At 45.7% G+C, this 55,871-nt stretch carries 70 protein-coding genes, 1 tRNA gene and 15 pseudogenes (1 of these 86 running past the window's edge); 36 read left to right on the top strand and 50 right to left on the bottom strand.

The window, feature by feature from the left end:
* The 14 genes and pseudogenes from JCM11216_RS09790 to JCM11216_RS09740 all read right to left on the bottom strand — a co-directional run.
* Positions 1-261, bottom strand: partial view of a DUF2070 family protein gene (locus tag JCM11216_RS09790; RefSeq protein WP_054854089.1) — the start only. Its footprint begins 1,539 nt before the window's first position; 261 of the gene's 1,800 nt are visible here — the first part of the coding sequence; the start codon lies at positions 259-261; its stop codon lies beyond the left edge, outside the window.
* A 61-nt stretch (positions 262-322) separates the two neighbouring features.
* Positions 323-601 (bottom strand): VOC family protein, encoded by a 279-nt coding sequence (locus JCM11216_RS18765; protein ID WP_243675966.1) that lies wholly within the window; start codon positions 599-601, stop codon positions 323-325.
* Positions 582-1,602, bottom strand: a pseudogene (gene meaB / locus JCM11216_RS09785) (methylmalonyl Co-A mutase-associated GTPase MeaB). The gene JCM11216_RS18765 and the pseudogene meaB overlap by 20 nt, the downstream one beginning before the upstream one ends.
* Entirely contained in the window at positions 1,599-1,994 is a 396-nt protein-coding gene (locus JCM11216_RS09780; protein ID WP_054854088.1) for a cobalamin B12-binding domain-containing protein, read from the bottom strand. Before JCM11216_RS09780 ends, meaB begins: the two are co-directional and overlap by 4 nt.
* Before the next feature lie 42 nt (positions 1,995-2,036).
* A pseudogene (locus JCM11216_RS09775) lies at positions 2,037-3,499 on the bottom strand (methylmalonyl-CoA mutase family protein).
* Positions 3,391-3,714, bottom strand: a complete 324-nt coding sequence (locus JCM11216_RS18760; protein ID WP_243675965.1) for a hypothetical protein — start codon at positions 3,712-3,714, stop codon at positions 3,391-3,393. Before JCM11216_RS18760 ends, JCM11216_RS09775 begins: the two are co-directional and overlap by 109 nt.
* A gap of 39 nt (positions 3,715-3,753) precedes the next feature.
* Positions 3,754-4,368 carry a hypothetical protein gene (locus JCM11216_RS09770; protein ID WP_054854087.1) on the bottom strand — a complete coding sequence of 205 codons (615 nt, stop codon included), beginning with the start codon at positions 4,366-4,368 and terminating at the stop codon, positions 3,754-3,756.
* Between the two features lie 49 nt (positions 4,369-4,417).
* Positions 4,418-6,281 (bottom strand): annotated as a pseudogene (locus tag JCM11216_RS09765) (aldehyde ferredoxin oxidoreductase family protein).
* Positions 6,282-6,361: 80 nt separating this feature from the next.
* The gene (locus JCM11216_RS09760) at positions 6,362-6,565 is read right to left on the bottom strand and encodes a hypothetical protein (RefSeq protein WP_054854086.1); all 204 of its coding nucleotides are present in this window, start codon (positions 6,563-6,565) and stop codon (positions 6,362-6,364) included.
* Entirely contained in the window at positions 6,562-7,125 is a 564-nt protein-coding gene (locus JCM11216_RS09755) for an ABC transporter ATP-binding protein (protein ID WP_054854085.1), read from the bottom strand. The genes JCM11216_RS09760 and JCM11216_RS09755 overlap by 4 nt, the downstream gene beginning before the upstream one ends.
* Positions 7,125-8,126, bottom strand: a complete 1,002-nt coding sequence (locus tag JCM11216_RS09750; RefSeq protein WP_054854084.1) for an iron ABC transporter permease — start codon at positions 8,124-8,126, stop codon at positions 7,125-7,127. Before JCM11216_RS09750 ends, JCM11216_RS09755 begins: the two co-directional genes overlap by 1 nt.
* Entirely contained in the window at positions 8,123-8,404 is a 282-nt protein-coding gene (locus tag JCM11216_RS18755; protein ID WP_243675964.1) for a hypothetical protein, read from the bottom strand. The genes JCM11216_RS09750 and JCM11216_RS18755 overlap by 4 nt, the downstream gene beginning before the upstream one ends.
* Positions 8,405-8,457: 53 nt before the next feature.
* The gene (locus JCM11216_RS09745) at positions 8,458-9,207 is read right to left on the bottom strand and encodes an ABC transporter substrate-binding protein (RefSeq protein WP_243675963.1); all 750 of its coding nucleotides are present in this window, start codon (positions 9,205-9,207) and stop codon (positions 8,458-8,460) included.
* A gap of 73 nt (positions 9,208-9,280) precedes the next feature.
* Positions 9,281-10,749 (bottom strand): annotated as a pseudogene (locus JCM11216_RS09740) (gamma-glutamyltransferase family protein).
* A 194-nt stretch (positions 10,750-10,943) separates the two neighbouring features.
* Between JCM11216_RS09740 and JCM11216_RS09735 the strand changes: the two are divergent.
* The 3 genes and pseudogenes from JCM11216_RS09735 to JCM11216_RS09725 all read left to right on the top strand — a co-directional run bounded on the left by JCM11216_RS09735 (position 10,944) and on the right by JCM11216_RS09725 (position 13,290).
* Entirely contained in the window at positions 10,944-11,558 is a 615-nt protein-coding gene (locus JCM11216_RS09735) for a hypothetical protein (RefSeq protein WP_243675962.1), read from the top strand.
* A gap of 92 nt (positions 11,559-11,650) precedes the next feature.
* Positions 11,651-11,887, top strand: coding sequence for a hypothetical protein (locus JCM11216_RS09730; RefSeq protein WP_054854082.1), 237 nt, complete (start codon positions 11,651-11,653; stop codon positions 11,885-11,887).
* 39 nt (positions 11,888-11,926) lie between these two features.
* A pseudogene (locus tag JCM11216_RS09725) lies at positions 11,927-13,290 on the top strand (FAD-dependent oxidoreductase).
* Positions 13,291-13,338: 48 nt separating this feature from the next.
* On the opposite strand, the gene JCM11216_RS09720 reads toward JCM11216_RS09725, so the two are convergent.
* The 4 genes and pseudogenes from JCM11216_RS09720 to JCM11216_RS09710 form a co-directional block, all read right to left on the bottom strand.
* Positions 13,339-13,875, bottom strand: coding sequence for a transcription factor TFIIE (locus JCM11216_RS09720; protein WP_054854081.1), 537 nt, complete (start codon positions 13,873-13,875; stop codon positions 13,339-13,341).
* A gap of 10 nt (positions 13,876-13,885) precedes the next feature.
* Complete coding sequence (locus JCM11216_RS09715) at positions 13,886-14,662, bottom strand: GTPase (protein WP_243675961.1); 777 nt, start codon at positions 14,660-14,662, stop codon at positions 13,886-13,888.
* Entirely contained in the window at positions 14,659-15,015 is a 357-nt protein-coding gene (locus tag JCM11216_RS18750) for a hypothetical protein (protein ID WP_243666797.1), read from the bottom strand. Before JCM11216_RS18750 ends, JCM11216_RS09715 begins: the two co-directional genes overlap by 4 nt.
* Before the next feature lie 57 nt (positions 15,016-15,072).
* Positions 15,073-15,614 (bottom strand): annotated as a pseudogene (locus tag JCM11216_RS09710) (multiprotein bridging factor aMBF1).
* Between the two features lie 84 nt (positions 15,615-15,698).
* Here JCM11216_RS09710 and rpl18a point away from each other — a divergent pair.
* From rpl18a to alaS, 16 genes and pseudogenes are all read left to right on the top strand, one after another.
* Positions 15,699-15,947: a 50S ribosomal protein L18Ae gene (gene rpl18a / locus JCM11216_RS09705; RefSeq protein WP_054854098.1), complete on the top strand. Its 249-nt coding sequence runs from the start codon at positions 15,699-15,701 to the stop codon at positions 15,945-15,947.
* 32 nt (positions 15,948-15,979) lie between these two features.
* Positions 15,980-16,414 carry a prefoldin subunit alpha gene (gene pfdA, locus JCM11216_RS09700; RefSeq protein ID WP_243675960.1) on the top strand — a complete coding sequence of 145 codons (435 nt, stop codon included), beginning with the start codon at positions 15,980-15,982 and terminating at the stop codon, positions 16,412-16,414.
* Between the two features lie 12 nt (positions 16,415-16,426).
* Positions 16,427-17,350, top strand: coding sequence for a signal recognition particle-docking protein FtsY (gene ftsY / locus JCM11216_RS09695; RefSeq protein ID WP_054854080.1), 924 nt, complete (start codon positions 16,427-16,429; stop codon positions 17,348-17,350).
* Positions 17,351-17,491: 141 nt separating this feature from the next.
* Positions 17,492-17,704, top strand: coding sequence for a hypothetical protein (locus JCM11216_RS09690; RefSeq protein WP_243675959.1), 213 nt, complete (start codon positions 17,492-17,494; stop codon positions 17,702-17,704).
* Positions 17,705-17,765: 61 nt separating this feature from the next.
* The gene (locus JCM11216_RS18745; RefSeq protein WP_243675958.1) at positions 17,766-18,008 is read left to right on the top strand and encodes a hypothetical protein; all 243 of its coding nucleotides are present in this window, start codon (positions 17,766-17,768) and stop codon (positions 18,006-18,008) included.
* Positions 18,009-18,016: 8 nt separating this feature from the next.
* Entirely contained in the window at positions 18,017-18,235 is a 219-nt protein-coding gene (locus tag JCM11216_RS18740; RefSeq protein WP_243675957.1) for a hypothetical protein, read from the top strand.
* A gap of 45 nt (positions 18,236-18,280) precedes the next feature.
* Positions 18,281-18,802, top strand: coding sequence for a hypothetical protein (locus JCM11216_RS09680; RefSeq protein WP_054854079.1), 522 nt, complete (start codon positions 18,281-18,283; stop codon positions 18,800-18,802).
* A 76-nt stretch (positions 18,803-18,878) separates the two neighbouring features.
* The gene (locus JCM11216_RS18735; RefSeq protein ID WP_243675956.1) at positions 18,879-19,208 is read left to right on the top strand and encodes a hypothetical protein; all 330 of its coding nucleotides are present in this window, start codon (positions 18,879-18,881) and stop codon (positions 19,206-19,208) included.
* On the top strand, positions 19,124-19,537 hold the full coding sequence (locus JCM11216_RS18730) for a hypothetical protein (RefSeq protein WP_243666812.1): 414 nt from the start codon (positions 19,124-19,126) through the stop codon (positions 19,535-19,537). Before JCM11216_RS18735 ends, JCM11216_RS18730 begins: the two co-directional genes overlap by 85 nt.
* 186 nt (positions 19,538-19,723) lie before the next feature.
* A complete protein-coding gene (locus JCM11216_RS09670) occupies positions 19,724-20,125 on the top strand; it encodes an amidohydrolase family protein (RefSeq protein ID WP_054854077.1) in 402 nt (133 codons plus the stop codon).
* Positions 20,126-20,197: 72 nt separating this feature from the next.
* Positions 20,198-20,353, top strand: coding sequence for a hypothetical protein (locus tag JCM11216_RS09665; protein WP_243675955.1), 156 nt, complete (start codon positions 20,198-20,200; stop codon positions 20,351-20,353).
* Positions 20,350-20,715, top strand: coding sequence for an amidohydrolase family protein (locus JCM11216_RS09660; RefSeq protein WP_054854075.1), 366 nt, complete (start codon positions 20,350-20,352; stop codon positions 20,713-20,715). The genes JCM11216_RS09665 and JCM11216_RS09660 overlap by 4 nt, the downstream gene beginning before the upstream one ends.
* Before the next feature lie 123 nt (positions 20,716-20,838).
* A complete protein-coding gene (locus JCM11216_RS09655; RefSeq protein ID WP_243675954.1) occupies positions 20,839-21,033 on the top strand; it encodes a hypothetical protein in 195 nt (64 codons plus the stop codon).
* 324 nt (positions 21,034-21,357) lie between these two features.
* Positions 21,358-22,293, top strand: coding sequence for a 50S ribosomal protein L10 (locus JCM11216_RS09650; protein ID WP_243675953.1), 936 nt, complete (start codon positions 21,358-21,360; stop codon positions 22,291-22,293).
* Between the two features lie 240 nt (positions 22,294-22,533).
* Positions 22,534-23,237 (top strand): annotated as a pseudogene (locus tag JCM11216_RS09645) (MBL fold metallo-hydrolase).
* 250 nt (positions 23,238-23,487) lie between these two features.
* Positions 23,488-25,814 (top strand): annotated as a pseudogene (alaS, locus tag JCM11216_RS09640) (alanine--tRNA ligase); the annotation flags it as partial.
* Positions 25,815-26,222: 408 nt separating this feature from the next.
* Here alaS and JCM11216_RS09635 read toward each other — a convergent pair.
* Entirely contained in the window at positions 26,223-26,642 is a 420-nt protein-coding gene (locus JCM11216_RS09635; RefSeq protein ID WP_054854073.1) for a hypothetical protein, read from the bottom strand.
* A 101-nt stretch (positions 26,643-26,743) separates the two neighbouring features.
* Here JCM11216_RS09635 and JCM11216_RS09630 point away from each other — a divergent pair, with 101 nt between their 5' ends.
* The 8 genes and pseudogenes from JCM11216_RS09630 (at position 26,744) to JCM11216_RS09600 (ending at position 31,216) form a co-directional block, all read left to right on the top strand.
* A complete protein-coding gene (locus JCM11216_RS09630) occupies positions 26,744-27,709 on the top strand; it encodes a thioredoxin domain-containing protein (protein WP_054854072.1) in 966 nt (321 codons plus the stop codon).
* Between the two features lie 50 nt (positions 27,710-27,759).
* Complete coding sequence (locus tag JCM11216_RS09625; protein WP_054854071.1) at positions 27,760-28,155, top strand: hypothetical protein; 396 nt, start codon at positions 27,760-27,762, stop codon at positions 28,153-28,155.
* A gap of 112 nt (positions 28,156-28,267) precedes the next feature.
* On the top strand, positions 28,268-28,843 hold the full coding sequence (locus JCM11216_RS09620) for a hypothetical protein (RefSeq protein WP_054854070.1): 576 nt from the start codon (positions 28,268-28,270) through the stop codon (positions 28,841-28,843).
* Positions 28,840-29,301, top strand: coding sequence for a hypothetical protein (locus JCM11216_RS09615; protein ID WP_054854069.1), 462 nt, complete (start codon positions 28,840-28,842; stop codon positions 29,299-29,301). Before JCM11216_RS09620 ends, JCM11216_RS09615 begins: the two co-directional genes overlap by 4 nt.
* 5 nt (positions 29,302-29,306) lie before the next feature.
* A complete protein-coding gene (locus JCM11216_RS18725; protein WP_243675952.1) occupies positions 29,307-29,474 on the top strand; it encodes a hypothetical protein in 168 nt (55 codons plus the stop codon).
* 17 nt (positions 29,475-29,491) lie between these two features.
* The gene (locus JCM11216_RS09610; RefSeq protein WP_243675951.1) at positions 29,492-29,770 is read left to right on the top strand and encodes a winged helix-turn-helix domain-containing protein; all 279 of its coding nucleotides are present in this window, start codon (positions 29,492-29,494) and stop codon (positions 29,768-29,770) included.
* Positions 29,771-29,820: 50 nt separating this feature from the next.
* Positions 29,821-30,368 (top strand): annotated as a pseudogene (locus tag JCM11216_RS09605) (50S ribosomal protein L16).
* 65 nt (positions 30,369-30,433) lie between these two features.
* Positions 30,434-31,216, top strand: coding sequence for a DUF2192 domain-containing protein (locus JCM11216_RS09600; protein ID WP_054854068.1), 783 nt, complete (start codon positions 30,434-30,436; stop codon positions 31,214-31,216).
* A gap of 30 nt (positions 31,217-31,246) precedes the next feature.
* Here the strand turns inward: JCM11216_RS09600 and JCM11216_RS09595 are convergent, their stop codons facing one another.
* The 3 genes from JCM11216_RS09595 to JCM11216_RS18715 are packed head-to-tail and all read right to left on the bottom strand — an operon-like array spanning position 31,247 to position 33,431.
* Positions 31,247-32,311: an RNA methyltransferase gene (locus tag JCM11216_RS09595; RefSeq protein ID WP_054854067.1), complete on the bottom strand. Its 1,065-nt coding sequence runs from the start codon at positions 32,309-32,311 to the stop codon at positions 31,247-31,249.
* A gap of 47 nt (positions 32,312-32,358) precedes the next feature.
* Complete coding sequence (locus tag JCM11216_RS18720) at positions 32,359-32,889, bottom strand: hypothetical protein (protein WP_243675950.1); 531 nt, start codon at positions 32,887-32,889, stop codon at positions 32,359-32,361.
* 5 nt (positions 32,890-32,894) lie between these two features.
* Entirely contained in the window at positions 32,895-33,431 is a 537-nt protein-coding gene (locus JCM11216_RS18715; protein WP_243675949.1) for a glycosyltransferase, read from the bottom strand.
* Between the two features lie 133 nt (positions 33,432-33,564).
* Here JCM11216_RS18715 and JCM11216_RS09585 point away from each other — a divergent pair, with 133 nt between their 5' ends.
* The 4 genes and pseudogenes from JCM11216_RS09585 to JCM11216_RS18700 all read left to right on the top strand — a co-directional run bounded on the left by JCM11216_RS09585 (position 33,565) and on the right by JCM11216_RS18700 (position 35,384).
* On the top strand, positions 33,565-34,527 hold the full coding sequence (locus JCM11216_RS09585; RefSeq protein ID WP_054854066.1) for an alcohol dehydrogenase catalytic domain-containing protein: 963 nt from the start codon (positions 33,565-33,567) through the stop codon (positions 34,525-34,527).
* A gap of 86 nt (positions 34,528-34,613) precedes the next feature.
* Positions 34,614-34,685, top strand: a pseudogene (locus JCM11216_RS18710) (hypothetical protein); the annotation flags it as partial.
* A 53-nt stretch (positions 34,686-34,738) separates the two neighbouring features.
* Positions 34,739-34,891, top strand: coding sequence for a hypothetical protein (locus tag JCM11216_RS18705; protein WP_243675970.1), 153 nt, complete (start codon positions 34,739-34,741; stop codon positions 34,889-34,891).
* A gap of 34 nt (positions 34,892-34,925) precedes the next feature.
* A complete protein-coding gene (locus JCM11216_RS18700; RefSeq protein ID WP_243675948.1) occupies positions 34,926-35,384 on the top strand; it encodes a CoA ester lyase in 459 nt (152 codons plus the stop codon).
* A gap of 78 nt (positions 35,385-35,462) precedes the next feature.
* Here JCM11216_RS18700 and JCM11216_RS09575 read toward each other — a convergent pair whose 3' ends face one another.
* The 23 genes and pseudogenes from JCM11216_RS09575 to JCM11216_RS09505 form a co-directional block, all read right to left on the bottom strand.
* Positions 35,463-35,657: an ArsR family transcriptional regulator gene (locus JCM11216_RS09575; RefSeq protein WP_054854065.1), complete on the bottom strand. Its 195-nt coding sequence runs from the start codon at positions 35,655-35,657 to the stop codon at positions 35,463-35,465.
* A complete protein-coding gene (locus JCM11216_RS18695; protein ID WP_243675947.1) occupies positions 35,654-35,866 on the bottom strand; it encodes a hypothetical protein in 213 nt (70 codons plus the stop codon). Before JCM11216_RS18695 ends, JCM11216_RS09575 begins: the two co-directional genes overlap by 4 nt.
* A 147-nt stretch (positions 35,867-36,013) precedes the next feature.
* Positions 36,014-36,856: an AAA family ATPase gene (locus JCM11216_RS09570; protein ID WP_243675946.1), complete on the bottom strand. Its 843-nt coding sequence runs from the start codon at positions 36,854-36,856 to the stop codon at positions 36,014-36,016.
* 84 nt (positions 36,857-36,940) lie between these two features.
* Positions 36,941-37,435, bottom strand: a complete 495-nt coding sequence (locus JCM11216_RS09565) for a hypothetical protein (protein ID WP_054854064.1) — start codon at positions 37,433-37,435, stop codon at positions 36,941-36,943.
* Positions 37,436-37,450: 15 nt separating this feature from the next.
* Positions 37,451-38,488: a glycoside hydrolase family 57 protein gene (locus JCM11216_RS09560; RefSeq protein WP_243675945.1), complete on the bottom strand. Its 1,038-nt coding sequence runs from the start codon at positions 38,486-38,488 to the stop codon at positions 37,451-37,453.
* Positions 38,454-38,666 carry a hypothetical protein gene (locus JCM11216_RS18690; RefSeq protein WP_243675944.1) on the bottom strand — a complete coding sequence of 71 codons (213 nt, stop codon included), beginning with the start codon at positions 38,664-38,666 and terminating at the stop codon, positions 38,454-38,456. The genes JCM11216_RS09560 and JCM11216_RS18690 overlap by 35 nt, the downstream gene beginning before the upstream one ends.
* A gap of 6 nt (positions 38,667-38,672) precedes the next feature.
* Positions 38,673-39,008 (bottom strand): hypothetical protein, encoded by a 336-nt coding sequence (locus JCM11216_RS18685; RefSeq protein WP_243675943.1) that lies wholly within the window; start codon positions 39,006-39,008, stop codon positions 38,673-38,675.
* Positions 39,005-39,220 (bottom strand): hypothetical protein, encoded by a 216-nt coding sequence (locus JCM11216_RS18680; protein ID WP_243675942.1) that lies wholly within the window; start codon positions 39,218-39,220, stop codon positions 39,005-39,007. The genes JCM11216_RS18685 and JCM11216_RS18680 overlap by 4 nt, the downstream gene beginning before the upstream one ends.
* A 33-nt stretch (positions 39,221-39,253) precedes the next feature.
* Positions 39,254-39,718, bottom strand: coding sequence for a riboflavin synthase (gene ribC, locus JCM11216_RS09550; protein WP_054854063.1), 465 nt, complete (start codon positions 39,716-39,718; stop codon positions 39,254-39,256).
* A gap of 53 nt (positions 39,719-39,771) precedes the next feature.
* Positions 39,772-39,918, bottom strand: a complete 147-nt coding sequence (locus tag JCM11216_RS18675) for a hypothetical protein (protein ID WP_243675941.1) — start codon at positions 39,916-39,918, stop codon at positions 39,772-39,774.
* Positions 39,915-40,700, bottom strand: a complete 786-nt coding sequence (locus tag JCM11216_RS09545; RefSeq protein WP_243675940.1) for a hypothetical protein — start codon at positions 40,698-40,700, stop codon at positions 39,915-39,917. The genes JCM11216_RS18675 and JCM11216_RS09545 overlap by 4 nt, the downstream gene beginning before the upstream one ends.
* Complete coding sequence (locus JCM11216_RS09540; protein ID WP_054854062.1) at positions 40,700-41,533, bottom strand: hypothetical protein; 834 nt, start codon at positions 41,531-41,533, stop codon at positions 40,700-40,702. The genes JCM11216_RS09545 and JCM11216_RS09540 overlap by 1 nt, the downstream gene beginning before the upstream one ends.
* A gap of 75 nt (positions 41,534-41,608) precedes the next feature.
* Complete coding sequence (locus JCM11216_RS18670; RefSeq protein ID WP_243675939.1) at positions 41,609-41,839, bottom strand: hypothetical protein; 231 nt, start codon at positions 41,837-41,839, stop codon at positions 41,609-41,611.
* Complete coding sequence (locus JCM11216_RS18665; RefSeq protein ID WP_243675938.1) at positions 41,836-42,645, bottom strand: ATP-binding protein; 810 nt, start codon at positions 42,643-42,645, stop codon at positions 41,836-41,838. The genes JCM11216_RS18670 and JCM11216_RS18665 overlap by 4 nt, the downstream gene beginning before the upstream one ends.
* Positions 42,642-43,367: an ATP-binding protein gene (locus JCM11216_RS18660; RefSeq protein ID WP_243675937.1), complete on the bottom strand. Its 726-nt coding sequence runs from the start codon at positions 43,365-43,367 to the stop codon at positions 42,642-42,644. The genes JCM11216_RS18665 and JCM11216_RS18660 overlap by 4 nt, the downstream gene beginning before the upstream one ends.
* Before the next feature lie 22 nt (positions 43,368-43,389).
* Positions 43,390-44,259 (bottom strand): hypothetical protein, encoded by an 870-nt coding sequence (locus JCM11216_RS18655; RefSeq protein WP_243675936.1) that lies wholly within the window; start codon positions 44,257-44,259, stop codon positions 43,390-43,392.
* 82 nt (positions 44,260-44,341) lie between these two features.
* A complete protein-coding gene (locus JCM11216_RS09530) occupies positions 44,342-44,656 on the bottom strand; it encodes a 50S ribosomal protein L31e (RefSeq protein ID WP_054854061.1) in 315 nt (104 codons plus the stop codon).
* Positions 44,657-44,987: 331 nt separating this feature from the next.
* The gene (locus JCM11216_RS09525) at positions 44,988-45,836 is read right to left on the bottom strand and encodes an NAD(P)-dependent oxidoreductase (protein ID WP_054854060.1); all 849 of its coding nucleotides are present in this window, start codon (positions 45,834-45,836) and stop codon (positions 44,988-44,990) included.
* 53 nt (positions 45,837-45,889) lie between these two features.
* Positions 45,890-46,435, bottom strand: coding sequence for a THUMP domain-containing protein (locus tag JCM11216_RS09520; protein ID WP_054854059.1), 546 nt, complete (start codon positions 46,433-46,435; stop codon positions 45,890-45,892).
* A 391-nt stretch (positions 46,436-46,826) separates the two neighbouring features.
* A pseudogene (locus JCM11216_RS09515) lies at positions 46,827-48,040 on the bottom strand (nicotinate phosphoribosyltransferase).
* A gap of 55 nt (positions 48,041-48,095) precedes the next feature.
* The gene (locus JCM11216_RS18650) at positions 48,096-48,320 is read right to left on the bottom strand and encodes a hypothetical protein (protein ID WP_243675935.1); all 225 of its coding nucleotides are present in this window, start codon (positions 48,318-48,320) and stop codon (positions 48,096-48,098) included.
* Between the two features lie 4 nt (positions 48,321-48,324).
* On the bottom strand, positions 48,325-48,618 hold the full coding sequence (locus JCM11216_RS18645) for a hypothetical protein (protein ID WP_243675934.1): 294 nt from the start codon (positions 48,616-48,618) through the stop codon (positions 48,325-48,327).
* A 5-nt stretch (positions 48,619-48,623) separates the two neighbouring features.
* Complete coding sequence (locus tag JCM11216_RS09505; RefSeq protein ID WP_054854058.1) at positions 48,624-48,911, bottom strand: MoaD/ThiS family protein; 288 nt, start codon at positions 48,909-48,911, stop codon at positions 48,624-48,626.
* Between the two features lie 50 nt (positions 48,912-48,961).
* Between JCM11216_RS09505 and JCM11216_RS18640 the strand changes: the two genes are divergently transcribed.
* Both JCM11216_RS18640 and JCM11216_RS18635 read left to right on the top strand, forming a co-directional pair.
* A complete protein-coding gene (locus tag JCM11216_RS18640) occupies positions 48,962-49,279 on the top strand; it encodes a hypothetical protein (protein WP_243675933.1) in 318 nt (105 codons plus the stop codon).
* The gene (locus JCM11216_RS18635; RefSeq protein WP_243675932.1) at positions 49,194-49,517 is read left to right on the top strand and encodes an MGMT family protein; all 324 of its coding nucleotides are present in this window, start codon (positions 49,194-49,196) and stop codon (positions 49,515-49,517) included. The genes JCM11216_RS18640 and JCM11216_RS18635 overlap by 86 nt, the downstream gene beginning before the upstream one ends.
* Here the strand turns inward: JCM11216_RS18635 and JCM11216_RS09495 are convergent.
* From JCM11216_RS09495 to JCM11216_RS09490, 3 genes and pseudogenes are all read right to left on the bottom strand, one after another.
* Positions 49,510-50,326 (bottom strand): annotated as a pseudogene (locus JCM11216_RS09495) (SAM-dependent chlorinase/fluorinase). The gene JCM11216_RS18635 and the pseudogene JCM11216_RS09495 sit on opposite strands and share 8 nt — an antisense overlap.
* A 34-nt stretch (positions 50,327-50,360) precedes the next feature.
* The gene (locus JCM11216_RS18630; RefSeq protein WP_243675931.1) at positions 50,361-50,627 is read right to left on the bottom strand and encodes a hypothetical protein; all 267 of its coding nucleotides are present in this window, start codon (positions 50,625-50,627) and stop codon (positions 50,361-50,363) included.
* Positions 50,628-50,652: 25 nt separating this feature from the next.
* Positions 50,653-51,381 carry an MBL fold metallo-hydrolase gene (locus JCM11216_RS09490; RefSeq protein ID WP_243675930.1) on the bottom strand — a complete coding sequence of 243 codons (729 nt, stop codon included), beginning with the start codon at positions 51,379-51,381 and terminating at the stop codon, positions 50,653-50,655.
* Between the two features lie 283 nt (positions 51,382-51,664).
* Between JCM11216_RS09490 and JCM11216_RS09485 the strand changes: the two are divergent.
* Positions 51,665-51,849, top strand: a pseudogene (locus JCM11216_RS09485) (Ltp family lipoprotein).
* A 179-nt stretch (positions 51,850-52,028) separates the two neighbouring features.
* Here JCM11216_RS09485 and JCM11216_RS09480 read toward each other — a convergent pair.
* A pseudogene (locus tag JCM11216_RS09480) lies at positions 52,029-52,414 on the bottom strand (CBS domain-containing protein).
* 131 nt (positions 52,415-52,545) lie between these two features.
* Between JCM11216_RS09480 and JCM11216_RS09475 the strand changes: the two are divergent.
* Positions 52,546-54,436, top strand: a pseudogene (locus tag JCM11216_RS09475) (aldehyde ferredoxin oxidoreductase).
* Between the two features lie 64 nt (positions 54,437-54,500).
* A tRNA-Arg gene (locus JCM11216_RS09470) sits at positions 54,501-54,595 on the top strand.
* Positions 54,596-54,724: 129 nt separating this feature from the next.
* On the opposite strand, the gene JCM11216_RS09465 is transcribed toward JCM11216_RS09470, so the two are convergent.
* Positions 54,725-55,871 (bottom strand): hypothetical protein (locus tag JCM11216_RS09465; protein WP_054854057.1); only part of this gene is annotated, 1,147 nt, incomplete at its 5' end.

The following is a 55,871-nucleotide window of genomic DNA, read 5'->3' as shown; positions in this document are numbered from 1 at the left end:
CGTACTAAATAGCGATAATGTCGTACCAAAGCCCCTATATGATTGAGTGAATACCATTACCCTAAGGGTTATGAACACCGATAAGAACATAATGCCATAAATAACCAATGATTTAAAGTACATAATTAATGACTCATGTACATATAGGCTCATTAGGTAAGGAACTATAATGATTAATATCATTAATGAGTACTTTAATGAATCCCCCCCTCCTCTAAATACTATTGTATAACCATGCTCAAATGACCTACCCTTCTTCACGCAAGCTGAACCTGCACCTCTAGATTATTTAAAGATCACTCATTATGTGCAATACGCTGAACTAACTCGAGGAGGACACCATTAAGCTCTTTGGGTGTATGAACGTGACAATACCCTCAGCGCCTTTACTTGGCTTACCAGTAAGTGTGAGACCCACCTCCTGCACCCTCTTAATGAACCCATCCAAGTCATCAACCTCAAGGGCTATGTGATGAATACCCTCACCCCCCCTACCCTCCAGGAACTTAGCCACTGTGGAACTTGGATTAAGTGGTTCAAGTAATTCAATCCTAGTATTACCAAGCCACACCATCACGACTTTAACCCCCCTGCTCCTCAACAATTATTGGATCACTGACCCTAAGTCCTAATTTCCTGAACTTCTCAACAGCACTGTTGAGGTCTTTAACCGCAATGGCCACATGATCAAGCCTCGGCTTCTCCATACCGAGCAGTTTCCTCGCAGCCTCCTGCGGTGATAACCTGCCATTAATTACATCGCCCTCTAGGTCCTTACTTTCATCAAGTCTCTTCTCAAGTAGGTCATAGGCATAAAGCCTCATCTCAAGCAATCTCCTGCTTATTAGGGATTCACCCAACTTACTATTATTGCTCAATTCCCTAAACCTATCATCAATTAACCTAAGTAACTCATCGACTCCATAACCATATAAGCCAGACACCTTAATCACGGCAGGTTTCCAAGAGTCACCCTTGACCTCCCTCATCATGTCGACCATGGCCAGTAAATCCCTATATGTCGACTCAGATGCTTGGTTATCAGACTTTGAGACGACGTATATATCCCCCAATCTCCATAAGACCACTCTTGAGGGCTTGGATCTCATCACCGGAGAGTGGTGGTACCAGTACGAGTATTGTGTCGGCCACATACTTAACGTCCGTGTCCGACTGCCCAGCACCGACAGTCTCAATGAATATGTAATCCGCGCCGGCGTACTCAAGTATGTTCACCGCAGCTATTGTCGCGTAATTAAGCCCACCACGAATACCCCTGGTCGCCATACTCCTAATGTATATGTTGGGTCTTGAGGTGAGTTCCTGCATTCTAATTCTATTGCCCATGAAGGAACCTCCAGTGAATGGGCTGGATGGATCAATGGTAAGTATTGCAATCCTCCTGTCCTGTGGTATTTTCCTTGCCATCGTATATATTAAAGTACTTTTACCCGAACCTGGAGGACCGGTTATGCCTATTACGTGGCTCTTACGTTGTATATTTAATGGAATCTCAATACCCTCCTCAGCCAGAGTTATTAATTTAGCAATGGCTGCTTTATCCCAACTACGCGCCCTTTCAAGTAATTCATTAATACTCATTGTACAACACCCACGAGCTTCTTTACTATATCGATAATTTCCTTAAGCGGCGTGCCAGGTCCATAAACACCAGCGACACCCATCTTTAATAATGCATCCCTATCCTCAGGAGGTATTATCCCACCAACAAGTACAGGTATATTCACACCTCTCTCCTTCATAATCCTCATTAACTCACCCACAAGCTCCATGTGAGAGCCAGACAATATGCTGATGCCTATTAACTTCGCATCCTCCTGAATCGCGGTCTCAACAACCTGGCTAGGCGTCTGCCTAATACCCGTGTAAACAACCTCAAAGCCGGCCTCGGCCAATGCCCTGGCAATGACCTTGGCACCTCTGTCATGCCCATCAAGACCAAGTTTGGCAATGATTACCTTAGGCTTAGGCATACTTCATCACTAACCATGTTTCATACCCTAAAAATCTTTTCCTTAGTAAATTGATGGTGGTTTATACTCACCCCCCCATATATCACGTAGTACACTTGATATCTCACCAACGGTTGCCTTAGCCCTAACTGCATTTAGTATGTATGGGAACACATTCTCATCCTCCCTATCAGCCGCCCTCCTCAACTCATTGAGTGCCCTCTCCCAGGCCTCCCTATCACGGTTCTCCCTAACCTCCCTAACGCGCCTAATGCTCCTCTCCCTAGACACTGGGTCGACCTTATGAAGCTCTATGTGGAGTTCCTCCTCTTCCCTAAACATATTCACGCCAATCACGGCTATCTTGCCCTCCTCAACCATCCTCTGGTATTGATACGCGGACTCGGCAATAGCCCTTTGTGGATAACCAATCTCCACGGCCTTCGTCATACCACCAAGCCTATCAATATAATCAATTATTTTCATGACCTCCTCCTCTATTGTATCCGTAAGCCACTCAATGTAGTACGAACCACCCAGCGGATCTATTGAATCAACGACTCCACTCTCATACGCTATCACCTGCTGAACCCTTAATGCCAGCTTCACGGACTTCTCGGTAGGTAACGCTAACGCCTCGTCATACGCATTAACATGGAGCGATTGGGCACCGCCAAGCACCGCGGCCAGTGCCTGTATCGTTGTCCTAATAATGTTGACCTCGGGCTGCTGGGCCGTTAACGTAGCCCCCCCGACGTCTGTACATGGAATTTCAACCTCATCGACTCAGACTTTCTGGCGCCAAACCTCTCCCTCATAATCCTCGCATATAACCTACGGGCTGCCCTGAACTTCGCAACCTCCTCAAAGAGGTTTGTCGTTGCTGCGAAGAAGAAGGATAACCCCGGTGCAAAATCATCGACATTCATCTTCCACCTATTTATAACCCAATTAGTGTACTCAATGGCATCGGCTAGGGTGAAGGCTAGCTCCTGGACTGCCGTGGCCCCCGCCTCCCTAAAGTGATAACCACTGATACTTATTGGGTGCCACTTTGGCATGTTTTTTGATGTGTAGGCTATTATGTCCGTCGTATACCTCATCGAGTGCAGTGGCGGGTATATGTATAGGTTCCTGGCTATGAACTCCTTGAGTATGTCATTCTGTATCGTCCCATCAAGCACCGCCTTATCAATACCCCCCCTACTCTCGGCGACTGTTATGTACATGGACAGTATCTCCGCTGCCGTGGCATTTATGGTAAACGACGTGGTTATTTTACCAATGTCAATACCATCAAAGAGTATAGACATGGAAATAACTTCAGGAACTGAAACACCGACTTTACCGACCTCAGGATACGCGAGTTCATGGTCAGGGTCAAGGCCTAACTGCGTCGGTAAGTCAAATGCGACACTCAAGCCGGTCTGTCCCTGCGATATGAGGAACTTATACCTCCTATTTGTATCCTCAGGCGACCCGAAGCCTGAGTACTCCCTAAACGTCCATAGCCTTGACCTATACATGCTTGGGTATATACCCTGGTGAATGGGTACTCACCTGGGAATCCCAACCTGTCCAGGTAATCGCCCTTAATATCTAGTGGTGTGTATAGTGGTTTTATCTCAATTCCAAATGATGATATGAATTTCCTCCATTCAGGTAATTTCTTAAGGGTTGGCAGTAGGAATTCTCTAACCCACTCATCATACTTTTCCTTAATCCTATCCGTACTCTCCATTAATAATTTACAAATAATTATTAGCTAATAAATCTGTCTTTATTCCGTGACATCACTTAACAAATAATTCACGGCATCATCAACAGTCCTAAATACACGACCACTACCCACGCAGTACATGGCCTGGGCGACCAACTTATCGGCATGATTCATAATACTAATTACATTAATTGTTAATTGATAATCATTGAGCATGGATGACGCTATCCTACCGCACTCCCTTAACTTAACCCTTATGGTATCTAGCGCCTGCACATCGGGCGTCGTCGCTATTATCCAGCCAAGCGGCCCCCCCTTAAATCCGCGACATAGCTCGGCAATTTTGGACATTAGTAGGCCCTCCACATTCCTAATCCTGGTTAACCTGTCATCGGTGCCCTGGACCAGGTAAGCATTTAACTGCATGGATAATGCCATGACTATCGATGCTATTTTACCAACCGCATTACCACCGAAGTTGAGCCTAACATTGTTTGCTATGTTCGATAATTCATCTAAACAACCCATAAGCCTTATTGGCGCTGAATCCTTACGAACCCTAACCCTCCTGCCGAACAATGGTATTACGCTATAGCCACTATCGCCAGGGCACTTGATGCTATCATCAACCTCTTTACAATCCGCAAACAAAGGTAAGCGGCACTCATTACTCATTATTACAAGTCACGTATAATCATTATATAAACTTAATTCGTTATTAAATTCAATTAAGATTAACCCTAGACTCGAGCTGTGGAATAACGAAATCAAGCCCTAAACGCTTCAGGGTATCCTTCCTCGGTATGCCCCCCCTCTCATCCCAACCCCCCTCAATTCGTAATACCAACTAAGCATTTTCTGGTAGCCATCATAATCAAGCTTAGCACCCTTAAGTGGCCCCCCCTTACTTAACGGTCTCTTGAACCACTTGGCAGGCGGTGTGTCGTAAGTCCTATCCCAATGACCATACTCCCTAATCCAGAACACCCTAATCAGCGTATAAATCCTATTATTTATTGTATTTAGTACCTCCATGTTCATGTCCATGCCCGTGGCAGCCTTGAATAGGCGGAAGTACCAGTCAAGCTCAAGCCCAACCTCAACCCATGGGAACCTACACGTCACTATGGTCTCGAATAGGCCGCCCCCCCTAATGTTCTGCATCTCCACAAGCTTCTCAACCTTCTCCCTGGTATAGTCAAACCTACCCCCCCTCTGAACCTCCCAGGATATTAACCAGGCATCCTTATGATGAGCGCCAATGGGGGGGCTCGTGGAGAACGCGAGCGCCATTCCAGGCGCTGCGTGGCAATCATAGGCGCTTATCTCGAGACCCTTAACATGCATTGCGAATTCCGTGGCCCCGGGCCCAACTCCATCGATGCAGCCCTAACGCCCTTACCAAGTAACTTGCCTAATTCCGTCCTTTGCAGCGCTATGTCCATGGCCACCTCAGCAGCCCTCTTATAATCACCCCACTCAATCTTATCCTTAAGGAGGCCCTTTTCCGAGGCCTCCATTGCAAAGCCCAGTGTGGAACCTAGCTTATCGTGTCCATGCCCATCATGTCCGCAATCCTATTGAGGTAGGCCACCTTCGTTAAGTCACCAATACCGAGGTTACTACCAAGCATTGCAATATTCTCATAATCAAGCTCCGCAAGTTCGCCCTCAGTGTCCTTAACCACATGACCACATGCCATGACGCACTGCGGGCAAGACCTCGTCATAACCTTACTCCTCTCAACCGCAAAGCCGCCTATTTTCTCGTACTCGTCGAATTGACCCTCGGTATAATTATACGTAGGCAACACACTAGCCTCCTGAGCCCACTCCACAGTTGATGTGGTGCCTTGCCTCATCCAGAATGGGTAATTAGGCTTGGATTTCGTAGCCACTATGGCATCAATACCTATCTTCCTAAGTGCTGGATCTGCAACCTTAACATCGCCATGGCCCCCCCTCATAACCACGGCCTTCAGGTTCTTACTACCCATGACGGCGCCAATACCGGGCCTACCGCCACTACGACCCTTCTGCGCAACAATGGTTGCAAATCTCACGAGCCTCTCACCGGCAGGCCCTATTAGTACCATGCCAACGTCACTACCATGGATCTTCTTCAACCTATCCTCTGTGGTGAAGGAGTCAAGACCCCCCCATAAATCCTCCGCACTACTAAAATCGACTCTAAACTCATCGCCCTTATTCTCGATGTATAGGTACGTGGGCCTCTCTGCCTTACCCTCGATTATTATCATGTCAAGGCCCGCCTTCCTCATGTGAATGGCTAACCATGAACCAACGTTTCCATCACCATAACCGCCAGTTAATGGGCTCTTGGCAGCCACGAGCAACTTGCCGCTGTTGGGTATTGGTAATGCCGTTAATGGACCAACGGCTAATATTAACTTATTTAATGGACCTAATGGGTCAGCGCCAGGTGGTAACTCGTCCCACAAAGTCTTTATCGCGAAACCCCCTACCACCAATGTAATTCTGGGCGAGTAATGGATCGAGCGATTGAACAACGAATTTCCTCTTGGATAGATCAATCCTTAATACATGCCCACCCCCCCATCCAAACATAACGGCGATTACCTAGGTCAATGCATTAAATAAATTTTTCTCAGTATCCAAAAATAAAGTAAATATAACTAATGAGAAGGTTATTTTACGAACTCATCACGAACATAAATAAGCCTACGCCCATCCACATCAAAAACCTCCACATCAACACCATACAACTCACTTAAAACCTTACCATTAATTATATCCTCTGGAACGCCCATCGCCATAACCTCACCATCCTTCAACGCCACAACCCAATCACTGGCTAACGCCAGGTCAATGTCATGACCGGCGGCTATCACCGTAACCCCCCCCTATCACTAACGATCCTCCTCAACGTATGGATAACCCTATACTTATTACCGAGGTCTAGGTTTGACGTTGGTTCATCCATCAACAGTAATGAGGCCTTCGAAGCCAACGCCCTCGCTATCAAAACAAGCCTCTTCTGGCCGGTACTCAATTCATCAAACCTTCTATTCGCAATATCATCTATACCCAGGTACTTAAGCACGGCAATTGCCTCATCCCTACTTACCCAACCACCGCCATTTCGTGAACTCATAACCACGTCAAGGGCCGTTAACGCCATTTGCGAGTAAATCTCGGCTGGCGAGTACGATACGTACCTCGGCAAGTCCCTAATCGGTACCTCACTAATGTTCTTACCATCAATGTAGATATAACCGCCAAAGAGCCTTGCATACTTTATTATGGCCCTAAGTAACGTGGTTTTTCCAGAACCATTGGGCCCGAGTATCGTTGTTAGGCTTGACGTTGGTATATTAAGCGCGATATCCCTAATGATCGGCTCCTCATAGCCGATCCTGGCATTCACGAATCTAACCACGTAATCACCCATTACGACCACCCCCTGAGCAATATTAGTAATACTGGGACACCAAAGAGGCTCGTTATTGCCGTTATAGGCATAACAACCCCGGGAACCAACACCTTGCTGGCAACATTTGCATAGAGCATTATTGTGGAACCTGAAATGACCGATAATGGTATAACCCTTGAATTATCGGAACTCGATATTAGTAATCGAGTTATGTGAGGAGTCATGAGACCCACGAAGCCTATGATGCCCGTGAAAGATACCGATACCGCAGTCACTAACCCAACTAAGGCAATTAGTAGGTTTCGGAATGCCCTAGGACTTACACCACCGGCCTGAGCCACCTCATCACTCATCATTAGTAAATTAATCTCATGACTACTCATGACTATGTACACCAGGATCGGCAAACTCACGCTAAGCATAACGATGTCCTCACCCCAATTAACACCACTCACGGTGCCGAACAATAAGTAAACAATTGCTGGTAATGTTGGGATTATGGTTAGTAAGTACGTGTCTAGTATCATTACGATTGACGAGAATAGTATTGAAACGGCAATACCTGCCAGGATGAGGGATAGCCAATACCCTCTGCCGAAAATCACCACAATCGCTGTGGCGAGTAGGGCGCCTAGGAATGATAGTATTGGCATGAGTATAATTGGTGAGATGAGGGGGACCTTGAATAGTGCATATGTTAATAAGCCCAGCAACGCCCCCCCAAATAACGCCCCCCCAGATGCCGTACCAGTCACGTAGGGTTCTGCAAGTGGGTTTCTAAACACGGCCTGCATGACGGCGCCAGCAACCGCCAAGTTACTACCAACTACCAAACATGCAAGTACCTCTGGTAGCCTAATATCCATTATTATAACTCTGTAGGTATTTGTTGGATCAAATAATGCCTTTAGTGGAATCGTAACTTCACCAATAATGAGGTTCAGGACAATGCCTATTAGTAATAATGGAATAAAGATCCAAAGGAATTTAATGATGAAGTCCTTTACCGTCGCAATCACCCATTGCTCAATGCAATGTTTAGGTTGGGCTTAACGTATTGATTAACCCACTGGGCACTTATATAGTGTGGTATGGCCGTTGAATTAAGGCCGAATGCGACTGGGTGAAGTATCATGGCGAGCAATAGAGCTCCATAAACAGAGAGTGGCCCAGGCTCCTCGATGAGGCTCTCCGCGAAATTACCAAGCACGTATATGTGGCCCTCCCTAACGGCATTCGTACTGTTTATTCCGGGTATTGAGAGTATTGCCTGGAGGGTTGCCGTGTAGTTGCCCATGAAGTCATCGGCGATTATATAGTCAGGGTTAACCGTGAGTAATTGGCTTGGGCTTACCGTGGGTACATGCCGTTGAATGGGTCGTAACCACCGGCTAGATTAATGTAGTAACCAACGAATGAGGAATTACCCGCGACGTAGATTGGGTTGTACCACGATATGTAGGCTACGGTTACCCTGGGCTCATTCGAGACCTTACCCTCTACGTAATTGATAACTGCATTCATGTGACTTATTACCTCCTCGCCCTTACCTGGAACGCCAAGTGCCTTAGCCATTAGCATTATGTCACTTTCTATGCCAGTCACGTTTGTATTGCTCGTACCACCTATGAATATCACGGTAATGTTAGCCGCACCTAACGTACCAACATTCTGCGTAAGCTGTGGCTGGAAACCAGCATCTGCGCAGAGTAGTGATGGGTGCGCGGTTATTATTGGCTCTATCGGTGGTGACCCATATATCGAGTTAATAGTGGTGGCGTTACTCGGCACTGTGACGTTTAGGTATTTAAGCAATTGCTCGGAGTAAATATCAATTAGAACAACCCTATCACCAAAGCCCAATGCGTATATTATTTGTGTGCAGTCAGGGCTTACGGTACCTATGGTGCTTGGTTGTGAGTATATCGTGATGTTACGGCCCAGGTAATCAACCACCGTTATTGGATAATTAACGCCAGCACCATGCATGCTCTGCCTTGATGATTGGGCTTGAGTTACGTAGTATAGGGCTATGATTACCACGGCGATTATTACGACTATTCCCACAACTAACGCTTTCGAAATTCCCCCCCTCGACATACGATAATAGGATAAGCATCCTATTTATAAGTACTTCCCGCACGCACATACATTCGCAGCCATAAACACAAGGTTATTGACCGAGGGCCAGCCCATCACCGCGTATGTCGGCGTAGAGTAGTTTCCTACCATTATTGAGAAATGAGGCTACGCTTGCCACGCCTGTTCGCCCAGGGTACCTAATTACTTGGTGTGGTTCTGTTAAGCCCGCTACTTCGTAACCCTCCTCAATGATTAATGACTTTCTATCCCACAGGAACCTGGGCGCGTCGATTGCCTCCACGGGGGGGCTTAACCCGTAATCAACAATGTTCGTTATAAATAAAGTGTGTTGCTGTGGTCTGAAGTGGGCCCCAGAGGTTCCAAGTGCGTACTTTGGTTCTCCATCCTTAGTGATTACTACAGTACTTAGTGTGTGAAGCGGCCTCTTCCTTGGCATTAATGCGTTCGGACCATCCATTGAGAAGTCCGAGGCCCTATTATTGAGCGTGATTCCATACCTAGGCTCGGTAACTAATGAACCAAAGTGCTGGTATAGGCTTTGGATGGCACTTACAATATTACCCTCCCTATCCACGACAACGAAGTATGTGGTATCGCCGGAACCACTTAATTGCTTACTAACCCTGGACTTATACGTGGACACCAGGAATTCCGGGTCAAGGAGTTTGTTGATTGGTACGTCAACGAATCTCGGGTCGCCGATGTACGAGTCCCTAAGCTCATAGGCAATCCTATAAATGCCCAGGTAAGTCTCAATCCTACTACGTGACCACGCATTGGCACTAACATTCAACTCCTCCAGGAGCTTTAATATCATCAACGTGGTTATGCCCTGGGTATTGGGTGGTGACTCGTAGATTGTCAAGCCCTTATAATCAATGCTCAGTGGATCACGCCATTCAGGTTCGTACTCAGTCAAATCATTCATTTCCATAACACCGCCAACGGACTGCACGTAATTCACGATAGCCTCGCCAACCTCCCCTCTGTAAAGTATGTCGGTCCGTGCTCCATTATTAATTCGAAGGTCTTAACCAACGGCTCAATCCTAATCAAATCCCAGGGCCTGGCATTTATTGGGTATACTGACTTGAAGTCATTATCATTAACAATGTCACTCCTAAGTGATTCTATGGCCTTAACGAAACTTGGACTTGCTGGGAAACCCTTCCTCGCAGTCTCAACAATAGGTCTTACTAAGGATTTCCACTCGCTGGTTCCAAATCGCCTCCACATCGCATGAAGCCCCCCCGCCAATAACCCGGGAACCACAGGCGATAGCGGACCCCTTATTGGTACCGCATTCAACCCCCCCCTTTGCATTAATAACTCCCTACTCAGTCTCCGCGGTGCCCACCCACTCGCATTTAGGAAGTAAACCCTCCCCCCCTCCCTGGCCATGTAAATCATTGCGAAGAAGTCACCACCAAGGCCGCCCAGGTGTGGTTGCGTAAGGGCCAGCGCAAGTGATGTTGTTATTGCGGCATCAACGGCATTACCACCTAGGTTAAGAACATCAAGACCCAACCTACTGGCCACGGGGGGGTGTTCCGAGGCGACGCCACCCAATTCCGTAATCCAGGGAGGCTTAACACCACTGACTATTGGCAAGGGCACGTGGTAATGCGTCACCTGGAAATTTTATAGTATTGCGCAGAAGGATAGTTAATGCATCAAAAAGAATCATTTAAATTACTGATAATAAAATTAATACTGCATCAGTGATAATTAGCATGCTGACTAACTTATCATGGAACTATGTTGGAAAGCTTCATAATGATTTCCTAAACAACTTAAAATCCATAAATACATTGGTATTCTTACTTAATAGACAACGCATTAAATTAAGAATCGCATTATCCACCCTCGACCTAATCCTAAATTTATTGGGCTCCGTTAACCCTGACTTCATGCCCCCCCATGGTGAGGAGTACGCCTTAATTACTAAAGATACCGTGGAATCACTCATGAGGGATTATGACGTTAATAAGTACGTGACTATAGAGAGTATGAAGGGGCATGGCCGTACATACATAGTAACCATTAAGGCAAGCCCGACATTGATCATTGAGTTAATGATCACGTGCAATAATGATTGTGAGTACTACGTTGATGATAGGGTAAGCATAGCAAGGAGTAATGCGGATACGTACTTTCAATTAATACTAAAGGCGTCAACGATAATGAGTAAGGTATTCGAGACCGACATGCCAAGGATATTGCTTACCCATAACCCGACCATTTACGGGAAGATAATACCCATTAATAGAAACGAGGTAATCGCATTGTCGATCTGGGACCTACTTAGGTTAAATGACGTTATCTCTAGGGGGGAGACCTCACGTTAAACGATATAAGTAATGTAGTTGATACCCTCGTTCACGAATTCCTCCATTACATACTTGATAGGAAGTACCTCGTTTCATCAACGTTTATAAAGATGATGAAGAGAATACCAAGCGTTATCGATGATGGCGTTATTCACGAATTAATAGCGTGGACATTAACACCCCACGTGAGCAGATACGTGGCTGAGTGCATCAAGTATGGAAGTGCGGGTGAGTTGGGTGGCACTGAATTAGCGATTCAATACCCCCCCATCAGAAGGAGACATGCATTGGCCGCTAGGAAGATAATTAATGAGTTATTAATGAGGTTCAATGGCGATTGTGGCTAATGGAAAAACTAATTAAGTCGTAGTAGTTCTGGAGACTATATGGGCAAACGTGTTGTAATAGTCGGTGGCGGCGCCGCCGGCGCATCGGCAGCAGCTAGGGCTAGGAGGCTAGACCCGGAGGCAGAGATAGTGATGCTTGATAAGGGCCTATTCATAAGCCATGCACCCTGTGGAATACCTTATTACATAGGTGGTGTGGTTAAGGAGGCTCAGGACCTAGCGATATATACCCCCCCGGAGGAGTTCGCTAAGGAGAGAAGAATAACCGTTAAAATAAACGCTGAGGTATTTGATGTGGACACTAAGAACCAGGTCGTGTATGCCAGGGAGGGTAATGAAACGGTTAAGTATCAATGGGACGTACTCATAATAGCCACCGGCGCAAAACCAATAACACTTCCTGTGGAGGGCCACGACCTAAATGGCATATTGACACTCAGGCTTCCACATGAAGCGCCAAAATTAAGGGAGGAAGTAGAGAAGGCGAGTACCGTTGCCGTGGTTGGTGGTGGCTACATAGGCCTTGAGGTTGCCGAGCGCTTAGGAACCTCGGTAAGAGGGTGCTCCTATTTGAGATGATGCCTCACGTATTACCAACGACATTTGATGAGGACATGGCTAAGCTAATACATGATGAACTCATTAAGAATGGTGTTGAGCTACACCTTAATGAGAAGGTTGTTGGCTTCAGGGGGGGTGTTAATGGCCACGTGAATAAGGTCATTACGGAGAAGGGCGAGTACAATATTGATAAGGTGGTTATGGGTGTTGGCGTTAGGCCGGACGTGGATCTCGCAGTTAAGGCTGGCGCGAGGCTCGGCGAGACTGGGGGGGCTGTCTGGGTTAATGAGTACATGGAGACTTCTGTGCCGAATGTTTATGCGGCTGGTGACGTGGCTGAGACCTGGAGCTTAATCACTGGGAAGAGGATGTACGTTGCATTGGCACCGCCGGCTAATAAGATGGGGGCAGGTGGCTGGTGCGAATGCAGTCAAGGGCAGGTTCCTAAAATTCCCAGGTGTGTTAGGTACTGCCGTGACTAAGGTGTTCAGTCTCTACGTGGCTAGGACCGGGCTCACGGAGAGGCAGGCAAGGGAGGAGGGGGGTTCAAGCCTGTGTCTACCACGATTAAGGCCAGAACCACGGCTCATTACTACCCAGGTGGTGTCCAAGTTAATATTAAGATGACCATTGACGAATCAAGCGGTAGGGTTCTCGGAGTTCAGGTAATAGGCCCTGACAAAATAATTGCTGGTTATATCGACGTGGCAGCCGCATTGATAGGGAAGGGCGCCACCATTGATGACTTCTTCTTCGCTGATCTATCATATTCACCACCAACAGCGCCAATTTGGCACCCGCTAATCACAGCAGCCAGGGTATTATCCAAAGGCAAGTATTAATTCGATAGTGTGGTCAAATTGAACGTATCATTAAATTAATTTATCGCATTATTCCTTTTCCTCCCTACGTAAATTCTTAATGACATTTGAAAGGAATGTTATTTCCGAGGGTACATCTGCCTGTACTAATTCTGTGTCATCCCTAGGGCACCTAAAATCATACTCGTAAGCCTCATCGAGCGTGTAGCCTCTGAAACATGTTGGGCATATATAAAGCGTGGTTGTGCCTAGCGCATTTATCCTATGCATTAGCTTTGATGAAACATTGTTAATATGTTGCACGAGGAATTTCCTGATGAAGTCCCTATTGATGAACCACTTATACTCATACCTATACTGATCTGTGGATTCGCGAATGAGACCTACGAGACCAGCCTTATGCATTACATGCAGTATCCTCCTAATCTCCGTGGCACTTATGCCTAATATTAGGGCGAGGGTTTCATCAGGTACTGCCTCGCCCTTCTCAATCAACGTTCTCAGGATCTTAACGGCTAATTCACCCATATCTTCATTATCATACTCAAAGGCTATCTTCCTCCTTGCGTATTCAAGAAATAAAGACGTCTCTAGATCCTCGACCATTAATGGGTGATTAATCTATTGGGTTAAAATCCTTACTATTGCCATGTTTCCTGTCAATGATTAAGGGCTCTAACCTAGCCCTTATTGCGTTCCTAAGGTCGTTAATGCCAATACCTGCCTTCGCCGATATTATCACATAATCCGGGAATTCACTTTTCACAAGACCTATTTTATCATTAATACCGACGTTATTCATTAAATCAATCTTATTGAGGACAGGCAGTATCCTAGACCTGGGTATCCCTAAGTCATTAAATATCTTTATGGAGCTCATGATTTTCCTCGAGAATTCCTGGTAATCATCGCTTATATCCACCATGAATAGAACAAGATCTGCATTGAGCACCTCGGCAATGGTTGCGTAGAAGGATTCAATGAGTAATGGTGGTAAGTCATCAATGAAGCCTATGGTATCGGTCAATATCGCTTTTAACCCATTGAAATCAACAAGCCTTGAGTATGTGTCCAGTGTCGCGAAGGGCTTACCATCAACGTACTTACTCTCCCCCCCGGCCAACCTATTGAAGAGCGTGGTTTTACCGGCCGACGTATAACCCGTGAGCGCGACCTGCGGAAGCCCGTAATCCCTCCTCTTAGTTACGAGCATCTCCCTCCTCCTCCTAATGGCACTTAACTCCCTCCTGATGTGGGCTATCCTCCTCATCATGTACCTATAGTAAGCCTCTATTGCGTACTCACCACCGCCGTAGAAGCCTATCTGCTCACCCATCTTGGCGAGCCTAATGAACTCCCTAACCCTTGGAATCTCGAGCCTGAGTCTCGTCAATTCAATCTGGAGCTTAGCTCCTTACTACCAGCCCTCCTCTCAAAAATTTCAAGGATCAGCAGTATCCTATCCATGACCTTAACCTTTAATCTACGTTCAAGGTTAACGTACTGTATCGGGTTTAATTGATGATACGTAATCACCACGTCAGGCCCAAGGGACCTAACGAGCGACTCAACCTCACCCAACTTACCAATGCCTAGGTAATAACGCGTGTCAGGCCTCCTCCTCTGTATGATCGTGTCAAGAACCTCATAACCGCCAGCCTCACTGAGCAATTGAAATTCCCTGATTCTATTTTCTCCAACGTTATCGGCAACAAGCAATAATGCCTTAGCCCTATTATTACCCACTATGCATTTTTGTATCTCACTCGTTATTTAAAACTATTGCCACAATATGTAGGCAGATCACTTACCCTTGCTCTTCTCGCGGAGAGTCACCACATCACCTAACGTTAATGACTTACTAACAGGTCTCTGGGTCTCCGTGCCAACATCCTCGGACTCCCTAAGTAAGCTAATACCGAGCGCCTTCTCGAGCTTCCTGGCAAGCTCAATATCCGGTATTAACTGACCATCCTCAATCCTCCTCAATATACTCTCCTTAACACCAATGACCTTAGCCAGCACGTCCCTACTCATGCCAAGGCTCTCCCTAGCCTCCCTAATGAGCTCGGCATAGTTTTCAACGACCTCATACCTATCGGCATTAACCCTAGGCTTACTGACCCTATACGTAACCCCCCCCTCCTGGATTCACGTTTGGCAACAACCATTGATTGCTGCGTCGTCTGGACTTGCGATGGGCCCCCCCTAATTACCTTAACACCCTTAACGCTGGTGTACTTACGGGCACATTTTTGGCATAACGTTAGTACTGCACCATCAATCTCCACAATGACGGGTTCACCCTCAATTGGTGCACCGCAGACGTCGCATGTCAGGACCATACCATTCACCTGACTAGTATTGGTAATTCTCCTTTAAAAACATATTGGGAAAAGATTAAATATTTCATGCCTAAATTCATCAACGTGTCGGTTAGGATTTATAGAATAGTTGGGCGTATGAGGGTTGGAATGCAGTGGCAAAGGTTTTCCCTGGAGTTGCTGGCTACAAAGCCGAGCGAGGCCGTGGAGATTGCATATAGCGAGTTAGGGAGTAGGCATAAGCTGAAGAGGAGTATGATAAAGATTGAGGAGGTTAAGGAGATAAATAAGGATGAGATCAAACACACAGAGATACTGCAATTATTATCCATGGAGTCACTGGTTAGGTGGTGATGCTATTAATGTCCCAGCAACCACAGCGAATAGTGATAACAAGGGAGGACATTGAAAGGCTTGTGGAGGAGAGGAATTCCCTGGCCGCACTACTTGATGTTGTTAGGCAAAACCTAGCGCTAGTTGCCCAGTCATTAAATGAGTTAAGGAGCGCCAAGGACATGCTGACGCTATTAAGTAAGGGCTTGGTTCAGGACACATATGCAGGAGTTGGTGGAGGAGTCTTCATTAGAGCCTCACCAACCCAAGGTGAGAAGGTCCTTGTGAGTGTTGGCGCTAATTTCGTTATTGAAATGGATGTGTCATATGCCATAAATTATATTGACGAGAGGATTAAGGAGTTTGAGGAACTGAAGTCAAAACTGGATACCCAGTCGGCGGATATCGCGAAGAGGATAACGGATATTGATAACTTCCTCCTCTACATAAGCACGGCCATTAGGCAGCAGCAACAACCTGGACAGTAAGGTGACGTTTAAATGTTTGATAAATTGAAGAATGCGTTTAAAACATTCACAAACACGTTAGTTAATTCAATAACAACGACGGAGTTAAGCGAGGATAAGCTTAATGAAATTCGTGATGAATTATTCATGCAATTGGTGGAGTCCGACGTTGCCGTTGACGTTGCCGACGCAATATGCGACGCAATAATTAATTACCTGAGAGACCTAAGGGTGCCTAGGTTTGGTGATAAGGAATCAATAATTAAAAATGGAGTACTCGATGTGATGAACAAACTATTTAGTGATGTACCTGATGTGGACTTCATGAGCGAGGTCACTAAGATGCTTCAGGAAAAGAAACCCGTCGTCCTCCTATTCCTGGGCCCCAATGGTTATGGTAAAACAACAACTATTGCTAAAATAACGCATCAACTAATGAAGAGAGGCTACACGGCCGTTTGGGCCGCGGCTGATACCTATAGAGCCGGCGCTATTGAGCAGTTGGAGGGTCATGCAACGAGGCTTGGTGTTAGGGTTATAAAGCATGGCTATGGTTCCGACCCAGCCGCTGTTGCCTACGATGCGATAAGCCACGCCAGGAATAGGGGGGGTATTGACTACGTAATGATAGACACAGCCGGTAGAATGCACACAGACACTAACCTAATGAATGAGCTAAGTAAGGTGCAGAGGGTTAGTAGACCTGACATATCCATATTCATCGCAGATGCATTGCTGGGCAATGAGGCACTGGACATTGCCAAGTACTATAGTAAGTACGTGAGGATTGACGGCTTGGTAGTCACTAAGGTTGATGCGTACCCGAAAGGTGGTGCCATACTGACCTTCCTTCACGAGCTCAAGAGACCCATTTATTTCCTGGGTGTTGGGCAGGGGGGGTATGATGACTTAAGACCATTTAATAAGTTGGATTTTTTTAAGCAATTGGTATTGTGATGAATGATTAGAAAATTTTATAATCACTGATTAGCCATAAACCGTAATGAGCAATGAAGGCTTGAGTAAGAGGATAATGAATTGGTTAAGCACACTGGCGTGGATATTCAAGGTGGCTAAGAAGCGACTAAGGATAATTACATGATAATCCTTAAGTTGGGTTCATTAATAGTCGCAATACTCGGTGTTTATTCATTCCTATTCAGTGTGGCTCAGCAGTACTTGACGAGCAGCGCCAACTTTAGTCTGCCATACCCGCTCAACCTAATTGTTGTGCTTACAATAATTATTATACTAGCCGTGATGCTCATACTTGTTATACTGAGCACAAGGGGGGGTCTCGGCCGCAGGTAAGGCCTAAAGGCAATCCATTATTGGGCAAGTTTTATTAACTCATTAGGTTAGGGAGGAGGCAATGAGTAGTGCTGAGCAGGCAATGAGTTGTAGGGTTTATGCCCTCAGGGCTGTGGGTAATCAGGAGTATAATGTGGCCTTCATGCTTAAGTCCAGGGCTGAGCATAAGGGGCTGGATAAGGTTAAGATAACAGCAATAGTTGTTCTGCCCTCCTTAAAGGGTTTTGTGTTTGTGGAGGGTTCGATGCCCTATGAAATTCAAGACTTGGCCACGGGTATTAAGCACTATAGGGGGCATGGTTAGGGGGTGTTATGAATGTTGATGAAGTAGTAAGTAGCCTGGCTAAGCCCGTGGAGATTAATGTTGGTGATGTTGTTGAAATAATCGTCGAACCATTTAGAGGATATAGAGGCAAGGTGGTGGATATTGATAGGCAGAGGGGTCAGGTTTACCTGGAATTACTTGATTCATCTAGTACGATGCCCATTATCGTGAATATTAAGGGTGTTAGGAAAATTGAAAGTAAGTAATAATAGCAAAAACGTTAAATACCTACATTAGGCAGGTCCTACGATATGGCAAAGAGAGTTGTCAAGATAGCGGTCGCGCCAGGTAAGGCGGGTGGACCTGCAGTTCAGCAATTGAGTCAGTATGGCATCGATGTTGGTAAGGTCACTGAGGAGATCAATAAAAAGACGAAAATACTGGCCAATTACGGCATTAACAATGTATTCGTAGAGGTAGAGGTAGACGAAGACACGAAGAACTTTGAGGTAAAGCCTGAGCTACCACCTATCGCTGACCTTATAATGAAGGCCATTGGCAAGGACACAGGTAGTCATCAAGCAGTTAAGGAGTTGATTGGGGGGGACATAAGCATTGAGAAGCTTGCTGAGATAGCCTACATAAAGTGGGAGGAGTTAAGGAGTAGGAACTTCAGGAATGCCCTTAAGCAGGTAATAAGCGCCTGCAGGAGTATCGGCGTTACAATCAACGGTAAGGACCCGAAGCAAGTACTGAAGGAGCTGGACGCGGGTTCCTATGATAATGTGATAACTAAGTACGAAGAGCTATTAAAGCAGGAGGGCAGGTTATAAACTAGGGAATTAATCAAAACACAGCATTAGTAGGGAAAAATGCTTTAATAAGGGGGTTTCTCCACAATGCGCGATTATGAGCCTAAACCTTGACGCAATAACTAAGGCTGTCATGGAGGCCAAGGCAAAGGCGAAGAGGAGGAGGTTTAAGCAGACATACGAGTTAATAATTAGGTTCAAGGACTTCGACGTTAAGAACCAAGCCAATAGATTCAACATAACCATTACACTGCCGCATCCATTGCAGGGTAAGGAACCGAGGGTCTGCGTGATGGCTACGGGCGCATGGTACTCGCGGCCAAGGAGGCCAAGGCAGACGCAATACTCACCAGGGAGGACATTGAGAAACTATCCGGTAATAAGAAGGAGATCAGGAAACTGGCCAATTCCTATGACTACTTCGTAGCCACACCAGACCTGATGGTGCTCATTGGTAGGGTAATGGGTCAAATACTGGGTCCCAGGAACAAGATGCCTGAGGTTGTCCAGCCAAACGCGGACATCAAGGCCGTTATTGATAGGCTAAAGAGAAGCGTTAGGGTTAGGGTTAAGGACCAACCGCAGGTCATGTGTAAGGTAGGTACCGAGGACATGGATCCAAAGCAGGTTGCCGAGAACATAGCGGCGGTGCTTGACGAAATACTCAAGAGGGTTAGGCCTGAACAATTAAGAAACGTAATAATAAAACTAACCATGAGCTCGCCTGTAAGCGTGAACCCGTTTATATCACGATAATTAAAATTCATGAGCAAGTTCAAACTCGGTTTCCTGTGCTCACAGAGGTGTCATGTAGTTATCATACTATTGAATTATATTGTTATGTCTTTATTAGGCAAATTGATCCTTCCCATCTAACTCCCTTTTGTGAGTACCTGGTTGAATACCATTATTTTTAAATGCAGGAAAAGGGTTGCAAAGATTGTGAGGAACAACTTCAAGAAAATCATCGCTCTTGAGGAACACTTTTCCGTTCCAGATAAAATTACTAGAAAATACAAAATGGTACCTCCTCCCGCATTTAGCTATGCTCAAGATCCTGATATTAAGAGGAGACTATTAGATATCGAGACCCTTAGGATTAATGAAATGAATGAAGCAGGGGTAGACCTACAAGTACTCTCTCTAGTGGCTCCGGGAAAAGAACAACTAGATATTGAAGAAGCCGTGGCCTTTTCAAGAGAAGTTAACGACTACGTCGCAGATATAATAATGAAACATCCTGAAAGGTTTGCAGCCTTTGCCACGCTCCCAATCGCCGATCCGGAAAAGGCGGTTGACGAACTTGAAAGGACAGTAAAGCAATACATTTTAAAGGCGCTATGATAAGTGGTAACTATAAGGGTAGGTATCTTGACGATCCATTTTTTGAACCCTTGTTACAAGGAGCCGAGGATCTTGGGGGGGTTCCCATATATTTACATCCAAATGTGCCTCCTACCCCCCGTCTTTGAAGCTTACTATGAAAATGGACTGAGGAAGGAGGTTGCGATGGTTTTTCCACAGCAGGCTTTGGTTGGCACATCGACACAGCCGTTCATGTACTGCGGATGATTCTTGCCGGAGTTTTTGATAGGCATCCTAAACTCCAGGTCATAATAGGCCACCTAGGAGAGGGAGTTTCATTTTTTATGGAGAGACTCGATAGAGTGCTTCCTCCGAGACTAACAGGACTTGAAAAACCCATTAGCGCTTATCTTAAGGAGAATGTAAGCTACACGATAAGCGGGTTTAACTTTATTCCCGCGTTCCTTGACCTTTATATGCACGTTGGGGCGGAAAGGATAATGTTTTCTACGGATTACCCATACTCATCTATGAAGGAGGCTGTCCAATTCCTTCACCAACTACCAATAAGCGATAAGGATAAAGAAAAGATAGCGCATGAAAACGCCGAGAGACTTCTGCGTTTCTGAGCATTAGTCGTACTTGCACCAACCCTAAGGTAAACAGTACCATTAAGTAATGGAAGTATTACATTCAATACCGTTGGTGGGAAACACTACCACTTATGAACTAATAAAATTGATTGAGTGATCATGAGCATCAAAAGCATGGGTTCTGTTGTTAAGCGACTCATTGGCCTAATCCTCCAATTGTCGGTACCTGTTGGTGTTACGGCTATGGTTATCGAACTCAACGTGTTAATTACGTGGTTAATAGTAGGTATCTACATAAACCCTCGGTATGAATACGTCAGGTTATTAGCAATGCTACCATTTAACTGGCCTTGATAATACCACAACGATGTTAAGTCAATGGGCTTAGCCTAACCCGTAAGAACCAGTAGTTCTAATTTACATATTTATGGATATTATGGGGGGGATTAAGTAAAGCCAACCAAGCTAAATAACCCATAGAGTCGAAACATTAATGTAACCAATTGTGTTAATCCATTATTGGTGACCCAGGTTGAGTAAATCAAAAATAACCAACCTCCTCCCTACCCTGAAGGGCAAGGAACCGTCAACTAATGCCCACTTACGTATGTTGCATTATTAAGCTACCTATTGAAAGAAAAATTAATTAAGTGCATCATTTGAGCGGTTCTTGCCAGTATGGCTTCACAACCAGTGTTTAAGCGTACATACGTTAGGACGAAGCCCTATCCGGAAAAGAAGGTTAGGATTGTTAATGAATTGAAGGATTTATTTAGCAAGTATGAAACTGCATTCATCGTCGATATTCATGAAACATCCAACAGGGTTCTCCAGGAGTATAGGTTCTGGCTCAGGAGGAGGGGTGCCTGGGTAATTAAGGCGAAGAACACCCTTGTGCTAATAGCACTTAGGCAGTTAATGGGTAGTGTAAGTGAGGATGTTGAGAAGTTATTCACTGGTGAGAACCTCCTCATATTCTCGAATGAGAACCCATTCGAACTAGCCAGGTGGATTTGGAGCACAGGAGTTAGGAGGGAGGCGATGCCTGGCGATGTAGCGCCATTTGACTTAGTGGCACCCGCCGGTAATACGAACATGGGCCCAGGTCCAATAATGAGTAAGTTTGGTAAGTTGAAGATACCGATCAAGGTTCAGGACGGTAAGATATGGATTGTTAAGGACACGGTGGTCGTTAAGAAGGGTGATAAGATCAATGAAGATGCTGCCGAGATCCTGAAGAAATTGAATATAAAGCCCATATTCGAGACCCTTAAGATAAAGGCGGCAATACTGAAGGGTAAGTATGTAATAGCCGCTGATAACCTTAGGTTGGATATTGGTGCGTATAGGTCAATGGTCGAGGATGCCGTTAGGTATGCATTTAACCTGGCCGTCAACACGGCATACCCAACACCAGAGGTACTTAGGGTATCCATTGCCAAGGCCCACATGGAGGCACTGAACCTAGCCGTTAACGCTAGGTACGTAACTCCGGAGACTGCGCAGTATATACTAGCTAAGGCCGTATCAGAGGCAAACGCGCTTGCCTCAGTAATAGCGCCAAAGGCCCCCCCGAGCTTGGGCTTCAGGTCCCTCAGCAGCCACAACAAGTAAGGAGCGAGACTAAGGCAGAGGAAAGGAAGTCGGAGGAAAAGAAGGAAGAGACGACCGAGGAGAAGAAGGAGGGCCCAAGTGATGAAGAGATTGCGGCCGGATTCTCCAGCCTGTTTGGTTCATAAAATACAATATTCGTTATTTATATTTCACTACTTCCCCCCCATATATAATATAATTATCACACAATTTATTAAGTAGTACGTCTTAAGTTTATTTATGGTGCGGACAATTGAGGTAATGAATAATGTATATCAAATAGACCTAGAGCCAGGTGGATTTAGTAACCTAGTCTCAGTGTATGCAATAAACACAGGCAGAGGTGTAATAGTTTTCGAGGGAGGACCTGCGGTATCCAGTAACGACCTGAGGAATGCATTAATGAGGTTAGGCAATGTTACCCATGTATTTATTACGCACGTACACATTGATCATTACGGCGGCACCGGTGCATTAGCGGGGGGGCTTAACCCAAATATCGAGGTTTACGTTCATCCAAGGGGGGTTCAAAGGTCCTACCAAATCCAGACATTATTTGGGTGCCTGCTAGGGAGGCCATGGGCTGGCTCGGTGAATTATACGGTAGGCCGCTTGAGATACCAGGTAGGAATACTAGGGAGACTAAGGACGGTGATAGGATGACCATCGGTGACGTTACCGTGGAGGTGATACACACGCCGGGTCACGCGAGCCATCACCAATCCTTCATTGTTGAGCCCTGGGACATACTCATTGTCGGAGACGCGGCGGGCATCTATGTTAAGGACCTCGACTACATAATACCAACCACGATGGAGCCCCTTAGGTTTGACTTGTATGTTGATAGTGTCAAGAAGTTGGTAGCTAGGAATCCAAGGTACATAGCCTATACGCATCACCTGCTCGTTCCCAACGCCACCGACCTATTGAATAGGCACCTCAGGCAATTGGATGCTTGGGGGTAGGGCCGCTGAGGAGGCTGTTAGGGAGGGTTGAGTGTTAGTGACCTTGAGAGGATTCTCGTGGAGAGGGATCAAGACCTTAGGAGGGTTTATGATAGGCTTAGGAACATGAGCTCATTATCACCTGTTTGGAATGGCCGTTGATGGCCTGTATAAGTACTTCCGAGACCTTGAGACAAAGCGTAAATAGTGATTTTTAATTGCGACAGGAACAAAATATAAAAATAATCCCATTTTTATTTATCGTTAAGTTATGGAAGAATTGAGGACGAGGTTATTCGACAGGATGAAGTTTTACAGGAAGCAATGCCCATACTGCAAGCACCACTACTGGACGCTGAATAAGGACCAGGAATCCTGCGGTGACCAACCCTGCACACCATACCTATTCATAGGCAATCCACCCGGCAAATTCAGACCTGAGTCCATTAGGGATGTTAGGGAAAGATTCCTAAACTTCTTCGAGAGGCATGGCCATGTTAGGATTAAGAGGTATCCAGTGGTTGCGCGTTGGAGGTCCGATGTTTACTTAGTTGGCGCCTCAATTTATGACTTCCAGCATGGGTCACCGAGGGCATTGTACCACCACCAGCAAATCCACTGACTCTTTCCCAACCCAGCATTAGGTTTACGGATATTGATAAGGTCGGCCGTAGCGGTAGGCACTTAACGGGCTTTGAGATGATGGCACACCACGCCTTTAATTATCCCGATAAGTACATTTACTGGATTGACGAGACTGTTGAGTACGCGCATGAGTTCTTCACGAAGGAACTCGGCCTCAGGGACGACGAAATCACGTATAAGGAGAATATTTGGGAGGGCGGCGGTAATGCGGGTGAGTGCCTCGAGGTTCTCGTGGGTGGTTTAGAAATAGCTACGCTCGTTTTTATGCATTATAGGACTGTCAATGGTAAGTACGTGGAGATGCCCATGAAGATCGTGGACACGGGCTATGGACTCGAGAGAATCTACTGGTTACTCACGGGTAAACCCACCGTTTATGATGCTGTCTTTGGACCATTCATTGAGAAGCTAAGGAGTAGGCTAGGTCTTCCAAAGCCAAGCGATGAAATGCTAATGCACATGGCAACCTACTTTGGGCAGCTTGACCCTGAGGTTACGAGCATTGAGAAGGCCTATGAATACATATCGAGCAAGGTCGGCATGGATGTCAATGAGGTTAGGAACGTACTTAAGGCCCAGGAGACACTGTATATGCTTAGTGACCATGGTAGGACGCTATCCTGGATGATGACCGATGGCGTAATACCGAGCAACTCCGGTGTTGGTTACCTGGGTAGGCTATTGCTGAGGAGGATGCTTAGGAGCATGTACGTTGCAGGTATTGAAATGCCGCTTACAGAGATTATGAACATGGAGCTTGAGTTCCTAAGGGATGATTACCCAGAGGTTTATGAGGAGAGGCAAACAATACTTGAATTAATCGACCTCGAAGAGAGGAAGTTTAAGGAACTACTTAGGCAGGCGCCAGGCATTATTGATAGGGTCGTTAGGGATAGGGAGAGGAGGACCGGCAAGAGGGAGCTCACGGTTGATGACTTAATGATGCTTTATGACTCACAGGGACTACCGCCAGAGATTGTGCGTGACGTCGCATCATCAAAGCTTGGACTAAGTGTCTCAGTACCTGACGACTTCTACTCAAGGCTAGCCGCCAGGTATCAGAGACAGGTCGGTGAGGAGAAGCCTAAGGTTGATGTGAACCCAGTGGAGGTTCAGGACCTACCACAGACCAGGGAATTATTCTATGAGAATATGAGGCTATTTCAATTCAACGCCAAGTCCTTAGGGTCATTAGGGTAGTACGTGGTTCTAGACCAAACCGCGTTTTACCCAGAGGGTGGTGGGCAGGTGGCTGACCACGGCATTATTAAGCATGGCAGGGGTGAGGCGAGGGTTGTCGATGTTCAGAGGGTTGGCCCAGTGATCGTGCATGTTATTGAGGGTGAGCCGCCAATGGAGGGCGAGACTGTGGAGGGCATTGTGGATTCTACCCGTAGGCTCGACCTAATGAGAATGCACACCGCGACCCACATACTGCTCCAGAGCATTAGGCGCGTCCTTGGTAGGCATGTTTGGCAGGCAGGTGCGGAGAAGAACGTGCCCTTCAGTAGGCTTGATGTGACGCATTATAAGTTACCCAGTAGGATGAGGTCAAGAAGATTGAGGAGTTGGCAAACCAAATGGTTGTTGCCAACTACCCAGTGATCATTAGGTGGCTGGGCAGGACCGAGGCTGAGTCGAAGTTCGGCGTCTACATATACCAGGGAGGCGCGGTGCCGGGGGGCTAGGCTGAGGATTGTCCAGGTGGGCCCTGACGATAGCCCATATGATGTGGAGGCGTGTGGTGGCATGCACGTGAGCAGTACCGGTGAGATTGGGTTGATTAAGATTGTTAAGGTTGAGAAGATTCAGGAGGGTGTTGTCAGATTCATATTCACCACGGGCAGGCACGCACTCAACTACGCAGAGTCCCTTGAGGACTCCATCAATGAAGTATCTGAATTAATTGGTAGTGGTAGGGAGGACGTGGTTAAGGGCATTAAGGAGTTGCTTAGCGATGTGAATAAGATGGAGGGTAGGATAAAGGCGTTAACCAGGAAGGCCATTAGGGGCGATATTGCCGAGGCCATGGATAGGGAAACTACGATAAACGGTGTTGGCTTTACGTACATGGAGTATGAGAATGAGGATAGGAATTACATACAGGAGTTTGCCAAGGAGTATTTAAGCGCTAGGCCCAACACCGTGTTGTTGATAGTGAATAGGGTTGGTAATGGAACCGAGTACATGGTTTACCTAAGTCCTGAAACCGCCAAGCGCGTGGGCATTAGGGAATTAATGGCGAGACTTAACGTAAGCGTTAATGGTAAGGGTGGTGGGTCAACGACCTATGGGCAGGGATTCACCCAGGCAAACCGCCGATAGATACCTTCATAAGTACTGTTAAGGCATTCCTAAGTTCTATAGGCTCCTCCTAACCGTCCTCCCAATCTCATCCCTAAAGCACCAAACACCCTCACCAATATCCAGTAAAACAATGCCTAACCTACTGACCAATTTATCACTTAGTAATACCTCATCAGCACGGTCACTAACTGCTACGTGCGCCGTGATACCACCCACTTCCCTATCATTCTCAAGGACCCAGACCTGAACCGCATTGGGTATTAGTATTAACCTAGTCACCGTTCCGTCAGCTAGCACGTAATTCCTAACCTCGGAACCACTGGGTAACTTGGGCAGTAGGTTTAGGTCCTCGGCAACGCCCCTGGGTATTAACACCTCCGGCTCCTGGGTCTCATAGCCCGTGGTCACCAAAGCCTTTGTTACCGTGGTCCTACCCATCATTGATGATAACTTGATCCGTAATCGAATAGCCATTATAATTAATATTTAATTTAAATTATTAATGTCTTTCTTAATGAACCTACGGAAGGTTAGTAAGGTTTTTAACTTATCCTAAACAATGATAGGGGGGGATTATGTCAAGTACCGCGAGCATAAACAGGATATTATTAATAGCCGTAATAGTACTCGCAGCGGCACTTGTCGCGGTTTTAGTTTACTTCCTTGCGCCTAAACCACCACTAATGGCAAAACCACTAATAAATGTAGGAACAAACTCGACTCAAAACCAGACCTCTCCCAAAACAAACTCAACATCTCAATCTTCATCATCAACAACCCAAACTGTATCGTTTGCTGAGGCATTTGAGAGAGGTGTTGAGAATTGGCTTGGTCTTATATGCATTTATAATAAGTATGGCGGAAATACTACATTAAATACCGTGAATAGCATATACATAATTGCATATAACTATCTGTATTATTATGAACAGACGAATAATATTACATACTTATTAATGTATCCAATAGCCCAATATCAGTACCTGGCAAATAAATATCCGAGTTGCGCCGTGAATGAGAGCGATCAGTACCTGGCAAATGTAGTAATGGGTGCGTTAAGTAATATTAATACAATGGCTTATACACTTAATGTACCAGGTAATTTACTTGGAACCCCCCCATTATTCATCGTCCTTAATAAGGCAAATAATATAACCTATGTACTTGCCGGCGCGTCACCCCCCCTTGTTTTCTACGCCATTAATTATAGTAAGTTAGGTAATATAACTACGTTTACGTATCAAGGCCAGGAGCTTGGTTATGGATTTAGGGCCAATTCAACCCAGGTTTCCTTTATTAGAGAACTGGCTTCAAGTGGTCTTGGTATTGGCAACCCGAGTGCGAATATAACCGTTATTGAGTTCCTAGACCCAGAATGCCCGTACTGTGCAATATTCCAGTTGGAGTATGGCGGGTATCTGGACAAACTCATAAGCAGTGGTTCCATATATTACGTAATCCAGTACTTCCCAACCCACGTACTCGGCTACGGATGCTCATCACAAACAATAGCACAAATGTTAGGACCATACTGTGGTTAACGCTCCTTAAGATGAAAATTGCTTAAATATAGCTGCTGTGTTAAGGCTTCGTGGGTATAAACCCAAGGGAAGTAAAGAGAATGCTTAAACGATTTGGTATACAAGACTTAAATCTAGAGGAGGTGAATAACGTAACTAAGGTGGTTATTTATCTTGGCGATGGCTCAACCATCGAGATTAATAAGCCCATGGTTGCCAGAATGAAAATACAGGGACTATCAATATATCAAGTGCAGGCCAGTGACTCGGATATTAAGGTCGTTAAGCCGCAACCAACGATGCAGCAGCCGAGAACATCACTAATAATACAACAACCCCAACAAGCCACCGTGCAAAGGCCCCCCCACAGCAGTATGAACCGAGTGAGGACGATATTAGACTCGTCATGGAGGAGACCGGCTGTACAAGGAGGAGGCGATCAAGGCATTAAGGGAGGCGAATGGTGACATTGCGGAGGCCATAGTTAGGATACAGAGCAATCAAAGGAGGAGCTCAACATGACTGCACTCCCCCCCGCTGGGGAGTTAGGATTAAAATGTCGTGGGAGACACGAACCTAATGAACAAATACAGAAAATTGCTTTTCAGGCTTGCCCTAATAATACTCATACTTATAGTTCTCAGTGAAATAACGCTGATCGCAGTCAACTCGCAAAACCTGGCCGGTTATGAGGAACCGATTTTCGCAGGTGTGAATTCCACATCAAATTATTTACTCCTGATATTGATGGCGAGGAACGCGTTCGTTAAAGTCTCAATGGTGATAATGAACCCCCCCTCAAACACGTCAATAGCCATATATCTACCCAATGAAACCACGATAATTCTAAACCCTGGTGATTCCATGGAATTAACGAACCTATTTCCACCAAGTACTTACTTCGCATATTCATGTGCGGACTACCTTACTGTGTTAGGCGTTAATGGATCAGTAACGATTGGTTATACATACATAAGCGGTAAAACAAACCCGGTGGTCATACGCTACGTATACATCCCGGCTTATGTGCATGGTGTGCAAGACATTATTAAGGGCTTATCATGCATACGTGGTTATTACGTTATTATATCGACGGTCAATGGTAAACCAGCCGCATTCATAGTGGATGTTAAGTACGTGGTGATGGTGGTATGAGCATTGAGGAAGCCAGGGCTAAGTTAATGGCATTAAGGGATGCGTTGATACATATTGACGGCATAAATAATGTCCTGGACGCATTACCAAGGCTCTTGCTCGAAACTTTATTGATCATAGGTATTGTATTCGGTATTTACATCCTGTTTTCCCTCTGGTACTTGGTCACGATGCCCGTTAGATTGGGGGGGTTCCTCTCGTCAGTTGGCGGCTTGCTATTGATGGCATTGCTCATCGCACTGCCCGCCAATGCTTATTTAAGTATCGAGAGGTTAAGCAAGGTCGCAGATCACTATGCCGATTGGCCTGAGTTAATTAATCGAGGCATTTCGGGGATCCTTGAGGTCCTATCATCGCTTGACTTCACGGATATTGAGTATAGGATAAATAGGGCGAGGGCTGGTTACATATTACTCATGGTGGTTAAGCTATTGGCCCTTGCATACTACTCCTCATAATTGCATTGTTCATTACGTCCTGGATTACGGTATTCCTCGGTTATGCGGAGGCACCCACGTGGCTCTTCATGACGATTGCCGTGGTCATCACTATCACCATTACATTGGCCCTTGAGTGGGATAGCTTGGTTAATGACGTCAAGAAGCTATGGTCTGGGCGGGTTAATTATTGAGCTTAGGTGGCTTTATCATGAACTCCAGGGAATTCAGGCCTGACCTATACGTATTGGCGCGGATCATCGAGGCCTTGGTCAATAATGGGCCTATGAAGAGGACTAGGTTGGCTACGGCCTGTGGTTTATCGTATGATAAGTTGGAGAGGTACCTTAATTGGATGATTGGGAAGAACCTTGTTCTCGTTGATGGTGATGGCTTCGTTAGGCTTACGAGGGATGGTGAGAGGACGTATGAGGAGTTGGTCCTGTGGATTAAGAGGTATGTTGGTTCGTTGAGGATTGGCAGGATTTAATGGGCGTAGTGTTTAAATACCCATGCTTCCCCCAGTAATTCGACGTTGCTATGCCACTCAGGCCCGCGCGTTGTTATAGGAGGTTGAAGAGGCCATACACGAGGACTGAGTACATAGCTGGCGCCCCATATGTTCAAATACCTAGGTTTGAGCTTGGTAATACGAAGCCCAGGGAGAGGGCTAGGTTTGATTATGTGGTTGAGCTTGTGGCTGAGGAGACCGGCCAGATAAGGCTAATGCCCTCGAGGCTGCTAGGCAAATGGCGTATAAGTACCTGTCTAAGTACGTTAATGACCCCAACTTCTACCTAAAGATAAATGTCTACCCATTCCATGTGATTAGGGAAAATAAGATGCTAGCCATGGCCGGTGCGGACCGTCTGCAGCAGGGCATGAGGTTATCATTTGGCGTACCCTCAGGTAGGGCTGCGAGGATACTTAAGCCAGGCACAGTGATAATGCACCTTGAGGTTGAGAATAAGAACCTGGCACATGCTAAGGAAGCCCTTAGGAGGGCTGCATCCAAGTTACCTCTTCCAACGAGGATTGTTATCTTCCCCAAGCGATCTCAGCAGGTTAAGGCCGCTACTCAGTCATAGGTCCTGAAGCACAAGGGTTATAAGGCACTGTTTTTTGGAGACTTTGGAGTAGGTGGATTGCTAATATGAGTAGTGGCTTAGATGCTAGGCAGTTGTATAAAGACCGTATTGAGGCCGTCACGGAGATATGGAGTAAGATAATGAGGAATGAGGTAAGTACAAGGAATCAACTCGAGGAGTTAGTATATATTATTTATAAACAGAAGGGCGTCGAGCCTTCAGGGGGCTTTAGTAAGGTTAGGATTTACGATAAGGAAATAGCCACGGTATACATAGTTGGTAAGTACGGCCTAGGCCTACTTGATGGCGAGCTCGCCAATGCGCTCAAGAACATCTTTGATGTGGAAATTGCATGTGACGAGGCGTATAACTTCCTTAAGAATAAAAACTTTCAACTAGGTGATAATAACGATACTGAACAGTTTAGGAAAATGGTTGATAATGAGGTGTTGGGGCCTAAGACCGAGGAGAGAGGATTTAGGTTATTGAGGTATGTATTCACTGGTACAATAATGAGGTTTCCAGACTTCCCTGAGGAGAACTTCGTGGGCACATATAAAGCATTAAGCACAGCCTTTCCAGACCTGGCAGATAGATTCATGAGGTATGTGAGGTTTTATGTAGCCTTTAGAGTGGCTGAGGACATCGCGCTTGGTAATATTAAGAAGATTGAGGAGAAGAAGATCATGAAATACACACACTGCCTTAGGCTTAACCTGACTAAATGCGTACCTCATGATAAGTTGATTAGGGAGATAGCCCTCAGGGTGTATAAGGTGCCTAGGAAAGTCCTTGATAGGCTATTTCCAAATGAGGATCAGAGGTCATTCATACCAAAGGCTCAGTAGAATACTCTTTAAAATCAAATAATCAATTCCTTATTCCCTAACAACCTTAAAAATAGAACTCCAAATACCACCCTGTTCAACGACCCTCTCACTCATTATCCTAAACCCATACTTAGCAAGTATTTTCCGGACCAGGGACTTCCTAACAGTTATAAATACGGCACTCGAACCATCCCTAAGAACTCCCCCCCTAAGTGCTCTTAACAATGAGTCATAGAAGCTTGTTACTCCCTTGAGGGGCTCGATTCGAATCCCAAATGGAGGATTGAAAATTGCATGTGCACACACATTATCTCTGATGGCTGGTCTTGTCGAGTCCATAACCACGAAATCAACTAGATAATCTACACCAGCCTCCCGCGCATTCATCAATGCCCCCCCACTGACGTAGCCATAATCAATATCGATACACAGAAAACTCACGTCTCTCCTCAATAAAGCACCCTCAATAACTATCGTACCACTACCACAGGTTATGTCGCAAACCCTCGATGATGGGGGGGCTGGACTCAATACCCTAAACATTGCATTAGCCAGTATGGGGGGGTTTAATGCTGCTGGATGATTAAACCTCCTGTACGGCCTATTCCTAAGTGGCTTACGGGTTATTGATATACCAAGCACGCACTTGTCCTGGTCGATAATAAGTCTTAATGTTAGGTCAGCATTATCAAGGTTGAAGAGGGGTTTAATGCCCATGGACGCCAGGAACTCGGAAATCCTCTCACCAAGTAATGCCGCTGCATCTGGGCTCCTGAATTCATGATCTCCAGACCTATCGGCCATTATACCAATTGTGGTGTTTGGAGTGTAATAATTAAGTAACTCGTCAAGTCTTAGTTTCCAAATACAATCCCTTAAACTCCCTACGTCTTTACCAACATTTCCTATGTCGAGGACCATTACCACGTGCTCCACGGTGCCTAGCGTCTTTAGCTCGTTAATGGTCACACCACTTATGTTTACCAGTACCTTACCAGTCACATTGGATGAACCAAAAATCTCCACTGCAGCAACCCTATCCCTAAATAATTCCTTGACTTCATTAATTACGATATCCTCAATCCCAGGTACCGTCGTTAGGAGTATTATCATTACATGGAAATGTAGTGAGGTAATTGAATTAAAAGGCCTTTCGTGATTCATATCACGTGTATTATTGTCGGGCTTATGGTTATTATTCTAAGCGTCATTAATAATTGTATTATTCCTGAGATCATAAGTGCTATAAACACGGGCGTTGACGCCATATAGAGCATCAGCTTCACGGCCACAGCAACGTACTTAACCAGGTGATACTTCGCGTAATACTGTAGTTGTAGTTTAATGCCCATTAACAATTGATAAATGGTGATAACGGTGAACAGGGATAACTCTATGGATATTAAATTGCAGACTATTGGGTTCATGTTCGATAACACGTTAAAGAGTAGATAACCAACTATGGAACCAATTACTAGGGATACTAAGTACTTAGGCACTGAGTAATTACTAAGCTTAAGTACGAGCATTGCATAATTAATTAATTCATGAGCACCTAACTTACTTTCGCCATAAACCCTATTCCTGAAGGTATACGGTACCTCGACAATCCTGAATGAATCACCATACTTCACGTGAAATAGCGTCAATAACTCTAGAATCAACTTATAACCCGCTGAATCACTAAGCAAGTTAATCACACCCCCCTTAGTCTCTCCGCATTTACGGCGAAGAACCCACTAATTGGATCCTTAATGCTGCGGGCCCAGGGCATTAGTAACCTGGCCATGTACGTAGCCCCCCCCTTACTAATGGCGAGCCTCTTAAATGACCAACCAACAATACCACCACCCCCCCTAACATACCTACTGGCTATTGCCAAGTCCACACCATCCCTAAGCACGGCATTAACAAGGTTTGGAACCACATCAGGTGGATGCTGCAGGTCGGCATCCATAACAACAATAGACCTAGCACCCTTCTCTAGGCATGCTCTCATGCCAACCTTAATTGCACTGCCCAGGCCGAGCCTAACACCCCCCCTCTCGATTAGTTCAGCCCTTTTCGTTGCTTTAGCGAATTCCGCTACAACGTCTTGAGTACCATCAGTGCTACCGTCATCCACAACCACCACGAACCAGTCATAATCAACTAGGTAATTCCTTAGCATTGGCAGTAGTATTCTCAGGTTATCGGCCTCGTTTATTGTCGGCAATACAATACACGTTTCCACGTAATGCAAGATAGGGCTAAGGAAATAAGTATTACTTTGATGGAGAGAGGCTGACCGAGAATGCTTAACGTTAGGCCCTAAATAAAATATGTATTAGTTAGTTTAATAATCGATTCGTTCAGTCACAATAATAATGCGGGTATTAGCAGCCGTACTAAGAGAATTCAATAAGCCCTTCAGTATTGAGGAGTATGATATTGGTGAACCTGGACCTAATGACGTCGTGGTGAGAGTAAGGGCTGAGGGTATTTGTGGTCGTGACCTGGTTATTTGGAGGGGGGGTGGTTTCAGGAATTTGAAGCCTCCGTTGATCCTTGGTCATGAAATATTTGGTGAACTTAATGGGAAGGCTGTTGGTGTGTTTGGGGCAATTACTGACGGCACATGTCCATACTGTAGGGCTGGTAAGGATAACCTGTGCTTAAACCTTCAATTCTTTGGCGAAAACAGACCTGGTGGTTACGCAGAGGCTGTAATAGCGCCGAGAAACAGCGTATTCGAGTTGCCGGACAGTGACCACGTTAAGTACGCCGCAGCAGTATGTCCATTGGCAACGGCAATTCACGCAAGTAAGCTGGGCAATGTTGGACCGGGCACCAGGGTTCTCGTCACAGGAAGCGGGGGGGGCGGTGTTGGCGTGCACACTATTCAGTACCTTAAGAGTCTTGGTGCGTACGTGATATCGGTAACGTCGCCCAGTAAGGCTGATTTTGTGGCTAGGTACTCGGATGAGGTCGTTACTGATAGGGAGTTTTCGAGGAAGGTTAGGGATGTTGATGTTGTTTTGGAGATTGTGGGTGCGGCCACCATAAACGAGAGTCTCAGGGCGTTAAGGCGTGAGGGTACGTTGGTGCTGATAGGCAATACTGAGGGCGAGGAGGTTAGGTTGGCGAGGCCTGCACTTACGGTAATGAGGGAGCATAGGATAGTTGGTTCGGCTGCGTATACGAGGAGGGAGGTTCTTGAGGCTGTTGATCTTCTTCATAGAGGTGTTGTTAAGCCTATTTACAGGGTTTATAGCTTTAAGGATGTTAATAAGGCATATGATGACTTGATTAACCAGAGGGTTTTGGGTAGGGCTGTTTTGGTGTTTTAATGGGTAAAATTAATTAGTTATTAATCCTAGTTCTTCCCGTGGTTTTGAGGAGGTCCCAATTATTTGTTCCTGGTAATAATGAGCGCATGATTAGGAAGGCAGCCCTTGAGTTGAAGCCTGATTCTGTGATTATTGACCTTGAGGATGCGGTGCCTATTGATGGTAAGGAAGCGGCACGTAAGTTAATAAGGGAATTACTTCCACAACTTGATTGGGTGGTAAGGAGGTTTGTGTCAGGGTTAATGACCCAAAGACACCCTTCTTCTATGCGGACATTGATACCGTGTATAAGATCGATGTGGTTAAGTGCATCGTGATTCCAAAGGCTGAGTTTGACTTAAGCTTCGTATATAAGGCCACGTAGGGAGATAGAGCCGCTTATAGAGACGGCTAGGGGTTTGCTTAGGGTCGAGGATGTCGTTAGGAGTGAGGGCGTTACCGCCGTGTCTTATGGGGCAGCCGACTTCGCACTCTCGGTTGGTGGTGTAGTGAAGACTTATGAACAAAACCAGGTCCTTAAGACAATCATTGTTTCAGCAGCGAGGGCCTATGGTGTTGACCCGATCGATAAGGTGTTCTTTGATATTAAGGATATTGAGGGCTTTAGGAGGGAGTGTGTTGAGGCTAAGTCCATGGGTTTCATTGGAAAGCAGGTCATTCACCCGAGCCAGGTACCCGTGGCCAACGAAGTCTTCTCACCAAGTGAGGAGGAGGTCAATTGGGCTAGGAGGGTTGTTGAGACCTATGAAAGGGCGGTTAAGGAGGGCCGTGGGGCAATAAGCCTTGAGGGTCAGTTGGTTGATTATGTGCATTATAAATTGGCTAAGAGGATCCTTGATTACGTGAATCAGAGTTAGCAAATGCCTGCTCGAGCTCCGTGAAGAAGCGCTCAATGGCTAAAACCCGTGGGTCGCCCTCACTGAGCCTTATTATCCTTATCCTACCAAACCTCTTCTCCTCGCTATGCCAAGTCTCTTAAGAGCCTCTATGTGGTACTCAATTACCTTATAATTAACGCCCAACTCCCTGGAGAGCTTGGTTATGTTCACCTCCTTATACTTAATCAACGCCTTAAGCACCCTAACTCTAATCCTTGATGAGAATAGGCTCTCTACGAAATCGACACTCACGTACCCAACTCACCCTTAATTATTTTTTCCAACTCTTCCTCTAATGTGGCTAGGGGCTCTGATGGTATTGAAATTAGCGTTGTCCTACCCCCCCTCATACCCTTACTAGACGTCCTAGTCTCAACAAAGCCCTTTGTATTCAAGTCCCTAAGGTACTCCCATAACTGCGTGTGCTTCCTGGGTTCCTCACCATACTGCTCACAGAGCATTTGATACTCATCCTCAGCAGTCCCAAAGTATGTAGGGCGAGTTCGGATTCTTCATTAAACTCCTAACAATGGCCAGAAGGAATATCTTTTCATGAAGCGGTAACATCTTTAACTCATCACTTCTAATACCCCCCCTGAGCGTGTTCTTTATGGCTCCCTGACGTGCTCCGGCAAGACCCTATCAGTACCCTTCATCTCAGCGAGCTTCGAGGCTCTCCATAGTATGTCAATGGCATACCTAGCATCGCCTCTGTGATCATCCATCGAACTCTCGTTAATGCCGGAAACATCCGCGATCATCTCGAGGATCTCCTCATCATAGGCACCATCAACTAAAGCCTCCTGAGCCCTCGCTAGGAGTATCTCGAATATTTGATCTCTTGTGTAGGGCTCGAACTTGATGACCGTATTGCCAAGCGCACTCTGCGAACTTCTATCGAGTTGATCTTTAAAGGTTAGATCCTGACTAATTAGTATTAAGCCGAACCTATACTTATCGCCTCTACTTACGTATTCCTCACCAAGTCTTATCAATGTACCCAATGCATGTGGGCCACTATTATTGACCAGGTGGAATACGTCGTCAAGGGCTACTATTGCATATACGTCCTTTTCCCTAACCATGTCTAGTAACATTTTAAGTAATTCCTCCGTCGAATAACCCCCCCTCTTTGGTATTGCAATGTTTAATTGAACAGCAATGTCCTTTAGCACCGAACTCAGTGTTCTATTGAGGAAGCAGGATACGTGAACATACCTAACCCTCTCACTTGACTTTACCACGTAATTCCCAAACTTCCTACTCGTTACGGTCTTACCACTACCTGGCCTACCAATCAGCATAACCTTGGGGGGGTACATAGAGCCCGGGCTTTCGAGGAAACCGCTAAAATACGTCTCTAATTGCTTCAATTGCTCCTCCCTATGCGGTAGCTTACCTGGTATGTATTCCGGCGTTAATGCAGCTTCGTTCTTGAAGATCCTAGGCATTTACTATTTCTTTACTGGGGGGGAGGTAAAAAATAGTTTTTGGTTACTATATAAGTCCTGACCTAGGGTTAACCAAAACTTTCACTAAACCCTCACAAATGACCTAGGCCCAACATAAATACCAAACCAATTACCCAAACCCTCAATAACAACTGCACAATCAGAAGCGCCCCCCCTATACATAGCGCGGAACCCAAGAACCCTTAATAGACCGATCACTGCATTCTCACAATTATCGTTGCCTATCGAGGAGCCACGTAACCTACACTTAACAATATAAGCCCTACAATCACCACTTACGTGATCACGAACACTACTTACCAAGTCATTAATAGTACTATAGTTACCCTCATAAATAATCGGCACTATCGAAGTCAATATATTCTCGGGTATTGGCGCGTTAATGAGGAGCTGCGCCACATGCTTAGGATCCTTACTAACCTCTATAATTAAGACACCTCGGAACTCCGTAGCCCTAACATTCACATTCCTATCAAAGAAAAATAGGTAATCCCTAATGTCCTGCCTTATGCCGTACTCAAAGGATGCCCTAACGGTAACCAGCACCTTATTTACCATAGTATTATACCGAACTCACTTAATCCCATAAAACCTATCCTTTCTTGCATTAGCTAGCGCACATGTAATTCCCACAACCACATCCTCGATGGCCTTAAAAGCAGTAAATGCAGAATTAAAGGGATTAAAGTAATTGTGAACCTCACCACTTGGTCCGTACTTCATCGACATGTAGTAATAATGATCACTCATTAACAAGTATCTCCAGGTTTTTTCAAGACCGTATGACCTCATTAGATTGCCTATGGAGACCACGTGCTCAAGCGCTATCCTCTGTAGTTCATTTCCCTGCCATGCACTATCATCCTTCTCAACATCAGCCCAAGATATCGTTGATGGGATGTCTAAATAATCAATGGGTTCCTCATTGACTAATGATGATGGTTGTATGAAAGTAACATCAGCCCTACGTGCCTCCTTTGGAAGCCAGGCCAAGAACTCGAAAATACCACTTTCACGCCAATGGTGTTCACCAAATGTCTCAAAGTCTAGGCCAATTAGCACGAAATCCCCTGGGGGGGTTGCCCTAATCCATGCCATGTACTTATCAGCAGTTAATGGCCATTGATCCCAGGATCTATTACTGAATCTAAAACCAATATCATCAGATAACCTGTAATGTCTCAATAATAGCTTTATCCTTAAATTAGGCGCGCCGTATAAATACGTTGGGCTTCTCCAACCAAGCACCCAATCAACCCCCTCCGTAAGCACGATAGCCGCGCCAGCCTTTTCCATCAATGCGCCCCAATCATTTCTATAGAGGAATTCTGTGTTCTCGTAGGTAATAGGCACTTGACCGAATAGTGATTTATTGATTTCAACGTGATCTCTCAGCTCCTCAAGAAATAAATCTCTACTAATTATTGATGCCAAGGAATGATGATAAGGCTCAGCAACCAACTCAATAATACCCCTCCTTATTAATTCCTTCAGCAGGTCAATAACATCTGGTCGCCACATTAATAATTGTTCAATTAATGAACCGGAAATCGAAATTGCGGTCCTAAAGCCCTCATTACCCAAATCCCTCATTAACTCGAGTTGGTACATAGGACCTATCGGCAACCCTATTCAGTATTTCCTTATTCACTTCGTCATTAAATATTATCGAACTTATACCTACTTCATTAATTTCATCACTCCTCAAATCACATAGTTTATTAAGTACGCCGTATTTTAACCTCCTTGGTTGATGCATCTCTAGGAACAGTATTAATTTCCTAACCATAACACGTCACTCCTCAAACCATTGATAAGCACTGACCAGTCTCCTAACATCTTGCTCAACCCTAGACTTAGCATTACTTAGAAATCTCAATAATTCATCAATAAAGCTATCACTTAACTTTCTTCTCTCCTTTACAGTATTCAAGAACCTTGAAACAATGTCCAAATTAATGAATAGATCTATGACGGACTTACCATAAATAGAATCCCTGACTTCTCCACATGTTATTATAAACTCCTCCGACGATTTCAGCCTATCACCATTCATAAGCCTTAATGTGATCCTTATGGAATTATCAACGCGGCCTAGGCTCAAGCTAACCCTATTTATACTTAGTTTCATACCAACCCCACAGTCAATACCTGGTACCAAGCCAACTCCCTATCCATGCTTATATCCTCATCAATATTATCAATATTGGGGGGGCATTTATCGCCATACCTAATGATGTACTCGGAAACCAGCGGGTTTTGCCTATCCTTGGTGCTAATTAGTAGGTTATCGCTCGTTAATTCATTAAAGATCTTCCTTATTAAGTCAATCGATGAGCTCACAACGAGGACACCTACATAGTATTAAATAAAGTTTTACTTAATAATTGGTCCAGCATCCGGTCGACCCTGTCTAAGCCCCATGCCGGCCCACCTCGTTAACTCGCCCTTAAGCATAAGTATGAGGCCCCCCCTTGCGTGCTTCCTGGACCTGTCAACCGCAATGTCAAATAGTTCCTTCTCATCGTGCGCTTCATCCTCGTGAACCGTCACGTCTATTATTGGCCTATCATACTCGATTTGAAGCATTATGAGGCCCATGGAGGCCACGGCATAGGTTATCTTATCCGTTAGGCTTGGCCCAATCCAGCCAAATACCATAACGGCATCAACACCCTTGTTTATCAATTGCTTAGCTGCCCAGGGAGTGTTCTTGAAGCCGGGCACTGTTATTCTCTCTATCATTACGGAAGGCTCATTATTCCTTAACTCCTCAATGGCATACCTAGCCATGTCAACCCTGGCAAATGTGGTATCGACAATACCGATTTTTAACGTCATTAACCCAGGTACTTAAAAGCCTACTTATAACAATTAATGCACGTAGCCTCTGGTCACTTACCTCTCGCCTCGTTATTCTCAATCTCTAGAAACCTGTCAATTCTTATCTTATCGATCGACTCATCTATCGTACCAATAGTGCATGTTGATGAACCATGCCTATAAAGAACCCTCTCTCCACCACCTGTAACCCTAATCACCAGCGTACCCTCCCTACCACATATAGGGCACCTACCACCGCAACACTAACCCAAGTCCTGCCATGAGAACGAGCCCACTCAGTGACCCGCTTAAGGTAATCCCGGACGCTCTCCCTATCCAGTGAACTTGGCGGTATTAAAGCCTCTGTATTACGTTCTTCCTGCGCGTTCGTAACCTCCACAACCAACTTACTATATAGATCCTCAACTATCTTCATGGTTTCACCAGGTATTACGACCTTATCACCCAACTTACTGAATGGGCATACATCCTTTAATGGGCATGTACCGCAGCTTATTGTCTTAACCTCAACCTCCTTATTCCTCAGGGACTTAATAACAGCATCAAGTAGTTCCTTACCCCCCCACTCGGGCTTTATTGGTATTGATAGACCCTCCTCAATATCGCCATTGATGTTCCTAGATAAGTAATGAAGCTGAATCTCAGTATTGAGTAGGGCAGCCACAAGTAATGCCTCGACTATGTGGGACTTAACATTGTCCTTAAGGAGCATAAGCTTCGGTAATATTAATGAATCACCACACCTTAAAAGCCTCGGTAGCTCAAGCATTAAATCCTCAACCCTAATCACGTGCTTCTCTGTAGCACATACTGTCAGGATCCTTGGCAAGTACTCACTGTAAGCCTCATCCATTATACTAACATCTCTTCTGAGGGATAGTAATGAGCATTTAGAAATCGAGGTTACAAAATGCGTGTCCCTAAGCTGCAACCTATTCAATAGGTAATTCGCTAGGTCAGTTATTTCTTCAAGACTCATCAACCAATCACCTTAACTCCGGCCTTCGATACCTCATGCTTCACATAATCTAGGTAATTATCAAGTAATTCCTTACCCGGAAGTAGGACCTCGTGCGGGTTCTTAGTCCTCATTATACAAATATTCCTAAACCTACACACCTTGCATGATGTTGTCTTAGCGACAAGTGCGCCAATATCACCTCCCTCCACTGCCTTAACCCAAAGCTTAAAGGCGTAGATGACCGGGTAACCAACCTCAGGTATCACTTCAATGGGTACTATATTTCGTAGCACACTGTCATTAAGCACCAGGTAAAGAACATACGTATTCTTATTACCCGCAGCTGAGTAGAAACCTGCCTGTATCATGTCATGGAATAACCTGGCCTTCGTAACCCTACCCATTATGGTCTTGAACTCCAGGTAGTAATTACCACAGTCGAGGTCTGGCTTACCCCTCATTGTCCATGCGTTATACGTGTACATGACCTCGACACCCTCAACACACCTATTACCAAGCCTATTCCTTATCTCGGCAATTGCCAGGCTATGTATCATCTTACCCAACAAATGCATTGTCACGTCACCCCCCCAATCAATACTTGGCGTCTTACCAGTCAGATAGTAACTCGGTATTAACGCGCATTGCGTGAATAGGCCGACCGGCACATTGCCAGGGCTTATCTTAACCATGGACTCCTTTATCTCATTGAATATCACCTTGCTCAAGCCAACATCCTTATTAATCGCCTCAGTAACCTCCTTCACGATACTCGTTAGGGAATATCCCTCCTTTACCAATTTCGTAACTTCCTCAATTACGTTCTTCAATGCCTCAGGTTTTTGACTCATAACGAAATGTGAGAAACACCCTTTAAATTACTAAGCCTATAGTAATTTGTTAATTAATATCCAAGAAATACCGTACTAAACCATCAAGTTAACCCTCTTAATAAAATCCTCATACTGACTAAGTACCTCCTTACTTAATGATGGATGAACCTTACCAAGCGCATACTCGAAATCCTCCCTCGTAATCTTAATCCTCTCATCACCACTTAAAACCCTATCCAAGGCCCTCATCTTAGCCTCCCTAACCAACGCAGCCAAGTCCGCACCACTGTAACCTTCAGTGACCTCGGCAACCCAATCAATCACCCCTCCTCAACCTCCGCATTCCTAATGTGTATCCTAATAATCTCACGCCTAGCATCCCTATTGGGCGGTGGTATGTAGATGACCTTATCGAACCTACCAGGCCTAAGAAGCGCAGGGTCAATGAACCAAGGCCTATTCGTAGCCGCAATAACGATGACCCCCCCATTTAATCCTCTCAACCCATCCATCTCTGTCAATAATTGGGAAACCACATTAGACCAAACACCACCTATTGGTGAATCCCTAGGCGGCGCTACTGAGTCTATTTCATCAATGAATATTACGGCTGGGGGGGCGTTGTCACGGGCCATGTTAAACACGTCCCTAACAACTGCGGCAGCCCTCTCAGGCCCAACCCTAGCCAATTCGGCGCCATTGAGCTCTACGAAGTTTGCCTTGAGCATATTAGCCGTCGCCTTAGCAACGAGGGTCTTACCGACGCCGGGAGGACCAAAGAGTAGGATTCCGTGTATCGGCTCTATACCGAGCTTCTCAAGTATATCTCTCCTCTGCATCGTGGTTATTACATACTTATTAATGACCTCCTTAACCACATCAAGATCACCAATATCATTCCAAGTAACCTCCGGGATACCGACCTGGGCCTTTCCATAAGTCCTCAATCTACTGTACTGAAGCCTGAAGGCCTCGTACTTCTCAAGCAGGTCATACGTGAGGCTCGGCTTGTACCTATTGATTATCTCCTCGAGCTTTCCCTGGGTTATTGGCTTACCATCCTTCAATGACTCAAGCACGGCCGTCCTAACCACATTCATTATATCCGCACCCGTAAACCTATCAGTCATCTTCGCAAGCTTCGCATAGTCAATTGATCCTGGATGGGTTTGCCCCTCAGCATTGCCTCAAGCATTTTAGCTCTGGTTTCCTCATTCGGTGGTGGCACATATATGACCTTATCGAACCTACCAGGCCTAAGAAGCGCAGGGTCTAGGAGGTCTGGCTGGTTTGTTGTTCCGATTACCAGGATATTCTCATTACTCTTGGTTATCCCATCCATCTCACTAAGTAAAATATTTAATAGTCTTGGTGTAACATCATCACTTACATACTTGGTCCTGGCCTTGCCAATGGCGTCAAACTCATCGATTATTATCACCGTCGGTGCGTAATTCTTAGCCACCCTGAAAAGTTCTGCAAGCCTATTCTCGCTCTCACCGTAGTACTTACTGAGCAATTCTCCGAGGTTCATTATTATCGTCGTCCAACCTAACCTGCCCGCTATCGCCCTGGCGAGCATCGTCTTACCGACGCCGGGAGGACCAAAGAGGAGTACTCCATGTATTGGCATCAAGCCGTACTTCTGGGATAGCTTAACATCCCTGAGTGGCGTTATGACCGAGGTCTCTATCTCATTCTTAATGTCGTCGAGCCCAACCACGTTATCCCACTCACTGGCAAGTGACCTTAGTTCGTCCTTGTTAAGGATTAATTGGTAACCACGCTCGAGGGCGATCATCGACTGCTTCTCCTCCTGCTCAAACTTAATCTCAACGAGCCTAAAATGCATTATTAATGGTAGTATGGCGAGACTAATGATTAGTGCGGGTAATAGCCCCCTGCATTAGAGTATTAACGTCAATGCCTTGGTAAAGACCGAAGTATGGATTCATGTAAAATAATAGGTACGTCATTAAGGCATAGGCCGTCATCGTACCAATGGCAGGCGCCAGGTACCTAATCACCTTATTATCATGTGACCTCAATTTACTTGATATTACGTACGCCGTATATGCCGTTAATGCCATTATTGCCGGTAATACGTAAGTACTGGTCCAGGTAAAGACCCTATTAATTGATTGGGACAGCCCGTAAAGTCCCACATTTATATTACCTAGAGCACTCGTTATTGAATTAACAGTGAGCGTCTGAAGCGGAGACAGGTTCAGGCCTACATAACCAAACCAGGGAACAACATTATTAGCATTTAACAACAGTAGTGTTGGTATATATAGTATTAGGAATGTTATTAAGGACTTAAGCGGCGTCACCCTCCTTGAAACACCTATCGTAAGGCTTGGCGAGGTCAGTATAATCGGTACCGAGAGAACATAAAGTGGGTTAGGCATTACTGAGAACTCCCAAGCAAGCATACCAACGCCAACGCCCAACCAATCAAAGACCCTAATCAAAACAAAGAGGATCAATATCAGAAGCAGAACACCCAATGCCGCATATTCATAAGCATAAAGAAGTGCCGGTATCAAGAGAATAGTCATTATCGCAAAACCAAGCTTAACATGACCCGAGTAGGCCAACGCCGTGGTCACGGCTATAATCAGTAGCGCAACCGGGGCTGGGTAAAATGGGAAGTCTATCAGGAACGCCATTAGGGAGATTGCCAAGTAGAGGATGGCCGTAAACAGCTTAGACATTAATTGCAACGTCCTATTGCTAACCACGTTAATGAATATAAAGATGTTCTTTAAAAAGAATCGGTTAACTCTAAGGATTGGCCGAATATCGAGAAAGAAACCCTACTTTTTACTTATTTGACTCAGCAGCCTTGGTCTCAGCACCCTCCGGTACATTTAATGAAACCTTAACAGTGCCATCACTATACTTAGTGACTCTCACCTCAACCCTTCTTGGCGGCTTCTCAATACTTCCAGACCAAATATACTCATTAACACCATTATCAATCTTAACATTCTCAGGGTCAACCCTCATGTGCCTGGCCACAAACCTCCTAATCAGCCTAACAGCATATGGAGACCTCTTGGTCCTCGAAACCTCCCTAGTCCTCCTCAGGTTAATTACGTAAACCCTCTCAACCTCAACCCTGGCGCCCTCGCTCATCATACACGGCTAAACTGCACACTTAATAAGTATTTTTCCCTTAAACCACGTTAGTACAATCAGCAATTACCCTCAGCGTTGTCGTTTTGCCGAAGTTACTGGCCTAGGATTAAAGTCCCACCGCACTTAAGGTAGGCTATGAACCCCCCCTCGCTATAATTCTTTACCTCAGTCCTATGACCCACGTTTCATAACCTCTCCTGAAAACACCTTAGTGCACTCAAGTTCTCCTACGACTGCTTCCTCAACCTCACCTGACTCCTGTTGCCTATATTACATGCGTTTCAACGCCATCAATAGCCTCAATTAACGATCTACCCTTCAACCTAATCTACGTGTCTCCTCGGCCGTGTACATCCTTATTCTGCGGCCCTATTTCCAATAAGCCAGCCCTAACGTAATCTTCATTACCAAAACCCAAAACTGCCAGTAGCTCGTATAGGGACTTAACGGCTGAGGAAACAATTAATGGAGTCTTTGCATCACCCGCCGATTTAACGGCGTAATGCACGTCCTTAGCGGCCAGGGCTAGCGTGAATGATGGCGGCGATTTAGGCCTTAGCATCCTATCCATGTACTTCTCACTGACTTCCTTAAACACGGTCTTGGTTAATAACGCCCTTAATGTATCATCATCGACGCCATAAGTCCTCCCAAGTACTACGTACTCCCCCCCAAGCAATGCCATGGTACCTATTAGAAAGGAATTGTAGGCAAGCTTGAGCGCCATTGCTGCCTCAGCAGTTGGTAATCTAATTATGGAACCTAACTTATCAAAAACCTCCTTAACCCTTTGGTACGTACTTTCAGGACCACCAATCAGGTATATCGCTGTTCCATTCTCGACATCGGCGGGACCACCCACAACAGGCGCCGCCAATAATCCTTTTCCCATACTCGTGAACCTAATATTGAATGCGGTAACGGCGCCAATACTGTAAGTACCTGATAACACAATTACGTCGCCACCAACGCCTTTAACGGCATTTAATGCCTCATCGTCGGAGACGAATATAAAGGTCACTCCCCTAGCCTGTGAAATATCATCAATAGCCTTTGCGGGTAAATCCCTCAACTTATCCCTGGTTCTATTCCAGGCATAAACGTCAAAGCCCTGCTTAGCCAATCTCCTAACCAATGCGCTACCCATCCTGCCAGTCCCAATGACTGTTACCTCCATCAAATTGAGGTGTCGTGAGGAAATTAAAGGATTATGGTTAGTTGATCAATGAATTACTCATTACCCTGCTGAGTATTTACGTTGATCTTCATGAGCGAGAAAATATCATCCTCCCTAATAACGCTTATCCCAGTCCTTGATGGAAATATTTCCACCTGAATAACCTTATCCGGGTTCTCAAGCCTAACCTTATTACTTATTTTTGAGGCGATTGAATCAATGACATCCATTCTATCAAGGTCAACACCCCCCCTCTTCCTAACCTCAACCTTATAGGTCTCGCCGGGGGGGCCTAGGTACCTACTCGCCAAATCAACAGCAGCCTTACTGATTTCATCGATATTGGTCTTCACAGTCCTCATTATAGGAACAACCTTAAGCACGAAACGCGGCACATAACGACCACTACCAACGAGCTCCTTAAGTCTCTTAACGAAATCCACAGGATCACCATCCACATACCCAGTTATTAACCCATCGAAACCCGTGAAAGATGTCTGGGCAACCCTAATACCAACGAGGTCACCTATGTACCTAAGCTCATCAGCGCACCGACCCTCCAACCTCCTTCCTGTGGACACCACTAAGTTGAAATCCACATGAACCCCCCCCGATAATACCTAACCTTAACCTTTTATAAACCACACCCATCTCATGGGCCCCCCCAACAAAAACTGGAATTTATTAATGAGAGCAGGATATGCTTGAAAAACAATTGTGTGAATAAGTAGATTGAGTAGGTAATGCTTTTTAAGAATGCTTTTAAGTCACCATTGATCGAGTATGAACAACCTAGTTATGGAAGAGGAGGAGTGGGAAGGTGAGGAGGAAGAGGAGTGGGAAGAATTTGAGGAGGAATGGGAGGAGGAATTATAATATTAATGATTATTTTCCTTTAAAAATAGAAATAACCATTTCTCCAATTATAAATTGCCTGGATATGGCCTTTTTAGGTTAGGTAATTTCTAAATCTACGCATTACTGATTAAATCATATTTCGGCATATTTCAATTGCTCAATCACGTAATCCCTAATCTCCCGATCGCTGGGTATTGACTCAACGGCCTTACCATTATCAACAAACTTCCTAAGCAGGGGGGGAACCGGCTTAGAACCGTCTGGGCATGGCGCGGGCTCGGCGTCCCACGGAACCACTTGATCGTTTAAGGTGCCTCTGCACCTATAGACCTGCTTAAAGCCAGGTAATTTACCGCGCTTCGTTATCGGTACCCAACGCCCACCCTTCTCGTCATACGCCTCCACAATGTCCATACTAATATCAACACTTGGTGGGAAGCTATTGATGTACCAACACCGAACATGTCAGCAACATCCCTGAGCCTAATAACATCCTCTTCATCAACACCACCACTAATGAGAATCTTCACATTCCTGTAACCAGCCAGGTCCAGGGTCCACCTAACCTCACGGGCGATGGCCTCCATATTACCACGCCTACTACTTGGCGTGTCTAGCCTAACACCGTATAACCTATTGCCAAGTAGTTTTGCGGCAATCATTGACTCCTCACGCTCATCGAAGAACGTGTCCACAAGCACTATCCTCGGCACGTCACTGGGCATTACCTTATCGAACCAAGCCCAGGCAAGCGTGTGATCGCCAGTCGCGTGCCTAAACACTATCATCAATGCATGGGGGCATCGTGCCACTCGGCTTAATACCCATTAACCTAGCCCCCCCTATCACGCCTGCAACACCGTCGCAACCCCCCCCTATGTAGGATGCCCTATCAACCATTGGCTGTATTGCGGGATGCACAACCCTGGCACCAAAGAATACACATGACTTATCACCAGCCAGCTTCTTAATCCTAGCCGCCTTACTAGCCACCGAGCTGTAATGCCTAAGTATCCCCAGGAATGCAGTTTCATAGACGGCGAAATCCACGTAATTACCCTCAACGACCATTATAGCTCATTAGCCTTGAAGAGGGTGCCCTCGGGCATTGCGTATATGGTTATCGGTAACTCCTTGGTTACCGTGAGGTTAACGACCTCCTTTAAACCAGCGAACACGGCCCACCTATAGTTCCTTGGTAGGTTAACCACATGAAACTCGGCCCTAACCCTAACCCTATCAAGACCTGCCGCCCTAAGCACATCGACAGTCCTTAGGAAGTATATATCGGTGGCTTCACCATTAATTATCTCCTCATCCCTAGCTATGTAGAACAACCTATCCATTAACTTCCTGAGGGCTGGTGGAATTATAAATTGTTAACTGCAAGAATTGCCATAATCACGTGAACTCACTAATGTACCTACTAATCAGCGCACTCATGAATTCATCAAAGGACTTGAATACGCTATCATAGGCCCTATGGCAGCCAACGCCCACGATTAAATCCTCCATGAAATCCCTAAGCAAATTAATTACCTTAACTACTAGACTATGCACGCAGTCATAAATACCCATCACTATTATTGATAATTGATTATTACCAACAGGGTTCAATATGCTCAAACCCCTACTTAATTGAGTGGTGCCTGCCATGTACGTTAATGCACCAAGCCCCCGGGTCCCTAAACCTAGACACACCCCTCAGGTGGTCTCTAAGGCTTAGGTAAGCTGGGTACACCATGTGCCATGCATTCAGCACTCTCCTTGCAGGTACTATAGTTATTAAGGAACCAGGGCATTCACTGACTAGGGATTTTACCCTGCCAAGGAACTCATCATTAATGGGTTTTACCAAAAATACTGTGACAAGCCAAATCCTCAGTTCACCAATATCACTGGTGACCCTAATCACATAGCTCATTATGACTAACCACCATGTATATAAGCCAGTATTAAAACTTCATCACCATCCTTAACAGGCGTGTCTAGACCCCTGAGTAACCTAATATCGACCTCATTAATTGCAACGTAAACGTCAGGGGGGGCCAGCTCACCCCCCCTTGAGACATCAAAGACCCTTTTAAACAATTTATCATTTATTGACTTAAGCCTATTAATCACATCCCTCACCGTAGTAACACCGTTAAGTTCCACGTACTCCTTACCAAGAGCCAATGCTCTTAAAACACCCACCAACCTAACCTTAACTACCACAGAAGCGCCTTGGGACAGGGTTTTTAAGGTCTCCTAAATAATTGAACTAAATGCGTTGCATAACATTATCGCTGAGGGAAATTGGTGCCCTAGAGGTGTGTGTTTATGGCGATAAGATTCGGGAGGTCAGGGTCAGGGTTGGGGGGGCGGATGGCGCTGAGAGAAGCATTACTAATTCCATTGTTGAGACCATAATGAAGTATATAACGGGATTAATAGGGCCTCAGGAGATAATTAAACACGTGGAATTAAGCCCAGGCCTACTTGCTGGCTCAGATCGCCATGCTCTCAATATCGAGAGGCAGGGTTGCAACTTACGCCCAACTTGCCAAGTTATTAAACACCAGCCCCCCCAGGGCCGTTGGTAAATTAGCCAGTGCAAATAAGCTCCCAATAATTGTTCCATGTCATAGGGTCATTAAGAGCGATGGAACACCGGGCGGCTACTCGGTGGGGGATATCACTATCAAACTCAAGTTACTGGAGATGGAAGGCGTGAGGCTGATTAATGGAAAGGTACCTAGACACTACCTAATTGATGATTCAACCCTGATAAGGAATTTCAGGGAACTACTCAATTACGCATCACATAACATGCTCATTTGATAACGGAAATAACGACCTCATCACCCTCCTCAACACCAAACCTCTGGGCAAAGTTTCCCCCTATTAATCGAGAGCTCCAGGAAGCCTTCACTGTTAACGAGAGCCAGCGCCTCACCCTCATTGGCATAGCCATAGCTCCTTAGGAACCTGACCTTAAGTTCGATGTTTTTCTTTGGTATGTTAACACGTAATTCATCACCATACTTAAGACCGAGAACCCCCCCGAGATCACCCTCCTTAATACCTGTATATGCATTACCAAAGTGATCAATATATACAATAACCGAGTTAGCAGAATCTCTGGAAATCCTACTTGTAATGCCCTGAAGTTTGACAGGGTCAGTAACCCTAGGCCCAAGTAATGATATGTCTAAACCAAGGCTTATGTAGGCAGCGATTGGCGCGAAGACGTCACGTCCATGAAACGTGCTCGACATAATTGGTCTCATGAATTCCCTATTCTCAATTGCTCTGACGTCGATTATGCCGTCATCCTCGGCAGCCATCATCAACACGCCATTGTCGGGACCTACGAAGTAATAATTCCTAGTTTTTATGACTATGGCTCTCCTCGACGTACCAACCCCCCCTGGATCAACAACAACCACATGTATTGTACCCCCCCTTGGGAAGTACTTATATGACGCCCATAGCGTGAACGCGGCCTTATACACATTGAACTGCGGTATTGAATGTGTGATGTCAATTATCAAGGCTTCGGGATTAAGGCTAAGTATTACGCCTTTCATTGCCGGTACAAAGTATGATTCGTACCCGAAATCCGTGAGTAATGTTATCACCGGTCTCATTAAAGTACCTAACACCATATACTGATTTAAGCATTTATAGGAAGTAATCCATGGTTAATTGGCCATGCCCCCCCGGCAATGGCCTGGCCATGATACCCAACTCACTCCTTAGGTACTTCGCAAATTTAGCGGCATTTCCATAAACAGTATACACAAACCTAGCCCCACTACTTAGTACAAAGTCCACAAGACCGGGAAAATCCGAGTGGCTACTAAGCGGTATTGCATCAATGCCAAGTTTGCCTAATTGGGAAGCCCTCGATCGCTTAGCGTACATACCGCTCAATGCAACGACCCTCACACTTCCATACTTACTCCTCAGAGTCCTAATGAGGCGCGTGGTGTCTCTGGGGATTCCCATAATGATGACGGAGCCAGGGGGGCGGTAAACCACTGGCCACTGAGCCATACCTTAAACCCAGTACATTGTTAATCACCTTAATACTAGGCTCCACATAGAGTTGGTAGTCCTTAAGCAATGCGGTGAGTTCCTGCCCACGGCCAAGTGGCTGACCCATAAGCACGGTAACGCCATCCCTAGTGCCGTCATCAACGATGGCCCTTAACTCCTCATACACTTCACGCCTGCTTGGAAATACGTAGTCCGGGTCACCATACGTAGCCTCCATAATAAGTACGTCAACGTCAAGGCCCTTAGCACCACTAAGTAGTATTGAGGGCTCCACATTAAAATCCCCCGTAATTCCAACCCTAAGATCGCCAAAGTCAAGCACGTAGGATAAACTACCAACCACATGACCAGCATTGAAGGATTCAACCAAGACATTATCAATAACGAGCCTAGAACCCGGACCAACAGTGATGTGCCTAAGGTAATCACCATCACGAGCCCTAATTATCCTTGCCGTTTCATCACTCATAATGAGAGGCGACACATTATAAAGAACCCTTGGGTTGACGTGGTCTCTATGCCCATGTGTTATCAATACCGCGTTGAATGGAGTAACCGGCTTCTTTAATGGATCAATAACGAACCTACTATTCTCATACTCTACCACAATCCCATCATCATAATACGCCCTAAACCTACCCATTACAACCTAACAACACTACAGGCCGGTATAATAGGTTATTGCCCATGATGGCCAAAATTTGAAACTCTTTCTACATGCGTATAATGAAAATGAATAACCTTAAATTTCATGAAATGAATTATATAATATATGGGAAAATAAAGGGTTTCTCAGGGAGTAAAATAAGTGATGAACATGTTCATAGGCTCAATTATATCATCAAATGACCGGGCAAACTACGGGTGATACTTCACAAATATAAAGGCAATACCTTTATAACCTAAGGAAGTAGTATTTACATTGTATGGTTGAGGGCATCAAGAAGAAAATACTTGACTATCTCACAAGCAATAAGGCAAGGAATTCACTGCCGAGGAAATCGCTAGGGCCATTGGTGAGGAGAGATTGAACGTGGTTAAGGCCCAACTCACGAGATTAATAAAGGATGGTAAGGTAATTAAGACGGACGGGAGATATAAAGCCACATAATTTGGGACTAGTATAGTAATAATTATTTAAAATGCGAAGTATCTTTTTCGGAATTAATTCATAACCTTTACGTTTTAGCATAAAAATAATTATGTGCCGTAGGATTTTATCAATTTCTTACAATATATCATTTTTATTGGGTTACACGTGTATCGTTACTACGTCAGTGAACCAACAAATTATGGATAAGATAGTTCCTGAGCCATCAAAGCCCTCACCAAGTCCCTAATGCTAACCATACCGACTGCCCTACCCTCCTCAACAACAGGTAAATGCCTTATGTTGTTCTCAATCATCTTCATCGCGGCCGAGATCACGGATTCCGAGGTATTCGCGGTTATTAACCTCCTACTCATAACCTTCATTAGTGGTGTGTCGAGCTAATGCCCTCAGCCACAACCCTGACCAGGTCCCTCTCTGTGAATATGCCGGCTGGCTTACCATCTTCGTCGATCACAAGGACACTGCCGACATTGTGCATGTACATTTTCGCGACGGCGCAGGTTATTGGGTCAATGGATTTACAGGATATGACGCCATCCCTGATTAATTCCTTGATCCTCATGCTGGGTCTACTGGGTATAACTGGGTGTAATAAGTTAATAAGTATTTCTCCGAAGACCCATATTAAGGAGGTATTACCTATTCACAGTTTACTCAAGAAAGCCTATTATTGAGCTCAAAAAATCAGTACGCGTGAAGGTACTTAGACTAGACCTTAATGAGAATTCGTGGCGTATCGAGGATGCAACAGCACAGGGACCAGTGACCCTAGGCGTTAGGATACATAATGAGGCAAGGACCTGGAGCCTAGACCCACTTGACCGAGTGTGCCGTTTGTAATAGGCATGGGCCCATTCGTTGGCGGTAAAATGCCAGGCTTCCACAGGTTAATTGCGGTCTTCAAGAGCCCAATGACGAGGACGCTTCACGTGGCTGCCCTGGGCGGCGCGGCGTACAAGTTCATGGGACTGGCATTGATGCATTGGTGATAGCGGGTAAGGCCAAGAGACCAACAGTAATCTTCCTGTCGAGCGATGGCATTGAATTGAAGAGTATTGACCCAGTCTTTGAGTATGGTAATTACCACGGCGCCTACGCCTTCACGAAGTACCTACTCGACGCCTATAGGGACTTCTTCGTTAAGTACAACGCGAGGGCCGTGGTTGTTGGTCCAGCCGCGTTGAGTACGTATAATGGTGCCTTGGTATCCATTGATGTTAATCCAATAAAAGGCGAGTTCAGGCCTGGGGGGGCTGAGGACTTCGCCGCCAGGGGCGGGCCAGGCACTGCCCTCGCCATGGGCCATAACGTGGTTGGCATTGTGGCTGGCGGCACGTATAGGGCAAGGTATGTGAAGGTCAATGATATGGACTTCATTAATAAGTTGATGATTGAGTCCTTTAAGAAACCCTTTAGGCAGGTCATGGATGAGAAGACCATTAAGTACAGGTTCGACCCAAGCATGGGCACTGGAGGCACCTTCGGCGTTAACTACCCGCATTACCGCGAGTTACTGCCCCTCTTTGGTTATAAGTCCATATACCTGCCCAGGGAGGTGAGAATTCAACACGTTGAGGCAATACTGAGGCTTTTCTGGAAGCCCTTCAATGATGAGGTCTTTGTCAAGGGTAAGAGTTGGTATAATTGCGGTGACTTCGGGTGCTCGGTGGTTTGTAAGAAGGTTTGGCGCGGTAAGAAGGTGGATTACGAGCCGTTCCACGCCATGGGCCCCTTCATTGGTAATTACGTATTCGAGGAGGCAGTATCACTCGTGGACTTAATAGACCAGTACGGCCTGGATGCTATCGAGATGGGGCATGTGGTTGCGTGGATTTTTGACGCGATTGAGAATGGGCTATTGAGGCCGGATGAGGCTGGGCTTAGTGATAAGCCCGTGTTCGACCCCCCCATGAGGTTTAACCCGGAGACTGATTCGAGGAGGAATGCGAGACTGGCTAGTGAGGTTATTAAGGGCTTTGTCGAGAAGTCCAGCGAGGTGCTTAAGATAATCGCTGAGAATGGCGTTAGGGTTGCCGCGAGGAAACTTGATGAGGTATTCCATGACAGGGTATTAAGGGTTGGTAAATCCTTTAGGGACTTAGTGGTTTATGCTGCCTACGGGAATGACGGCTACATGACACCAAACCTATACTGGGCCCCCGGCATGGTCGCCCCAATGTACGTACTCGGTAGGTACTGGACGAATTACACACCAACATTCATGGGACCGGAGGACTTCGCCAAATCATCCTTAGGCAGGGCAATTGCGGAAGCCTTGATTGATGATGCAGGCCTCTGCAGGTTCCACAGGGGGGGTTGGGCCGAACCAGTACTTGAGAAGTTATACGTAGAAGTCACGGGGGGGATGGGACCAAATAAGAACCTCTATAAGGAAATAGCCGAGTACTCAATAAAGGCCGGTGCAGAACCCATGCCGTGGGAGAGCGGGAGGGCTAGGGACGTAGTCTCAACAATGGCCAGGGAAATCGGGTCAAAGGATTGGGGCTTCGAGGACTATGAGGACTACATAAACTGGTGGAGAAAATTCAAAGTAACGATAGACAAGGGACTCGAAATAAATTAACACCATATCCCAACAATCCATCCATGAGGCAAAGACTTTAAATCATAAGGAGAGACACTACTACGGCCCCGTAGCTCAGCATGGATAGAGCGGCGGCCTGCGGCTGTAATAGGCAGAGAGCCGTAGGACCCGGGTTCAAATCCCGCGGGGGGGCCGCCACAAGAAATTGCATTATTAATGATGAAAATCGGCAATTAGAGACTTTGCCTTTGGGCCTTGTGGTTTTTGGGTTTGGATTGTTTGGTGAATCGATTGCTTCTAATTTATTTGAGGGGGGGTGGTTCTTTGCTAGCCGGAACAGTATTGATGAGTTATGTAGAAGCCGTTGCTTGAAGTCCACGTGCTTGGGCTATAGGCTGGTGGCGGGCCTGATACGCCAAAGGAGTTGGAGCTCATGGCGCCGTTGGTGTTAACCCAGACATCCCAGGTGATGTCATAGACCATGTGCTCGTAGTTACCATTATAAAGGCATGCCGAGACACCGGCGGGTATTGTATAGGCTGTGGGTTGTGGGTTATTGGCGGGGGGGCCCATGTAGGTGTTGCCCTCACTCTCGGTTGCGAAGTCATTAATGTCGGTCTTTGTCGTGGTTGGTTGATAAATCCACGTGGTATTAACGGCACCACCAATGGGCGTTGAATTAGATCCTGAGGATATAACGTTCAAATTAACCTGAGGACAACTATACCCCTGCTGTATTGAACCACCCACGGTTATTCCTCCCCTGGGACCTGATGGTGATATTGAGAAGCTGGTGGCGAAGGAGATGGTATAACCACCACTCACTGAGCACTGCTGGGCATGCGGTGCGAAGCCCGCTGTGCTCGTCCAGTAACCTGGCTCGTAACCACCACCGATTGAGGCAATTCCCTCAACATCACCCGGTATCTGCGAATTCTGACCCTCCCACCACTCATAGACTAGGTATGATGCGTAGGCATCCTGGAAGGACTTGAGGTAGTTGATCGAGGTTCCCGTGTTAGGTGCGTAGTATATGTAGTTGTAAAGTTCGGCGTAGCCAATTGAGTAACCGTTGTATTGAGTGTCGACTATGCCAGCCCATGAGACGCAGAAGTCAACGACAGCCGAGCCATATGAGTCAGTATAACCCTGCTCACCATAAACAATCACGTAGGCATTATTAACCTGGGCAGGCTGGTTGGTCGGCACTTTATATTCCTGAATCAATTGCTCACATATATCATCAGCAGGATCGGCCAGTGGTTGTTTCGTTATTATTGGCATCCATAGGTTGTTTGCGATTTTTAGGGCTGATGTTAATGTGTGTGGTCCTATTATGAGGACGTGGTTGTTGCCGAATGCCGCCACGTAGTTCAGGCCGCTTGGGTATTTTGGCATGGGTATTGCTATTACGCTCGTGTTGTATGCCCTTGACCAAGCCAGGGCTAGTGCGTACTCAATGATTGGAACATCA

This window comes from Vulcanisaeta distributa JCM 11216, from assembly GCF_001315985.1.
Lineage (GTDB): Archaea > Thermoproteota > Thermoprotei > Thermoproteales > Thermocladiaceae > Vulcanisaeta > Vulcanisaeta distributa_E.
Note: the sequence above shows the minus strand (reverse complement) of the source record. Positions and strands in the feature narration are given on the sequence as shown.

Excerpts from the sequence above, each read along its gene's own strand:
- JCM11216_RS18685 (WP_243675943.1), bottom strand. The coding sequence starts at position 39,008 with ATGAAACTAAGTATAAATAGGGTTAGCTTGAGCCTAGGCCGCGTTGAT.
- JCM11216_RS09730 (WP_054854082.1), top strand. The coding sequence starts at position 11,651 with ATGATGAAGAGAATACCAAGCGTTATCGATGATGGCGTTATTCACGAA.
- JCM11216_RS18760 (WP_243675965.1), bottom strand. The coding sequence starts at position 3,714 with ATGGAGAGTACGGATAGGATTAAGGAAAAGTATGATGAGTGGGTTAGA.
- JCM11216_RS09585 (WP_054854066.1), top strand. The coding sequence starts at position 33,565 with ATGCGGGTATTAGCAGCCGTACTAAGAGAATTCAATAAGCCCTTCAGT.
- JCM11216_RS09690 (WP_243675959.1), top strand. The coding sequence starts at position 17,492 with ATGATAATCCTTAAGTTGGGTTCATTAATAGTCGCAATACTCGGTGTT.
- JCM11216_RS09780 (WP_054854088.1), bottom strand. The coding sequence starts at position 1,994 with ATGCCTAAGCCTAAGGTAATCATTGCCAAACTTGGTCTTGATGGGCAT.
- JCM11216_RS18745 (WP_243675958.1), top strand. The coding sequence starts at position 17,766 with ATGAGTAGTGCTGAGCAGGCAATGAGTTGTAGGGTTTATGCCCTCAGG.
- JCM11216_RS09570 (WP_243675946.1), bottom strand. The coding sequence starts at position 36,856 with ATGCCTAGGATCTTCAAGAACGAAGCTGCATTAACGCCGGAATACATA.
- JCM11216_RS18665 (WP_243675938.1), bottom strand. The coding sequence starts at position 42,645 with ATGACTGATAGGTTTACGGGTGCGGATATAATGAATGTGGTTAGGACG.
- JCM11216_RS09610 (WP_243675951.1), top strand. The coding sequence starts at position 29,492 with ATGAACTCCAGGGAATTCAGGCCTGACCTATACGTATTGGCGCGGATC.
- JCM11216_RS18690 (WP_243675944.1), bottom strand. The coding sequence starts at position 38,666 with ATGGTTAGGAAATTAATACTGTTCCTAGAGATGCATCAACCAAGGAGG.
- JCM11216_RS09655 (WP_243675954.1), top strand. The coding sequence starts at position 20,839 with ATGAGCATCAAAAGCATGGGTTCTGTTGTTAAGCGACTCATTGGCCTA.
- JCM11216_RS18635 (WP_243675932.1), top strand. The coding sequence starts at position 49,194 with ATGCTCTCAATATCGAGAGGCAGGGTTGCAACTTACGCCCAACTTGCC.
- JCM11216_RS09660 (WP_054854075.1), top strand. The coding sequence starts at position 20,350 with ATGATTCTTGCCGGAGTTTTTGATAGGCATCCTAAACTCCAGGTCATA.
- JCM11216_RS09595 (WP_054854067.1), bottom strand. The coding sequence starts at position 32,311 with ATGATAATACTCCTAACGACGGTACCTGGGATTGAGGATATCGTAATT.
- JCM11216_RS09770 (WP_054854087.1), bottom strand. The coding sequence starts at position 4,368 with ATGAGTAATGAGTGCCGCTTACCTTTGTTTGCGGATTGTAAAGAGGTT.
- JCM11216_RS18755 (WP_243675964.1), bottom strand. The coding sequence starts at position 8,404 with ATGGGCAACTACACGGCAACCCTCCAGGCAATACTCTCAATACCCGGA.
- JCM11216_RS09635 (WP_054854073.1), bottom strand. The coding sequence starts at position 26,642 with ATGGCTATTCGATTACGGATCAAGTTATCATCAATGATGGGTAGGACC.
- ftsY (WP_054854080.1), top strand. The coding sequence starts at position 16,427 with ATGTTTGATAAATTGAAGAATGCGTTTAAAACATTCACAAACACGTTA.
- JCM11216_RS18640 (WP_243675933.1), top strand. The coding sequence starts at position 48,962 with ATGCGTTGCATAACATTATCGCTGAGGGAAATTGGTGCCCTAGAGGTG.
- JCM11216_RS09525 (WP_054854060.1), bottom strand. The coding sequence starts at position 45,836 with ATGGAGGTAACAGTCATTGGGACTGGCAGGATGGGTAGCGCATTGGTT.
- JCM11216_RS09620 (WP_054854070.1), top strand. The coding sequence starts at position 28,268 with ATGAACAAATACAGAAAATTGCTTTTCAGGCTTGCCCTAATAATACTC.
- JCM11216_RS09680 (WP_054854079.1), top strand. The coding sequence starts at position 18,281 with ATGGCAAAGAGAGTTGTCAAGATAGCGGTCGCGCCAGGTAAGGCGGGT.
- JCM11216_RS09650 (WP_243675953.1), top strand. The coding sequence starts at position 21,358 with ATGGCTTCACAACCAGTGTTTAAGCGTACATACGTTAGGACGAAGCCC.
- JCM11216_RS09735 (WP_243675962.1), top strand. The coding sequence starts at position 10,944 with ATGCTGACTAACTTATCATGGAACTATGTTGGAAAGCTTCATAATGAT.
- ribC (WP_054854063.1), bottom strand. The coding sequence starts at position 39,718 with ATGACGTTAAAAATCGGTATTGTCGATACCACATTTGCCAGGGTTGAC.
- JCM11216_RS09755 (WP_054854085.1), bottom strand. The coding sequence starts at position 7,125 with ATGGGTGATTACGTGGTTAGATTCGTGAATGCCAGGATCGGCTATGAG.
- JCM11216_RS09490 (WP_243675930.1), bottom strand. The coding sequence starts at position 51,381 with ATGGGTAGGTTTAGGGCGTATTATGATGATGGGATTGTGGTAGAGTAT.
- JCM11216_RS09745 (WP_243675963.1), bottom strand. The coding sequence starts at position 9,207 with ATGTCGAGGGGGGGAATTTCGAAAGCGTTAGTTGTGGGAATAGTCGTA.
- JCM11216_RS09630 (WP_054854072.1), top strand. The coding sequence starts at position 26,744 with ATGTCAAGTACCGCGAGCATAAACAGGATATTATTAATAGCCGTAATA.
- JCM11216_RS18660 (WP_243675937.1), bottom strand. The coding sequence starts at position 43,367 with ATGCATTTTAGGCTCGTTGAGATTAAGTTTGAGCAGGAGGAGAAGCAG.
- JCM11216_RS09560 (WP_243675945.1), bottom strand. The coding sequence starts at position 38,488 with ATGTACCAACTCGAGTTAATGAGGGATTTGGGTAATGAGGGCTTTAGG.
- JCM11216_RS09720 (WP_054854081.1), bottom strand. The coding sequence starts at position 13,875 with ATGGTCGAGGATCTAGAGACGTCTTTATTTCTTGAATACGCAAGGAGG.
- JCM11216_RS09615 (WP_054854069.1), top strand. The coding sequence starts at position 28,840 with ATGAGCATTGAGGAAGCCAGGGCTAAGTTAATGGCATTAAGGGATGCG.
- JCM11216_RS09530 (WP_054854061.1), bottom strand. The coding sequence starts at position 44,656 with ATGAGCGAGGGCGCCAGGGTTGAGGTTGAGAGGGTTTACGTAATTAAC.
- JCM11216_RS09540 (WP_054854062.1), bottom strand. The coding sequence starts at position 41,533 with ATGAGTCAAAAACCTGAGGCATTGAAGAACGTAATTGAGGAAGTTACG.
- JCM11216_RS18695 (WP_243675947.1), bottom strand. The coding sequence starts at position 35,866 with ATGCTCTGTGAGCAGTATGGTGAGGAACCCAGGAAGCACACGCAGTTA.
- JCM11216_RS18735 (WP_243675956.1), top strand. The coding sequence starts at position 18,879 with ATGAGCCTAAACCTTGACGCAATAACTAAGGCTGTCATGGAGGCCAAG.
- JCM11216_RS09565 (WP_054854064.1), bottom strand. The coding sequence starts at position 37,435 with ATGGTAAATAAGGTGCTGGTTACCGTTAGGGCATCCTTTGAGTACGGC.
- JCM11216_RS09545 (WP_243675940.1), bottom strand. The coding sequence starts at position 40,700 with ATGAGTCTTGAAGAAATAACTGACCTAGCGAATTACCTATTGAATAGG.
- JCM11216_RS18740 (WP_243675957.1), top strand. The coding sequence starts at position 18,017 with ATGAATGTTGATGAAGTAGTAAGTAGCCTGGCTAAGCCCGTGGAGATT.
- JCM11216_RS18645 (WP_243675934.1), bottom strand. The coding sequence starts at position 48,618 with ATGAGCTATGTGATTAGGGTCACCAGTGATATTGGTGAACTGAGGATT.
- JCM11216_RS09600 (WP_054854068.1), top strand. The coding sequence starts at position 30,434 with ATGAGTAGTGGCTTAGATGCTAGGCAGTTGTATAAAGACCGTATTGAG.